Source organism: Chitinophaga hostae (assembly GCF_018224885.1).
In the GTDB taxonomy this organism is placed as follows: domain Bacteria; phylum Bacteroidota; class Bacteroidia; order Chitinophagales; family Chitinophagaceae; genus Chitinophaga; species Chitinophaga hostae.
This window is the reverse complement of sequence record NZ_JAGTXB010000024.1, coordinates 1-57,671: the sequence shown is the minus strand read 5'-3', so window position 1 is coordinate 57,671 and position 57,671 is coordinate 1. Positions and strand designations below refer to the sequence as shown.

Here is a 57,671-nt window from a genome sequence, read left to right as displayed (position 1 = left end):
CTGACAGCGGATCCGGCGGTCTTGTGGCATATATTTTTCCATTCTTACCAACAACGATCAGTGAGGGATACTTACTGATATTATACTGCGTTAACAGGTCGGCATGCTGCTCATCCAATTGCAGCAGCCATCCTGGCAAATCCTTTACTGTATTACCATTGCAGCATATATTCACAAATGAAACAGTGTTATCATCAAAGCATGTTTTAATTTCCGAGAGTACACTCAACAAGGCGTCAGTACTGTTGTAAAAGTGCAGTAGCACTACTTTTCCACTGAACTGCTGCAAGCTTACCGGCCTGCCATGCTGGTCCTGAAAAGTGAAAGCAGGCGCCGTACTGCCTTTACTGATCCCTTTCTTTGATCGTCCATAAAGCTTTCCTATGGCCTGTTTGCAGGCTTCATCCTGCGCTGCCGACAGGTAATCGCGTACACACCATTCCTGTTCTTCCTGTTGATTGCCCGCTGCGAAACCCAGCGTGAGTGCATGCGCCAGCAACTTATCCCGGAAACGGCCACTGTAGCGCATTTTCAACCATTCGTAAATGGCCCTGTTATTACACTCATACCTATGTTGTATAAAATAATCTGCTTCTGCCTTTTGCAGCAGGTAGCCTAAATAACGTATAGCCATCGCCGTTGTATCCGACGGTACAATGACAGGTAAGGCGGGTAATATTTCCTGCTGATAAAAACGTACCTGTCTTTCTTCCATGGTGCTGTCCGGCGCTGCCGGCAGCTTCCAAAGGGTGCTTACCAGCTTCGCCGCCGTTTCGCCCTGCACATGTGCATTGATCATCGACCAGGTAGCCCTGCTCATACTGTCGCGGTAAGCCGCCAGTATCCTGCTGCCTGCCAGCAGCTGCTGACGGTAGCCTGCCGCCAGCGCCGCGGCTGTACCCAACGATGGCACCGCTATCCTCGCCTGTTCACGCGTCGCCATATACATCACCCTGCATACCACCGCTCCCCCACCACTGAAAAACAGGCTATCGCCCTGCATACGGATATGCAGACTATCGCCCGCCCTGATCAAGCCATAAAAGTTATACCCGCCTCCGGCATCTGCATAAAAAAATACCTGCCGGCCCGCAGTAAGCGGAATACGGAAATAGAAGGAATCCTGCTTTAGTAAGGTATCCTGCGTAATAGCAGGTGAAATCCCGGGATCATACCAGTACGACAGTGATACGCTCTTTACAGGCCGGTCAGCCACCCTGCCCGTAATAACGGTCATTGTTTGTGCTGCAGCTGTTTCTGCCAGCAAGATAAGTATGCAGCCGGTACGCAGCAGCTGCTGTAGGATATGCCGGTTCATAAAAAGGATTTTAAATGGTAGAATCCCCATGGTAAAGACCACAGGGAGATAAAATTCACAACGATAGTAAATGAAAACTTGATAAATATTTTAACGGGTATAGCCGACTGATTCAACATTTTAGTGTTGCAATGTTAAAGGGAATAAAATATCAAAGTGTTAATCGATTCTTAACTGTTAATACGAAAATGATTAAATATTAAACCAATAAACCAGTTTGAGCACCAGGGCCCTGTTTTTTACGTAAAAGGGCTCCGGAAGGTAATTATCAGTATATACGATAAAAAGGTCGGATGCGGGTTTATAACGCCATTGAAAGCGGGTATTGAGGTTCATGTTCTTCTGCTGCCCGTTGTACTGCATAAAACCTGTAAAAAACAGGGTATTCGTCATCGTTACATCCAAACGGGGACCTACCAGCCAGAAAGAATTTGTGCCCCAGGGTTTAGGGAGTTCTATATAATTGTAATTGGCGCTCAGCGCAATGCTCACATAGGGTTGGAAGCGATAGCCCAGCTCTGTATTGGTCATTAACCGGGTACCGTCTGCATAATAGCCGCCATAACGGGCGGATAAGGCATAGGTAAACAGGCTTTGGGGTTTGGATACATAATCCGCCCCCACCGTGTTCCAATTGTGCTGTGAGCCGGTACGCAGGCTATCCTTGTTCGTATTGGTAGGATCAAATGGCGTGAGCAGCTTGATATAGGTATTGGACGCCCATACATTCAGGGTATTGCGTTTACGAAACACAATGCCGTAGTTAAGCATGGTTTCATTATCTGTGCGGTGCAGGTTGGCTTCCTCAAAAAACCAGGTACTTGTTACCTGTGGTCCATGGCTCAGGATCTTTCCCGATAGCGGGAAAAACAGGCGGGTGATCTGGGGCGCCACCTTTACATACCCCTGCCGGGGCACATAGCCTACTTCTGCATTATAGTTCCGCCCTACATATTCATGCTGCCAACCTATATTCCATTGTTTGCTAGTGTATTGCAGGTTGGCGGCATGGGCGAAATCATGTCCTGTTTTACCGGGACTATACGATTTCAGCAACATGGCCTTACCCGTCCAGAAATTGTTGGAGGAAGCCAGGTTGTACTCCAGTCCCATATTCCGGTTGTACCTGTTATACACCGGCTGATCGGTCACTTTGCCGGGATCATAGTTCACCGACTCCTTGTTGATAAATATAAAACCAAGGTTGGAGCGGGAAAATACCCGGCGCTGCAAAGCTGCCACGGTAAAGTTCTGCGCCGGCAATCCTGTTTCTTCCTGCTTCCCGGTTTGCATATTCATCACTCCCAAACGCCAGTCTTTATTGATCTTTCCACTGAGCCTGGCGCCAAAACGGATAGGCACACCACCCAAACCAATACGCCTTGAAAAAAACGGCCGGATAGTAGTATATCCGAAATTAGAGAACTGATCACCGTTTTCCAGGAAAAACTGCCGCTTCTCCGGGTAAAACAATTCAAACCGATCGAGATTGGTCACCTGCTTATCTACATCTACCTGGGAAAAATCAGGGTTCACCGTTAAATCCAGGTTCAGGGAGGAAGTCACCGCTACTTTGGCATCAAGACCGGCATCCCGGCGGTATTTTTCTTTGGTTCCTTTATCATAGTCCTTTGAAACGCCGCCCAGCAGGTATGGAATCAATGATACATTAGCGCCGGCTTCCGGAGGTGCGGCATCCCATACCAGGTTGCCGGTATAAGCGAGTGAAGCGGTAGGAAACTGCCGTGGTACAGGCGCCCAGGCCGACTTCTCGGTTGTTTTCAGATCGTTGCGGCTAAAGTTGATCCCCCATTTGGTAATCCCCTTTTTATACCGGATAGTTTTAAACGGAATAGCTGCCTCAAATACCCATTTATCCGGATAGTTTTTTACAACTGATGTCCACTTATTATCCCAGCTCAGGTCAACTTTACCACCGTCGTACATTAATCCATCCCACTGCGCCCCTGCAGCGTTGGCGCCAAAACTAAATCCATTCGTCTGATCGTCAAACGGATCCATGAACAACAGGAAGTTGTCATTTTTCAGAAAAGCAAAATCCCTTCGCAACGACTCCACCATATAAGGTCCTTCTCCTACGGTATAATTCTCCACCAGCAGGTAAAGATTCTTATCATCGTAAGTCATCCGTACATCCGTGCGAAGCCTTGCTGCACTGGTATCCATGGGCAACACCATATGAAAACCGGTGGTAACATCGGCCTGTTGCCACGCAGCCTCATCTATCAAACCGTCAATTTTAACAGGTGATATCGCCTTACGGATCTGCAGTTGATACGATTCGTTTTTCTTTTGTGCTATCGCCGCAATACCAATAAGGCTGCAACAGAGGATAAGTGGAATGATACGAAACATCAGGTCGCTATGGGTTTAACGAACAAAATACAAAAATTGCAACGGGAGGAGGTAAAAAATGGATGGAGGGTGAAAATAGCTGTTAGCTGTTAGTAAAATGCAGCGGAGTTTGTCTTTACCAGGATTAAACTGATTTTGATGATTTAAGGATTTTCTTCCTTTGATGATTTTAAAAAGATTAGCGAAGATCAAAGAGGATACTTTAGCTTATATCTTCCAGCATCCTGTTAAATCCTGTAAAATATAATCCTTAAATCATCAAAATCAGTTTAATCCTGGTAAAGACAAACTCCGCTGCATTTTACTAACAGCTAGCCGCTAAAGTCCAATTGCCTTCTTCATTTGCGTGTCTGCTACCGGTACCTTTACAGTAGTAGTTCTGCTGCTGCGCCCGCGGGGGCTGAATACTTTCAGCTTCACCGTTTTACCTCCTGCCTGAACAGGCGCTGCGTACAACGGGCTTTTCAACGTAGGCTCTTCACCGTTAGTCGTATAACGGATCTGTAATCCGGGCATCTGCACATTGGCCGATACCACGCCATTGTCTATAGAAGTGCCTGCTGTAGGAATACGCCAGTTAAAGCCACCATCATAATAATCAAGACGGGGCATTTCCCGTTTACCCATTACATTGCTGAATACACTCCATGCCTGGGCATATAATGCGTCGGCCTTAGCCGGATCTTTTTCCGTAGCCCAGGCCGGATCCTGCGCCCATGCACGTTCTGCCAGTCCCAGCAATTTAGGCAGCATCATGTACTCCATACGATCCGAGCTGGTTACTGTTTCGCTCCATAGCAAGCCCTGTATACCCGGAATATTGGATGCGCCAAAACCGGTTAAGCGATCTTTGCCAACAAACAATTCCGGTGTAACAGGGTTGCCTCTTCCATCTACTTTTGAATTTTTATAATAGTCAAAAGGAATAAAATAAAATGGTTTGTCCACATCTACAAAGCCTCCCCAATAGAAGCCGGGTTCATCAAAGGATTTCATGTAAGCCATGTCAAAATAGAAATTGCTTACACCGGATAATACCACCTTGTAGCCGGCGTTGGCCAGCCGGTAAGATAAATCTTCCTGACCGCCGCCGATCACATTGTTCCATACATTGAGCTGGAAATGATCGTTTACAAAATCCGGATTCGGGATACTTTGTGATTCACCATTGAGCGATGTTTTACGCATACCGGCTTCCTCCCATCCTGCTACCTGTAAACCTCTTGCTTTCAGAAGATCGTTTACTTTACGGTAGTAATAGTACCAAAGATCATTTACGTCAGTAATAGATTTGTCCTGTCGCATTAAAGCGATGCAGGCGGGCGATTTTTCAAAAACACCACCGGGCACTTCATCTCCTCCCATATGCACCGCTGTTAACGGCGCGCCTGCTTCTTTATACATGCCCTGCAGTTCTTCCAGCACTTTATCCAGGAAGCGGTAGGTAGAAGGCAATGCTACGTTCATCACGTTATCATTCCAGTATTGTACGGAATGATAGGTTGATTTATCCTGCAGATCGGTGAGTAGATATTCACTGGCTTCCTGCTCCTTACCGGCTGCTTTCAAGCGGTGGTAGCGGGATTCCATGGACTTCACCGCAGCCCGCGCATGTCCGGGACTTTCAATTTCAGGTAAAACGCGTATATGCCTTGCCGTTGCATAGCGCAGTATTTCTATAAAGTCGGCACGGCTGAAATAACCGGAGCCCGCCGTGTTGTTAACATCCGGTCCGGAACCATAGGATGGTGGCAGCATGCTGTTAGGATCTGCACTATGGCCGCGTTTACCTCCTACGGCCGTTAATTCCGGCAGTGAAGGAATTTCCACACGCCAGCCTTCATCGTCACTGAAGTGGAAGTGCAATACGTTTAACTTATACAGCGCCATCAGGTCCAGGATACGCAACATATCACGTTTGTTGTGAAAGTTACGGGCTACGTCGATCATAAATGCGCGGTAACCAAAACGGGGATGATCTGTTATTTCCACACCCGGAATAACAACGGATTTTTGTACTCCGGCCCAGGCATTAGGCGCAATAAGGGTTTTCAGGGACTGGATCGCGTAAAAAGCGCCGGCTTCCGTACCGGCTTTTATCACGATGCCCTGCGGTGTTACCTTCAGGCTATAGCCTTCCTGCTGATCAACCATGGCAGCATCATAGGTAAGATCAACGTTTGTTTTACCAGGAGCGCGCTTACCGAGCAACAGCTGCAGTTCTGTTTTCAATATTTCTCCGCTGGCTGTCAGCTGCGGGTCTGCCTTTATTACCGGTAATGCGTCGAGCACCAGGTTATTGCCGGTGGCAGTATAGGATACCGGTGTAGGAAATACCAGCGGCAACTGCGACACCGGGATATCTTTCACGGCAGCATTCTGCTTAAATATATCCGTTGGCGTTACGACGGCTGTTTTATCACCCGGATAGCGCATCAGCTGCTTTGCCGTGGTGGAAGGCCGTATACTATAGTCTTTGATCGGTATACCTTTTTCCGGTTGACCATCCCAAACAATATACAAACCTGCCGGGGCATCAGTGAAATTCACGGCCCAGGCATCGCCGGTGATACCCAGTTTGAGTGAGTCGCCCGGAGCGATACCGGCGAAACCTTCCGCCGGCGTAAAGCGATACAGGTCGCCGTTAATATGTTCAACGTTTATATGTCCGGGCAATTCACCGGGCGTAACCATCCTTATAAAGTTAAAATACAGCTGCCATCCCTTTGCTGGGAAAGGCTTGTTAGTCGTATTCACAAAGGTAAAGTCAGACAGGAAATTGTTCTTCCCCTGATAATGGTTTTCTACTACTTCCCAGCTGGTTTTCAGACGGGAAACATCATAGGGAGATTGTTGGGCCAGTACACCTGCTACAGTACTGAAGAAGAGCATACCCGTTGCTATCAACTTACCAAGATGATTGTATCTTTTCATGTTGTGGATTAATTAGAGAATTGGCTTATGTTGAAAGATAATAAAATAATTTAAAAACTAGACTTTGATTCGTGTGATTATTGTGAATATCATGATGAGCGGTGATGACAGCGGTGATAAGATAGGGATGACCGCGGAGTTTGGGAAGGAATTAGGGAGATGGATAAGATGAGTTATCCTCATCGGCATAAAACAGATTTAACAAATTTATCTGGCGTGCGTTAAGTAGATTTATAGGATAATGCAGCATAATAGGTAAGGAAGTATTCAACTATCTCCGTAAGGAGCATCTAAAAACACAAAAATCATCGTCCATGGTTAAAGCATTTATCGGATTTTCATGTGTGAGCCTGGCGGCTATCGTCCTCTTAGGCCTATTTTTTCCCTGGGTATTCTGGTTGTTGATCCTGGTAGGCCCCATCGTAATAATGGGTACACTGGATATTTTACAGAAGAAACATGCCATCATCCGCAACTACCCTGTAGTGGGGCGTGCGCGTTACTGGATGGAAGCATTACGACCCAAAATTTACCAGTATTTTGTAGAGAGTGATATAGATGGCAGCCCGATTAACCGGGTAGACCGTTCAACAATTTATCAGCGGGCCAAGCGGGAACTGGACTCACAGCCATTTGGCACCCAGTTCAATGTGTATGCAGAAGGTTATGAGTGGATGGCACATTCCATTCAGCCGCAGAATTTTGATAACCTGGAAAAGGATCCCCGGGTAGTATTTGGCGGGAAAGATTGTAAACAGCCTTATTCCGGCAGTATCCTGAACGTGAGCGCCATGAGTTACGGATCGCTCAGTTCCAATGCCGTACAAGCCTTAAACGGCGGTGCAAAAATTGGCAACTTTGCCCACAACACCGGCGAAGGCGGGATCAGTGAATTTCACCTGAAACAGGGCGGCGATATCATCTGGCAGATCGGTACCGGCTATTTCGGTTGCCGCGACGATGACGGTAATTTTTCAGGTAGTCTTTTTGCGGAAAAATGTAAACTCCCGCAAATTAAAATGATTGAATTAAAAATTTCACAGGGCGCCAAGCCTGGCCATGGAGGCATATTGCCTGCCGCCAAAAACACCCCTGAAATTGCCGAAATACGTCATGTAAAACCATATACCACCGTATTTTCTCCGCCTTATCATAAAGCTTTTGGCAGTCCCCGGGAAATGATGCTGTTTATTCAACGCCTGCGGGAGCTCAGCCAGGGTAAACCGGTTGGGTTCAAACTATGCATCGGACAACCCCGTGAATTTTATGCTCTTTGTAAAGCCATGCTGGAAACAGATATCTATCCCGACTTTATTACAGTAGATGGCGGGGAAGGTGGTACCGGTGCGGCGCCGCCCGAGTTCTCCAATTCTGTGGGCATGCCGCTGATGGATGGATTATCTTTTGTGCATGATACCCTCACCGGGTTCAACATCCGTCATCATATGAAATTGATTGCTTCCGGTAAAATCCTGACAGGATATCACATGCTCCGCGCCATGGCACTGGGAGCCGATACCTGCAACAGCGCCCGTGCTATGATGATGGCACTGGGATGTATACAGGCGCTGGTATGCAACACTAATAAATGCCCTACCGGCGTTGCCACGCAGGACAAATGGTTATCTGCCGGCCTCGTGGTAGATGATAAGAAACAACGGGTAGCCAACTATCATCGCGATACTATTGAAAGCGCGATAGAACTTGCCGGCGCTGCGGGTTTACGGGATCCTCACGATATTACGAGGCGGCATATTTTCCGCCGGGTATTTATGAACCAGGTAAAAACTTTTGAAGACATTTATCCGAGTGCAGCCCCCGGCGCCTTATTGAACGGGCAAATGCCAGAACACCTGAAAAAAGAAATGGAAGCAGTGGGGATTGATAACTGGTGATTGTTTTGACGCGGATTTTTTTCCTGCCGCGGTTTTTTTTCTTGCCCAGGATTAACGGTGATTATGATGATTCCAGGGATTTTTTCTTGTGATTATAATTTGATTTAAAAAGATTCGGGAAGATTTAAGCGAATTTATCCGCTTAGATCTTCCCGAATCTTTTTAAATCAAAAAAGAAAAAATCCTTGGAATCATCATAATCACCGTTAATCCTGGGCAAGAAAAAATCCGCGTCAGGGTCTGTACAATGCCAACGCATTTTCCCTGCATATTTTAGCAGCGATGTTGGCCGGAAAATTATTCTGGATCATTTGCAGATCGGTTACTGCAAAAGGTCGCGGAGCGCGGGTAGAGGGTAAATCGGTACCAAACAGCAAAGCGCCGGCATTAATAGCGGTTATCTGGCGCATGGCGGTTAAAACATCAAAATCGCAGCGGCTGAAGCCTGTAGCTTTCACCCTGGCGCCTTTCTCCACCAATGGCAACAGGTATTTAAATCCGGCCCTGGACAATCCCAGGTGATCAATCACTACGGCGGGTAATTTATGCAAGGTAGTCGATAGTCCCGGGAGCTGGCGGGAATCTACATATAATTCCACATGCCATTTTACGAGTTCGTATACGCGCAATCCCAGCCGTTCCAGGTATTTCACACTTTCAGAGCCGCCGCGTTGCACATTAAATCGCACGGCGCGCACGCCGGCGTTATGCAGGGCAATGATTTCCTCATCGGTGGTACTGGCAGGGATCTGCGTAACACCCACATAACCTGGACCCAGCTGTTTTAGCGCTTCGAGTAAGTACGCCTGATCAAATCCCTGAAATGAACCGGACACCACTGCGCCACCCTGTATATTGAGGGGTGTTGCCTGTTTCAGGTAATCTGCTACCGGGAAATCCGCTGGTAAATATCCCTCATTAGGTTGTAATGGGAACCGGTGGTCAATGATATGCAGGTGTGCATCAAATACGGGCTGATCAAACATAGTCTCATCGTTGTTGTTACAATACACAAGCTACAGAAAATAGCTGAAAGAAAGCATAAGGCCGAAGGCATAAAGCTAAAAGCTATTGAAGCGAATGACCAATGCGATTATAGACTTTCGCATTGGTCATTCGCTTCAATAGCTTTTAGCTTTATGCTTTAAACTTTCAGCGCCACATTATATCTCCATTGCCCCGGCGGCGGCTTCGTCCACAAACCAGTGCAATTCTCCTTCTTCAGGTCTGATCAGCTGTGACGGGAATTTCTCCGCATCGAAAGTGCCTTCGATCACATTTTTCAGTGTGATGGCCTTGTTGACGCCGGTTGTCAGGAACAGTACACAGGCGGCCCTGTTCACTACCGGTGCGGTGAGCGTAATGCGGTACATATCCTGGGCTTCCAGGAAGAAAGATTTTACCCATGCTTTTTGTTCGTGTACTACGGGCGTACCGGGAAACAGGGACAAGGTATGTCCATCATCTCCCATACCCAGTAATACCAGGTCAAAGGTGGTTTCTTCTTTTCCAAAATAAGATTTAAGGATTTTTTCATACTCGGCGGCGGAAGCATCCGGTGCAATATCGGTACGCATCACGTGGATATTTTCCGGATTTACACCTACTTTATCCAGCAACTCGAGGTAAGCCATACGGGCATTATTCCGCTCATCTTCAAAAGGAACATCTCTTTCATCGCCCCAGAAAAAATGAATTTTCTCCCAGGGAATCATCATGTTATAGGGCGCTTTAGCCAGGAGACTGTACAATTGTTTCGGTGTGCTGCCTCCGGATAAAACAAAGGTAAAGCGCTCCTGTGATTGTAATACTTCCAGTATGTAATTGCTGATCCAGGCAGCTACGTTTTCACTCAGTTGTGCAGGATCTTTAGCGATATGTAGTTCCATAAAGAAGAATGAAATTAGGAATTACGATACGAATTACGAATGGCGGTCCTTCGCAAAGGGTCATCATTCGTAATCCGGCATTCGTAATGCTTTATTTAGTAGGTAAATTAATCCAGGTATGACCATCGCGGGCAACGAGTGCATCTGCATCATCGGGGCCCCATGAATCCGGTGCATAGTTCGGGAAGTCCTGCGGGGTACGGTTTTCCCATGTTTCCAGGACAGGCATTATCACTTTCCATGCAGCATCTACCTGGTCGCCACGCATGAACAGGGTAGCATCACCTTCCATTACATCCAGCAGCAGGGTTTCATATGCTTCCGGTGCATGTTCGCCATTGGCGGCGTCGTAGTTAAAGGTCATATCTACCGGATCCAGTGTCATGGTTTGTCCGGGGCGTTTCGCCTGGAAGCGGATACGGATATCCATTTCCGGCTGAATACTGATGGTAAGCCTGTTAGGACGCCATGTCTGGGCTGCTTCCATCGGGAAAGAGTAGGGTGGCGCTTCCTTAAAGGTTATGATGATATTGGTCGCTTTCTGGTGCAGGTATTTACCGGTGCGTACATAGATCGGAACACCCTGCCAGCGCCAGTTATCGATATAAAACTTAACGGCTGCGTAAGTTTCAATATTTGATTTCGGATCTACGCCTTTTTCTTCGCGGTAGCCCGATACTTTATCTCCTTTCATCCAGCCGGAAGAATACTGTCCGCGTACGGCGTATTCATGTACCTTATCGGGTGTAATACGGCGGATGGCATTGAGTACATCCACTTTTTTATTACGTACTTCGTTGGCATCAAAGGAAACCGGGGCTTCCATGGCGAGGATACACATGATCTGCAGGATATGGTTCTGCACCATATCGCGGAGAGCTCCTGCTCTTTCGTAGTAACCTCCACGACCTTCCAGCCCCACGCTTTCTGCAGCGGTGATCTGTATGTTATCGATATAATTGCGGTTCCATACCGGTTCAAACAGTGCGTTGGCAAAGCGAAATGCCAGGATATTCTGGATGGTTTCTTTACCAAGGTAGTGGTCTATACGATAGATCTGTTCCTCTGTAAATTTCTTTCCCAGCAATTCATTCAGTTCATGGGCGCTTTGCAGGTCATGACCGAATGGTTTTTCTATTACGATGCGGGTGCAATGTTTATCGGTGCACAGGTTCAGCTCACCCAGGCGGGTGGCGATGTTGGGCACCAGTTGCGGCGCTACTGCCAGGTAGAAAATAACGGTAGGATGTACGCCCCACTCTTCTTCTTTCTGCGTAACAAAATCGGTGATCTTGCTATAAGCGGCAGGATCTTCTGCATCCATCTGCAGATAAGAAACATGGTTGCTGAAATCTTTCCAGTGACCATTCTGCTCGCCCTTACGACGGGAAAACTTACTGATCCCTTCCAACAGGTGTTTGTTATAGTCTTCGTTGGTGTAGGGACTGCGTCCGAGGCCTGCAATCGCAAATTTTTCAGGCATCCAGTCATCTAAAAAGAGATTGTATAGCGCAGGCGTTAGTTTCCGGTAGTTTAAATCGCCACTGCCTCCGAAAATAAAGAGGATGGAAGCAGGCGGGCGTTTATGGATCTGCATAAATTTAATTAAAGATGAATATTTTTTAGTGTTGCTGCCACTCCGTGTGAAAAGTGCCAGGCATGTCAATTCGCTGGTAAGTATGCGCACCAAAATAATCGCGTTGTGCCTGGATCAGGTTGGTAGGCATACGACCGGTACGGAAAGCGTCAAAATAAGATAATGCCGACATAAATCCGGCTACGGGCACACCGGCGGAAGCAGCTTGCGCTACTACACTGCGGGTATTGCTTTCAACCGACTGTACCAGGTAAGCCACACCTTCGTCGAGCAGGATGTTCGCGAGATCTGCATTTTTCTGGTAGGCCTGTGTAAATACTTCCAGCAGGGTAGAACGGATAATGCACCCGCCTCTCCATACTTTCACTACTTCCGGTAATGGGATTTCCATTTTCAGATCATTAGATGCTTCACGCAGCATGGCCAGTCCTTGTGCATAGCTCAGGATGGTAGCAAAATACAGCGCATCGTGTACCTGTTTGATCCACATTTCTGCGGGAACGTGCAGGCTGTTTTCCGGTGCTTTGTACAGTGCTTCCGCCTGTAAACGCTGTTCCTTATAACCGGAAAGCGTACGCATGGCTACCGCCGTGTCGATAACGGGTACTGCTACAGGCAGTTCCATGGCATCCTGTGAAGTCCACTTACCGGTACCTTTGGAACCTGCTTTGTCGGAAATCACGTCTACCAGGCGCTGATCTGTTTTATCGTCGTTTTGCAGGAAGATGTCTGCGGTAATTTCTACGAGGAAGGATTGCAACGCGCCCTGGTTCCAGCTTTTGAATACTTCGTGTAACTGATCGTTGCTGAGGCCCGCACCTTTTTGTAACAGGGCATAGCTTTCACTGATCAGTTGCATGATGGCATATTCAATACCGTTATGTACCATTTTCACGTAGTGGCCGGCGCCTTCTTTACCCAGGTAGGCTACGCAAGGCACCTCCTTTACTTTGGCGGCAATTGCCTCCAGCATGGGTTTTACCTTGGCATATGCGTCGAGGTCGCCACCGGGCATAATGCTGGGACCTGTACGGGCGCCCTGCTCGCCACCGGAAACACCCATTCCCATAAAGTGTATACCTTTCGGGCGGAGTTCCTGCACACGGCGTAAAGTATCGGTGTAGTGGGAGTTTCCACCATCTATCACCACGTCACCCTGCTCCAGCAGCGGCAACAGGGAAGCAATTACGTCATCCACCGGTTTTCCCGCCGGTACCAGCATCATTAATTTGCGCGGACGTTCCAGCAACTGAACCATAGTGGCCAGGTCTGCTACGCCTTTAACAGTAGTACCGGGGGTGGCGGCTGCTTCCAGTGCGCTGTTCTTGGCAGCGTCTTTATCAAAGCCGATAACGGAAAAGCCATGATCTGCCATATTGAGCAACAGGTTTCTACCCATTACGCCGAGGCCAATCATTCCAAAGTCATATAAGCTGTTTGCCATATATAGAGAAGTTACTTAAGGAGGTGTAAAAGTAGGGAAAAACTAACTGTGATTAATGTGATTAGTTTGATTATCCTGATGAGCGGAGGTAAAATTAGATTTTGTATAAATAATAAAATAATAAACGCCTTTGGAAAATTCCAAAAGCGTTCACCGTTAAAAATATCTCAATGATCTTCATTGATCAGGATCATCATTATCATCACACTCATCACAGTCCTATGCCGAATTTCTGCCGGCATTAATAATACCAAAGGAGCAACGCATGATCAGTTTTTCATACGTTTCCCTGCCATGGCCATTATCCGTGTGTGAATCCAGCTCACGGATCCGGGTCAGCGCATATTGCTGGGTGGTGAGCAGCGGCAACACAATTCTTTCCCGCATCTGTATGGAAAGCAGGTCAATCGGGCTGCCTCCCATTAATTCGGATTCATTGGTCAGCAGCAGCAAATATTTCTTGGCCAGCTCAAACTCGCTGTTGATCATCTGCCAAACTTCTCCATACTGTGGATGTTTGGCCAGGTAAGCCGTTAAAGGGAAATAGCTTTTCTTCATCGCCATTTCACAGTTGTCCAGCAATGTTCTGAAAAAGAGGGAATGTTTATACAATGTTTGTACGGCCTCCCATTTGCCTTGTTTATCCAGCTGTTCCAATGCACTGCCCACGCCGTAATATCCGGGTACATTCTGTTTCAGCTGACTCCAGGCGCCTACATAAGGTACGGCTCTCAGGTCGTTCAGGTTCAGTTTTGCAGAGGCATTACGCTTACTCGGACGGCTGCCGATATTGGCTTCCGCATAGTAACGCAGCGGACTGGCATGATCGAGGTAAGCCAGGAAATGCGGATGTGTTTTTAATTTATTGTAAGATTTATATCCTTCATCTGCCAGCGACTGCAGCAGATCTTCCTCGTCTTTGCTCAGCGTGAGCTCCCGGGAAGAGAACAGTTCATTGCTGATACCGGCATGAATCAGTTGTTCCATATTGAACTGTGCGGCATCCACGGTGCCAAAGTTGGAACTGATAGTTTGTCCCTGTATAGTTTGCTGAATTTCCTTATTGGCAATGTTTCTTCCCATGGAGGCGTAGAACTGGTGGGTTTTTCCACCACCACGCGCCGGAGGACCTCCCCTGCCATCGAAGAACACAACGCTGATACCATATTCTTTGGAAATCTTTGTCAGTTCCTCTTTCGCCTTGTAGATACTCCAGTTGGCCATGAGGTATCCCCCATCTTTGGTACCATCGGAGAAACCAAGCATAATGGTTTGCTTGCACTGGCGGCGGCGCAGGTGTTCACGATAATCGCTGTTCTCATAAAGCGATTTCATCACCTGGCCGGCATGGCGCAGGTCATCGATCGTTTCAAACAGCGGCACAATATCTACTGTTATTTCTTCTTTCTTCCAACCGCTCAGCAGGAACATACCGTATACTTCCATTACGTTGAGTACACTGGTGCTATGACTGATGATATAGCGGTTGCAGCCTTCTTCTCCGTTGGCAGCCTGCATTTGTTTGATGCCGGCGATGGTTTGCAGGGAGTCCTGGTGCAGCGGGCTTTCCAGCACTGCCGGGTTTATTGCTTCGCTGATACTTAAGAGTGCAGCGATTTTTGCGTTGTCGTCCAGCGATGCGTAATTGTCGGGCAGCGCAGTTGTTTTGGCAGCCACGGCATCCAGCACGGCTTCATGCACGGAGCTGTCCTGGCGTATATCGAGGGAGGCGAAGAACAAACCGAATATTTCCACTTTGCTGATCAGGTTATCCACCAGGTGCACAAACAGGCCATTATGATTCTCGATAATGGTGCTGCGGATACCCGACAGCGTATCCAGGATTTCCTGGCGGCTGATATCGGCTTTATGACCGGGGATAAAGAGATTGCGGGATAATTTTGATTCCAGTGCGGCCACTACATTTTCCACACCTTTGAAAGTGAGGCGGCGGCGCAGGTTACGCACTTCGCGGAAATAACATTTCATGATGGAAGAGCGCAGCGCTGCGGCTACTTCCAGGGTGGTGGGCGCATTTACGAACGGGTTACCGTCGCGGTCACCGCCAGGCCAGAAGCCCATCCGGATCAGGGAATTATCGCTGCTGATCGCACCGGGGAACTGGGCCCGGATGGAAGAGAGGATACGGCCGGCGGATTGATAAAATATATTTTCCAGGAACCACACCAGGCTGATGGCTTCATCATAAGGGGTTGGTTTCTCTTTTTTGAAGAAAGGCGTTTTACCCAGCTGTTGCAGGTACATATTTACCTGGCTGGTATTTTCATCGATGAGGGCCTTGGAGAGGTCATTGATAATACCGAGTACCTCCCCGGGGTAAAACTGGGTAGGATGCGCCGTCAGCACAAGGCGAACGGAGAAATCCTTCAACTTTTCTGTCAGCTGCTCCTGGGCCTGTTCCTGGATTACTTCCGACTGCAGGTGCCGCAGGGTGCCTGCTCCCTGCAGGTCGCGGATATTACGGAAAGCGGCATCTTCCAGGGCATCAAACAATACTACTTGTCTTTCTGCATACTGTACAAAGCGGAATAACAGGTCCGTTCGCTGCTTTTCCTCGGTATAGGTGGTATACTGTTTAAAAAAGGAATCCATGATTTCCTGTGGACTGCTGCCCTTGGCATATCCTTCTTCACAGTGAAGCAGGAAGAGCGACAGGAAGATACCCGTCTTTTCCACCCTATGGAAAGGCAGAGAGGTGAAGAGACTGTTATACAGCTGGAACTTGGTACCAACGAGGTTTTTGAACTGTTGCAGCGAGTTATTTACCGGCGCTTCCATACTAATTATCCGTTTATAGTGCTAAAGAAGAAGACTAAGCGGCCGTTAAATTAATAATTATTATGTTAATTTCAGAGTTTTTTGATTTTTGTTTGATATATATACAGAAAGTTTGAATATTATCAAAAAAAAGCGACTAAAAAAGGCAATCCCGGCCACTTTACGTGAACCGGGACTGGTATCAGGATTAGAATGCGCAGGTTAAATAGATGGAAGCCGGATGAGCTGTTAGCTATTAGCTTTTAGCCTTTAGCAAAATGCAGCGGATAGTGGGTTGTAGTAATTATTGATTTAGGGTAAACCGGATGGGCAGGTTAAAAAACACCGCTACCTGTTGTCCGTTTTGCCTGCCGGGCTTCCATTTGGGCATTTTGCTGACTACCCGTTTTGCTTCTTCTTCCAGTCCTGCTCCTTTGGGAGCACCCACTGCTTTCACGTCTGAGATAGTACCATCGCGGTTTACCACAAACTGTATGAAGATGGTACCTTCCACGCCGGCTTCCTGGGCTACGCCGGGGTATCTGATATTGTTATTCAGGTATTTGGCGAGGGCGGGCTCTCCACCGGGGAACTCCGGCATAATTTCTACGAATATCCGCGGTGCGTCAGGGTTGTTGCCAACCGGGGGAGGCGTCACTACATTACTGCCTCCTCTCCCATCGGCGGCCAGATCTATATTATTAATATCTCCATCAGGCCCATCTATATTGGCAAGACCGATTGCTTTATTACCAATCTCATTCATCTTCGGAGGCATTTCGTCTGGTGGCACATCTCCTGCTACAATCTTTGGATCAACGTAACTCACCGCAGCTACAGCAGGTGGTGGCGTGTGTTGGGTAACGGGTGGCGGAGGCGGAATAACAGGATCCGGGTCGGGTAATTTCACATTGTCTAATTCAATCTTTTTCTCTACAAACACCGGCTGATGTACATTTTCCGCAGCCATCAATGTGTTGTTTAACACGTAACCACCAATCATTACTAACATAATAGAAGCGGTGCCTATGATAGCATTGCGAACCCGCTTGTCGTAACGATTACGGAGTTCATAGGCCCCATAATCTTTATTCCTTCCATAGAAGAGAATGTCGAGGAAATCATTCCCCGGGATTGTAGTTGAGTCCATGGTAATTTGTTTTTTAATTAGATGTGCCGGTAAAATATTTTCCATAAGGTTTTAGAAAATATTTTTCGGGGAGATGTGGAACAACAGGGTATATATAATATGCCGGGAGCTTAGAAAACGGGGACGACTATGTGAAAACGGGTTTGCTGAAAAATAGAAGTCCCGACATATGTCGGGACTTGCTGGCACTGGGGACCTTACCTGGAAACAAGTGGTTCCTTCTATTATAATCAGGCTTTCCGAAAAAAGTATAGGCGTATACGTTATTTACGTATATCCTGACAGCTCCCGGATGAATGTCTTAAAATGGTTGGTCAGGAAGCAGCCTTAATGATTTAGTATACTTCAGTCTTCGGGGCCTATGCCAACAAAACCCACCAGAATTGTTTGAGGCAAGCCCCTTGAACTGAAGTTGATTGTTTTAATTTCACCGGATAGTAACCCATGTTGTTTCGCCGTGGATACAAAAAAAATCGTGTATCCGTAAACGTTATATTTCATTCATGCAGGTTCGAGTCAGCCTATGCTGTGACCAAACAGCTGCTATACATTGTTGTATTGAATATAATGGGAAAAGTAATGATTCAGATTCCGGTTAAAAATGCCAGGAGGATGCGGGTAAGCACATTGCGGATAAATTTACCACCAATAAATTTTTGCAACATACCGTCCCCGCATGCCTGACCAGGCATTCTATTTACAGCTTACAGAACGCAAGTTTTTTCTATCAACAGGCACTGCTGTCATAGCGGTGCGCCATTTGAATGTAACGGGAACAGGTAATATGTACCACAATCTGTTGCGTGTGGGAACGCAGTCCACTAGTTAGTGTGTGCCTTTTCATGGTGTATTTTTATTTACACGTTTTTTCAATAATGATGGCAGCAACACCTTGCTGGTGGATCAAAGGATGCCGGAAGCGTTTGCCTGATGCTTCCCTGTGGTGGTAGATTTTATTAGTCTACTGAATTGGTAGACAAATATACATCGAGTTTTATTAATTCCAAATTATTGCATGATTTTTTTTTTTGCCCAGGATTAAACTGATTATGATGATTCCAAGGATTTTTTCTTTTTGATTTTAAAAGATTCAGGAAAGACCTAAGCCGATAAAATCGCTTAAGTCTTTCCCGAATCTTTTAAAATCAAATTATAATCACAAAAAAAATCCTTAGAATCATCATAATCAGTTTAATCCTGGGCAAGACAAAAGCTTATTTTTGCGGCATGAAAGAACATCTCAAAAACATTCTGCTCATTATGGTGGGTGCGCTGATCTTTGCAGCAGGCATCAACTACCTGGCTATCCCCAACAAATTGTCGGAGGGTGGCGTGATTGGTATTACCATTGTGACTTATTATTATTGGGGCTGGTCGCCGGGTGTGATCAACTTCGCCATCAATGCCGTGCTGATTGTTACGGGCTATAAGCTGCTGGACAAACGAAGTATGGTGTATACGATACTGGGCATTCTTTTTTGCTCCCTGTTCCTGTATCTCACAGAAAACAAACTAACACCGGTAACCACTAATCCTTTGCTGGCAGCTATTTTTGCGGGGCTCCTGGTGGGTATTGGCATAGGGCTCGTATTCCTGTCCGGCGGCACTACCGGCGGGTCGGCCATTGTGGCCCGCCTGTTCAATAAGTATTTTGGCTGGACCCTGGGTAACGCCATGCTGATTTTTGATGTTGTGGTGATCCTGGCTTCTTCCTTTATTATCGGTATAGAAAAAACCATGTATACTTTTATTGCCGTATACATAGGCGCCAGGGCGGTAGATTATATTGTAGACGGTATTAACACCAAACGCGCCATTACCATCATATCCAGGCATACCAACGCCATTGCCGATAAGATCACCGGCGAAATGAAACGCGGCGCCACCGTATTACACGGACACGGCGCCTATACACACGATCCCAAGGAAGTGCTGTATGTGGTGATAGGCAAGCAGGAACTGATGCGCCTGAAATCGCTGGTACAGGAAACCGACCCCGAAGCGTTTGTAGTAATACATGAAGTACATGAGGTATTAGGCAGGGGTTTCTCCAAATAATTTGCTTCTTCCGGATCTCATATTTGGATTTTTATTTTTAGATACATATATTGTAGGCCTCAACGCTGTTTTTCATTCCTTACCATCTTATCAACCAATAATTAAAGGGAAATGACACAAAGCTCTCAACGCTTTTTACCGCTGGATGTATTCCGCGGCATGACCGTCTGTTTCATGATCATCGTGAATACCGGCGGCACCGGTGGTACCTATTGGCCACTCGATCATGCCTCCTGGCATGGCTGGACGCCAACAGATCTTGTATTCCCTTCCTTTCTTTTTGCTGTGGGTAACGCTATGAGCTTCAGCATGAGAAAATATGAACAACTGGGAAATTCAGCCGTGCTGGGAAAGATTTTTAAACGCACCCTGATTATTTTCCTGCTCGGTTACCTGATGTACTGGTTCCCGTTTGTTCATCAAACCGATCACGGGCTGGAATTTAAGCCATTCAGCCATACCCGCATACCGGGTGTACTGCAACGCATCGCCCTTTGTTATGGTATCGCTTCCCTGTTAATCCATTACTGCTCCAAAAAGGTGGTATGGGGCGTCAGCGCCCTGTTCCTGCTGGGCTACTGGGCGATCATGTGGTATTGTGGTACTCCCGGCGATCAGTACGGTATTAATGGCAACGCCGGTATCCTGCTCGATAAACTGGTATTGGGCGACAACCACATGTATCATGGTGAAGGCATCGCCTTTGATCCGGAAGGATTGCTCAGCACTATTCCCGCTGTAGTAAACGTAATAGCCGGTTACTATACAGGTCTCTTTGTACAACAACAAGGCAGAACCAAACCTGGTATCATGCGCATGATAATGGCCGGCATTGTGTTGTTTGCCCTCGCCTATGCCTGGAATACCGTATTTCCTATCAATAAAAAACTGTGGACGAGTTCCTACGTATTGCTAACCATCAGCATCGACCTCTTCCTCTTATCATTACTCATCTTTGTTATAGATATCCTCGGCTTTACAAAAGGCACCGGCTTTTTTACCGTATTCGGAAAAAATCCCCTGTTCCTCTATCTCCTGTCGGAAATATTAGCCATCCTCTTCTGGACATTTACCGTCGGAGATGCCAGTCTTTATAAATGGATCAACGACGCCATCTTCCAGCCACTATCGCCGGGCAAATTCGGGTCGCTGTTGTTTTCCCTGGCCTTTATGCTCAGCTGCTGGCTGGTAGGATACATCCTCGACAAGAAAAAGATTTACGTTCGCGTATAGCGGTTTTTTTTCTTGCCCAGGATTAACGGTGATTATGATGATTCCAAGGATTTTTTCTTTTTGATTTTAAAAGATTCGGGAAGATCTAAGCGGATAAAATCGCCTAGATCTTCCCGAATCTTTTAAAATCAAATTATGATCAAAAGAAAAAATCCTTGGAATCATCATAATCACCGTTAATCCTGGGCAAGAAAAAAAATCCAGTACATTACACCGAAAATAAACCGAATGGACCTCTCACTTCAAGGAAAGACCGCCCTCGTGTGTGGCAGCTCACAGGGAATAGGACTGGCTACAGCAGAAGAACTGGCATTGTTGGGCGCCACCTGTATTTTACTGGCCAGGAATGAAGAGCGGTTAAAAAACGTAACACCGCTGCTCAGCGTGGGCAACGGACAGCAGCACCGGTATGAGGTGGCCGACTTCTCAGATATCGCCCAGGTCACTGCAGTCGCCGCAAAAATAGCCACAGAGGGTCCCGTGCATATACTGATCAATAATACCGGCGGGCCGGCAGGCGGCCCCATTTTAAGCGCCGATACAACTGCTTTTACCACAGCATTTTCACAACACCTGCTCTGCAACCAGGTGCTCGCACAGGCGTTGGTGCCCGGTATGATCAAGGCTGGTTTTGGCCGTATTATCAATATTATTTCTACTTCTGTAAAAACACCAATAAAAAACCTCGGCGTATCCAACACTACCCGCTGGGCCGTAGCTGCCTGGTCGAAAACATTGGCGACCGAACTGGCGCCGCATGGCATTACGGTGAATAATGTGCTGCCAGGATCTACGTCTACAGCAAGACTGGAAGGATTGTTCAATAACAGTGCTGCTGCCAGGAATGTTGCGCCCGCTGTTGTGGAAGCAGAATGGCTGAGAGAAATTCCTATGCAGCGATTCGGAGAAGCGCATGAAATAGCAGCCCTCGTTGCTTTCCTCGCCTCCCCTGCTGCGGCTTATATTACCGGCACGAGTACTGCAGTAGACGGCGGAAAAACACCCGTGATATAATCCCGTTTTTACGATTTGCGAATACGTTTCCCGGAAAAGCATGACAGGATGAACGCCGGCAAACGCTTTACTGCAACATATATGTTAACAGGGAATAAAGTTAACGATGCGTACCAGTTTTCCGTTTTGGAAATACAGTTGTACGCTGCTGTCGCTATCCTGTTTATAAGCATCGCGCAGGGTGATCATATCAGTTTTCCCTTCATTCTCCGCCTGCAATACAGCATTGGGAAATAGCTGCCGGGCCTGCTCCCAGGTAGTATTGCGGGTAAGTCTTATTTTACCACAGGTAAGTTCATAGTCTGTTGAAAAAACAAATTCCTCGCAGGCGACAGAATCCCGGCAAAGTTCAAAAGTGGAACCATCTATATAAAAATACGCGAAGTCGTCTTCAAACTGCGATCCGCAAATATCTTCGTTCGCGGCAGACGCGATGCTGTCGGCCTGTCCGATGCTGCTTTCCAGGCGCTGCCGGCTGGTAAACAAGGGTACTTTATTGTTGATCATGGCTTTTGAGAACTCAAATACTTCTATCTGGTCCCAGGAAATATTGCGGCTGCGATGTGGTTCCTGCATGGAATCATCGGCGGCGGTGAGCGGCTTAATAATTTCAGCAGGTGCTGTCACCGCAAGCGTATCCGGTTCTTCCGTTCTGTATTGTTCGCATGATATCAGCGTGGTGGCCGCCAGTAATAAAAATACTCTGTTCATAATGGTTATTTCTTCGCAGGGACGATGTCGTTAATGGTATATAGCGTATCAAACTAAAACTACTCACTTCAAAACACATAATTAAAATAAATTATATTAATAGACAAGTATTTTTTATGCAATCGTTTGCATTAATCAGGGAAAGGTATTATTTTGTTACTATAAACCACGTGCTATATATGAAAAAACTAACATTGCTGTTATACCTGGGACTGGCCATTCCGTTTGCCGGCCATACACAGCACAACACTACCGATATTGAGGTGGTAAAAAGAGTAGCAGATTACGCCGTTGCCCACGCAGCCTTCACCTTTAAAGGCAACAACAATCAAACCTACAACACCAGTAAGGAAATACCTGAGGGTGTAACCGCCAATATATCAGACCACCTGAGTGAATGGCACTATCCCAACGGGGTGCTGAACATTGCCATGGTGGACCTGGGCAACTATCTCAAAGAAGAGAAATACAATGCCTTTGCGCAAAGGCACGTAGCATTTGCATTTGATAACTATGCCTATTTTGAGGCGCTCAGCCGGAAGGGTGTGAAATACAAAAACTTCCCGTTCAATCAACTGATCAATACCCGGGTGCTGGACGACTGCGGCGCCATGGGCGCCAGCTTGCTGGATGTATATAACACGGTGAAAAGAGGCGATTACCGGGCATATATCGATAAAGCAGCTAATCATATCAGCAAAGTACAGGAAAGGCTCCCTGATGGCACATTATGCAGACCCAATCCCTATAAATGGACACTATGGGGAGATGATCTGTACATGAGCGTGCCCTTCCTCGCCCGCATGGGTAAACTAACCAACAACAACAATTACTTTGATGATGCTGTTGCGCAAGTCAAACATTTTACCCACTATCTCTGGGATCCCCGCACAGAACTATATGTGCACTATTACTACGAAGATTTAAAAAGACAGGGAGTAGCGCACTGGGGCCGTGCCAATGGCTGGATTATGCTGGCAAAAGTGCAGCTGCTGAACAACCTGCCGGCCAGTCACCCCGGCAGAAATGAAGTGATCGCTGACCTTACCCAACAAATACTCGGCGTGGCAAAATACCAGGGGCCCAATGGTTTGTTCCACCAGGTGCTCGACCGCACGGATTCTTACACAGAAACATCCTGCACCGCCATGTTTGTATATTCGATCGCCAGAGCCGTTAATGAAGGCTGGCTGGATAAACGCTACATTACTATCGCGGAACGCGGCTGGGACGGACTGGTAAAAGAAAAAATCCAGGAAGACGGACAACTGAAAGATGTTTGCATCGGTACAAATACCTCGGCGGATCTTTCTTTTTATTACAATCGTCCTACGGAACTAAATGACTTTCACGGAATAGGACCGGTGATAGAGGCGGGTATCGAAATTGCACGGTACAGAGCGAAGAAATAAGCGGGTTTTTTCTTGCCCAGGATTAACGGTGATTATGATGATTCCAAGGATTTTTTCTTGTGATTATAATTTGATTTTAAAAGATTCGGGAAGATCTAAGCGGATAAATTCGCTTAGATCTTCCCGAATCTTTTAAAATCAAAAAAGAAAAAATCCTTGGAATCATCATAATCACCGTTAATCCTGGGCAAAAAAACTAGTAGATATCGAACCACACCTTGGTGGTGAGCAGATCTGCTCCCTGTCTGGCTACAGCTGCCTTATAGTTATTCCCGTTCAATGCCTGTTCGCTGGAAGGATACGTTAAACGTAGCGGCATTTTTCCCTGCAGTGCGCCGGTATAAGCCGGTGTAAGCTGGGGATAATCCAGTCTTCTCCATTCTGCAAATGCTTCCAGGCCTTCGCTGAAGAGCGCCAGCCATTTTTGTTCGCCGATAGATTTTTTATAGTTGGTAGCGTCGTACACAACGGATGCCTGCGCCAGGTAATCATCGACCGGTTTACCGGTAATGCCATACTGTTTGAAAGATGCCCGGATGGCCTGTTGGTAAAGATCCGCCGCGTTGCCGCTGATCAGGTTACGCTGGGCAGCTTCCGCCAGGATAAACAGCTGCTCTGCATAGGTAAATAACCAGGCAGGCGCCTGTGTGGCGGTAAAGGCCGCGCCCACATCTGAGGTTTTGGTAAATCCAAGCCTGGAGGCTGAATCGGCCGATAAACCGTTGGTCACACCTACATAGTTGGTGGAACCCGGCTCGGTAGGCAATGCTGCGTATATGCTTAACCGTGGGTCGTTCAATGCTTTCAGTTTATCCACCACTGTTTTACTGATGCGGTAATCATTGCGGGTTTCCCTGTTTCTCCCTACCGGGTTCTGGTTCGGTGATGCCAGGTAGTTAAGCTTTACATCCGTGTCTTTGTCTGTCAGGAAAAAGTTCCCTTCTGCTGCCAGCTCTGTAAATACTGCTTTGGCTGCTGCCGGGTCACGATCTGCAATACGCAGTGCGATACGGGAACGGAGGCCATTGGCAAATTTCTTCCAGCTGTTCATATTGCCGGATAACAGTACATCGCCAATAATGGCATTATCTGAAGGAGAAATAATTTGTGCGGCGCCTTTTAAGTCGGCCAGCAATCCCCTGTATACGGTGCGTTGGCTATCATATACCGGTGTCAGGTATTTTTCAATATTAGCGGCCTGTGTGTAAGGAATATCACCATACAAATCTGTGAGCTGCTGGAATATCCACGCACGCATAATGGTGGCCACGGCTTTATAGTTGGGATTGTGCAGGCTGTCTCCCAGTTGCGCCAGCGTGGTAAAATCCTGTATACCCTGCGCATAAAAGTTATTCCAGACAGTTTGTATGTTGGTGGTAGCCGGAATATAACGGTCCGGGTCCGGATACTGGATTTTAGCCCAGTACTGTACGTACAACAGGGAAGTTTCCATGGTCGCATCGTTACCCCAGTAGGTATCTACATTGGATTTGATGCCGTTGCTCAACAGGTAGTCCGGTTGTACAACAGTTGGTTCGTTCGGATTTACGTTGGTACGTTCCAGTTCCTTCTGGCAGCCAGCCAGCGCGGTAACGGCAACGATAATATAGAAAGGTATCAGCAACTTTTTCATGATCGGTCAATAGTTAAAATGAAACATTCAGGTTAAAGCCAAAGCTACGGGTAGTAGGTATCTGCAGCGTTTCCAGTCCCTGGCCGTTTCCTGTATTAAAGGCGGTTTCAGGATCAATGTTCGGTGTATGTTTGTTCAGGTATCCCAGGTTCCTGGCTACCAGCGCTACATTCACCGCCTGTAAATGCCATTTGCTCACAAGTGATCCCGGCAAAGTATATCCCAGCTTGATTTCACGGAGTTTTACAAAAGAGGCATCATATACGGCACTTTCATTCAGGTTGCTGCTGTACACTGCTTTATAATAGTTTTGTGCAGAAAGGATGGCCGTGTTCTTCTTGCCATCTGCGGTGTAACCATCAAAGATAATTCCATCGTGTTTTACTACTGCACCACCCGGAGCAGTGGCATTATGATCCGGCAACTGAATATTTTTCCCGTTCTCTGTGTAATAAGGTAATCCGCCATTGTCCTGGTCGCGACCCGGCATTGTTGCTGCCAGTACACCGGTACCCATACCGGTGGAGTTGGTACCGGACCAGATGGATCCACCCTGTTTGGTATCTATCAGGAAGCTGAGATTAAAACCTTTGAAACTGAAGTTATTGTTGATACTGCCGGTCCACCTGGGTGTGTAGTAACCCAGTATTTTTTTGCTGGGATCAACAGCAGGTGTACCATCAGCATTTACCAGGATACGGTTTTCGCTATCTCTTTTATAGGCGGTGCCGTACAAAGCGCCATACCGCTGTCCCTTGCTGGCCAGTACCTGGATATTGCCGGAGCTGCCCAGTACATAGTTAGTCAGGTATCCGTCGGCATCCAGCTCTATTACTTTACTGACGTTACGTGCATAATTCAGGTTTACATCCCAGCGGAAGCCAGAGCGTGTAGTGATGGGCGTTAGTCCCAGCATTACTTCCACGCCATGGTTGGATATTTCACCGGTGTTCAGTAATTTTTTCAGATAGCCGGTAGTGGAGCTTACGTCTGCCAGCAGGATCTGGTTACGGCTGTGAGAGTTGTAATAGGTCAGGTCGAGTCTTATACGGTTATCCAGGAAACCCGCTTCCAGACCTACTTCTGTAGAGGTGGTAATTTCCGGTTTCAGATCTTTATTCAAAAACTTATCGGATACTGTCAGCAGCGGATTGGAGCCAAAGGGCTGATTAAACGGATAGGTATTAATTTCCTGGTAAGGGTCGGTATCCTTTCCTACCTGTGCCCAGCCACCGCGTATTTTCAGCAGGGTGAGCGCTTTGCTTTGGATATGGAAAGCTTCAGACAACACCACGCTGGCATTGGCCGACGGATAGAAATAAGAGTTGCTGCCTGATGGCAATGTGGAAGACCAGTCGTTACGCGCGGTTAAGTTTACAAACGCATAGTTGCGGAAGCCTACCTGTGCTGCGGCGAAACCGCTGTATACTTTTTGCCTTGTCAGGAGACTGGTAGAGATCAACGGATCACGTGAGTTGTTCAGCGTATACACATCTTTAACAGCCAGCTTGGGCGCCTGTTGATAGTTCTGCTCAAACTGGTTGCTGCGGAGGTTGGCGCCTGCCAGCACATCAAAATCAAAATCGCTGCCTATCTTCTTTTTCGCATTCAGCGTAAACTCACCATTGGTTTCATTTACCGCATAAGCATCTTCTGTATAAGAGCCGAATGGTGTGCCATTGGTGTAATAAGCAATTTTATATTTGCGTCTGTCCTGGTAGTAGTCAGTTCCTATACGCAGGTTAGCGGTTAACCAGTCGAGCACCTGGTACGACAACCGGGCGTTACCCAGGAAGCGGTTGCGCAGCATGCCAACGGTATTTTCGTTCTGGATCCAGTACGGATTACTATAGTAACTATGGTTCCAGTTAAAATCTGTACCATCTGCATTCTTATAATTTTTCAACCTGCTTACATCTACCTGGCGGCCAAACCAGATGAATTGCAGCGTAACGCTGTTACCACGGCGGCCATCTACGCCGGGCAGGTTATCTGCTGCACTGCGCACATAGTCGGCATAGGTGCTGAGCGTAAGTTTTGGCGTGATGCGGAACGTATTACTGGCGGTAAATGTATTCCTGGTGATACCGGTGTTCGGTAAAATACCTTGTTGTTTGGTATTGTTATAAGAAAAACGGTAATCCAGTTTTTCGTTGGTACCACCTACAGATAAGCCGTTATTCAGCGTATAGCCGGTTACGTAGAAATTTTTCACATTATCCGGATGTGCTACAAACGGGACTGCTTCACCATTTGAGAAGAATTGCGGAATCAGCCGGCCATCCATTTTCGGGCCCCAGCTTTCATCAACACCATCGTTGATGCCACCGCCTTTACCATCTTTGTAGGAGAACTGTCCACCGGTACCCTGGCCGTATGAGTTCTGGAAATCAGGCAGGATCAATACTTTATCGAAGGTGGCGCCGGAATTAACGGTAATGCCCATGCCTCCTTTGGTGTCTTTGCCGGTTTTTGTTTTGATAACAATAACGCCGCTGGAAGCGCGTGAACCGTACAATGCAGCCGCATTCGGGCCTTTCAGCACGCTGATGGAAGCAATATCGTCCGGGTTGATATCTGAGATGGCATTGGCAAAATCGCGGCCGGTGCCAATACCGAGCTGGCTATTATCGACCGGTACGCCATCCAGTACAAACAAAGGCTGGTTGTTGCCGGCAATGGAGGTTTCCCCACGAATCACAATACGGGAAGAGCCCAGGTTCCCCTGGCTGTTTGTAACCTGTACGCCGGCTATTTTACCGGATAATGCGTTTACGAGGTTTGTTTCCTTGGCTTCGGAAATGTCTTTTGATTTCAGCTCCTGTACAGCATAGCCTAATGATTTTTTTTCGCGGGAAATGCCAAGCGCTGTTACGACCACTTCTTCCAGTTTCTGGTTACTGTTTTCCAGCGCAATATTGATTACCCGGTTACTACCTACTACCACAAAGGCGGTCTGGAAGCCCAGGGACGAGAATCGTAAGGTATCATTCACCTGTGCGCTGATCGTATATTTTCCGTCTGCATCGGATTGTGTACCGTGTGCAGTTCCCTTTACCTGTATAATGGCGCCGGGTATACGCTGTGCGTCTGAACGGGAGGTGATCACCCCGTTTATCCTGATTTCCTGGGCAATACTCTGCTGCAGCCACAGTAAACCTGGCAGCAGGCATAACAGCCTTTTTACATAATTCATGCTTAGTACTTAATTTGTTAGTTGACTCAGAGCTTTGCGGAGAATGGTTATCCCGTTACACCGTTCTGATTTTGGCATATAGTTTCCTGGCGTATGATTTATCGTGATATCGGGGGCAAAAGTAACACACAAATATTAATCTACAAAATTTATAGACTAAATAGGCATTATACCACTCCTGTGGGCCGGATAGCGTGAAGTGCCGGGAGCATCGCATCTCCCGGCAGCAGTTTAAAAAATAAGATGGCAGGCAGCAGGGTTATTTTGCCGCAGCAGTCTGAATATTAAGCAGTTTCTTCAGTTCTTTTTTACAGTCTTCAATATTTTGCCAGATCTGCCGGTCCTGGCAAACGGTGCCTTTATACTTAATAGACACCTTGGTTTTGCGCAGTATTACCTGGTAATACTCCGGGGCGTCGGGAGAATTTTCCCAGGTAGTTTTGCCTCCTTCTTCAATGCCACCGGCGAGTTTATCTTCGATGACATCATTTACTTTCTTATGCATATTTTCTGCGAAATCGTAGTTCACCTCTGTTTTTACGAGGCAGGAAGTATCCTGGAAGAGGTGACCGGACGACTGGCGGGCAGTGGCATGCTGCCGGGGCAGGCATAACAGGAGTGCGCCGGCTGCCAGTAGCAGTAACGGGAATTGGTGTGTAAGCTTCATAACAAGTATAGATTAAGATAACATGGAGAAATAGGTATATAACAAGTCCGGGAAGATGATCTCTTTGATTTTGGTTTATCGTTCTAACTCATTATTAAAATAACATATTTATCTCATTTCACAAAATAAACTCTGTGAACACATAGGGGTAAACGAAAACTGGGGTGTCTTCCTTCAGATCATTGATATTGCTGCTCCAGGTTGAGGAGGATTTTCTTTCCGGCTTCGCTGAGACCGGGAAGGCTGTCCTCCGGCATAAAATGGCGTTTAAAGGCCATAATGGCGGCGGTAGAATCTTTCACATCATACCCGATGATACGAAGTGCGAGGATGGTGTTAAACGATTCCGGAACAACGGTAGCGCTGGTGTCTTTATACCAGAGGCCAAATCCTTTTTCGGCGAGCTGGTGCCAGGGAAAGAAAGCGCTGGGATCTACTTTTCTGCCGGGAGCAATATCACCGTGACCAACAAAATTGGCTGCGGGGATATTGTAGCGATGCTGCAGGGTATCGAGTAATACAAGCAGGCTGCTGATCTGGGAAGAATCAAAAGGCTCTTTCCCGTTGTTGTCCAGTTCTATACCGATAGAAGATGAATTGATATCCGTGAGGTTGCCCCATTTGGCAATACCTCCATGCCAGGCGCGGAGATAGTCGTTCAGCATATGATGGATGGCGCCGTTACGGCATATCACATAATGAGCGCTTACCTGGGTTCTTTCCAGGGTAAACGTATTCAGTGTTTGTTCACATGAATTCTGAGCGGTATGATGAATAATTACCAGGTTGGGTTTGCGCATATTGAAATTGACCGTACCCACCCACGAAGGAGCTGCAGCACCATTGGCGCCGGGCAATTCCCCGGGTTGCTGCCGCAGTGTTTTCGCATAGGATTTGGCCTGCTGCCTGTACACCTTGTTAGTACCGGCGTAGGGATTGCGCGCACAATATGTGCCGCTGCAAAGCACTGCCAGCAGGCAGCTGTACTTTATAAAAGAAGATATGGTCTTCATTTGTATCTGTTAAAGTTTACACAAGACTGCCTTATAAAGATACTAAATGAACCGATGTCTCGTTTTTTTCACGGATACTATGAAAAGTGTTCTTTAAGACATATATTTACGTTTTCAATAATACTTTTCGAAGTATCAAAAACCTGTGCCACATTGTCTGCAATTGCCTACTACTTACTGTTACCACTGATCTATACGTTATCGCTGCTGCCATTCCGTGTGCTTTACCTGGTGTCTGATGCAGTATATGTGCTGTTATATTATGTGATGGGCTACCGCAAAAAAGTAGTGCTCCAGAACTTACGCAATTCCTTTCCGGAAAAGAGTGAGGCGGAAATCAACCGTATCTGTAAGGATTTTTATCATTACTTATGCGACCTCTTCCTGGAAACGTTTAAAACGCTCACCATCAGTAAAACGACCATGATAAAGCATTGCGCTTTTACGCCTGCTACTGTGGAGCTGTTTAACAAACTGGAAGCAGAGAAAAAGAGTGCTGTACTGGTGATGGGCCACAAGGGCAACTGGGAATGGGCAGGGAATACCTTCAGTATTTTATGCCGCCAGCAGCTGTATGTTATCTATCATCCGCTGGCCAACAAACATTTTAACGGTTTGATGTATCGCATGCGTACCCGTTTCGGCACCAAGCTGATTGCCATGCAGGATACCTTCCGCGATATGGTACAAAACCGCGATGAAGTAAATGCCACCGCTTTTATTGCAGATCAGGCTCCGCAGCCTAAAACGGCCCAGTGGCTTAATTTTCTGCACCAGGACACTCCTGTATTCAAGGGTACCGAAAAAATAGCGCAGAAAATGAACTACCCGGTCGTATATGTAACCGTGCAGCGTGAAAAAAGGGGGTATTATACGGTAACGGCAGAGCTGTTGACCGCCACTCCTGCCGAGGAAAAAGACGGCGCTATCACGGCTGCGCATACACGTAAACTGGAAGAAGATATCGTGTCTCAGCCAGCTACCTGGCTATGGTCACATAAACGGTGGAAGCATAAACGCCCCGCCGTAGTTTAACATACATCAAACAATACTGGACAAGATTACCTACAACGATATGCTGGAAGGAAAAGAACTCATCCTGGCTACCAAGCCATATGCGCGCGAAGAGAGAGCCAAAAGCTGGCTTGTTACGTTATCGACATTATTACTGCTGGTGTTATCATTGGCAGGCACACTGGTATTACCTTACCTGGTATTAAAAATATTTGCCAGCATCCTTTCCGGACTGCTGATAGTAAGAATGTTTGTAATATATCACGATCACCAGCATCACGCCATCCTGCATAAATCAAAGCCCGCTGAAGCGATCATGGTATTGTTCGGCATTTATGTACTGGCCCCGTCCAGCATCTGGAAACGCTCACACGATTATCACCATAAACATAATTCAAAGCTGTTCAGTGCCAGTATAGGCTCCTACCCTATTATTACCCGCAAAAAATTTGAATCCATTACGCCGGCGGAAAGACGCAGCTACCTTTTCAGTCGTCATCCCGCCACTATTGCCGCAGGCTATTTGTCGATGTTTATGATCGGGATGTGTGTACAATCATTTGTAAGCAGCCCGCGTAAGCATATTGACTCCCTGGTAGCCCTGATCATACATGTGGGTGGCAGCGTTGCGGTGGGTTATTTCCTTGGATGGGAAAGCTGGTTGCTGTTTATTTTCATTCCATTTACCATCGCCTGCGGACTGGGCGCCTATCTCTTTTACGCACAACATAATTTTCCGGGTGTTACCTTCAACGTAAACCAGGAGTGGTGCTATGATAAAGCAGCATTACTATCATCCAGCTACATGGTAATGAATCCTGTCATGAAATGGTTTACCGGCAATATCGGTTATCATCATATCCATCACCTGAATGCACGTATTCCTTTTTATCGTTTACCGGAAGTAATGCAAAACATACCTGCATTGCAAAACGCTAAAATAACAACACTTGGCTTCCGGGATGTACGTGCCTGTTTCCGGCTGAAAGTCTGGGATCCCGAGCAGGACAGGATGATCAGTTTGCGCGAGGTAAGGGCTATCAGGTCAGCCCAATTGACGAGGAAGCCCGATCCAGCAATAGTTGCCGGATAATTTTTTTCCTGGTTTCCAGCGTCGGTTGTGTTATTTCTTTTGCCTTTTGCAGTACAGGCAAACCGGCGGTATGCGGAGAACCGGCTGCAAAGGGAGGCGCAGGGTTATATTCCAGTTGCAGCTGGATCACTTTGGCCATTTCCTCCCCTCCTGTCAGCGCCGTTAATACCAATGCAAAATCGATACCTGCGGTAACGCCGCCACCAGTAACCCGGTTCCTGTCCTTTACTACTCTTTCTTCCAGCGTTTCCACACCAAACATACGCAGTAGTTCCAGCGAACGCCAGTGAGTAGTGGCTTTATAGCCATGCAGCAATCCAGCGGCCGCCAGCACTAAGGCACCGGTACATACTGAGGTAATATATTTTGCCTTTTCGCCCTGTACCCGTAAAAACTGCAACAATGGCTCATTGGTGAGCAGGGCATTGATACCACGGCCTCCCGGTACAAATACGATATCCAGCTGGGGGCAGTCATCGATCGTGATGTCCGGCTGCAAGGTGAGGCCACCTTCCGCCCGCACCGGTCCTCTCGTTACACCAATGGAGATCACCTCAAAACAGGGGGCCTTTATAAATACATCATAGGGGCCTGTAAAATCGAGGATGGTTAACTCAGGAAAGAGTAACATGCCCACTTTTAGTTTTTGCATACATGGAGCTTTAAACGCGGTACAATAATAATGCAGTACGCTGTAAACGGGGAGCAGAGAAATATGCCGGTCTGCGTTTCCCGGGTAATTATGGCTGCTCAGCGGTGCTGATCGTATTTATTTATAGCGATGGCCTGTGTTAATTGCGTTATTTCATCATCCTGCAATGCTGGTGTACTTGCGGCCCGGAGCGCGTCTTCCAGTTGTGCGCCGGTACGTATACCTACTATGGCGCTGCTGATTACCGGTTGCTGCAATACGAAGCGCAGCGCGGTTTGCGCCGCATCGCGTTCCGGTCCGCTGATTTTACCAATGGCTGTTGCTGCCGCGGCTACTTCATCGGCAGCGTAGTTCAGATAAGGTACGGCGGGCTTCCCCAGCAGCAGTCCTTTGGCCACACTTCCCCGGGCCAGCACGCCTACCTGGCTATGGGCCAGCAAGGGAAAACAGGTTTCTTCCGGGCGACGATCCAGCAAACTGTATTGCATCATCACACTCACGATATGCGACCGTTTCACATATTCCCTTATCACATCAGGCCGGATGGAGGAGATGCCGTAATACCTGATCTTTCCTTGTTGCTGCAGGGTTTCAAAGGCAGCGATGGTATCATCTATCTGATCTTCTATGGTACCGCCATGAAGCTGGTAGAGGTCTATATAGTCTGTTTGCAGGCGTTTCAGGCTTTCCTCCACAGATGCGATGATGTAGGCTTTACCCGGATTCCAGTCCCATCCGCTTCCATCTGCTTTCCATTGGTTGCCTACTTTGGTGGCAATCACCACACCGGCTCTGCGTTCCTTCAATGCCTTGCCAACAGTAATTTCATTTTGTCCGTGTTCATAAAGATCAGCGGTATCAAAAAGATTAATTCCTTCGTCCAGTGCGTGATGAATAAGCCTGGCATTATCGGCATCATTGCTGCCGAGCGACATACAGCCAAATCCTATTTCACTGACGGAGAGTGTTGATTTCCCAAGGAGACGATATTGCATTACATCCGGATTTTCACGTTATGTTATCAATGGTTTTCCGCAAAAGCGATGATAACGAAGTTATGGCCAATCTTTCATTTCTCCTATCCCTCCGGTTTAAATACCGGGCTGTTTTGATAAACAGCCCCTATATCAATTTACGTCCACCTCAAAAATGAGCTATGTTGCAGTAACAGCGCAGCCGTGCTATTACCAGGGTAGTCAGGTAATGGGGCCGTCTGGAAAAACAGCCCCCCGTTTTTAGTATGTCCGATCCATCGTATATTTCATTTGCCGGGCAATGACTCATCAGGTTCAGATAAGGACCACCTGGAAAGATGGTCCCTTCCATTCCCAAATCAAATGCACCTATGAAAAACCGTTTTATTTATTTAAAGGCTGTTGTTACAGCCGGATTTCCTGGTAAGGGGACCGCCTGAATAAGCAGTCCCTGGATTCCGAATCAATCGCAGTATAAATGATATGATTTTATTTACACTGAGAGGTTAACATATGGCGTTTACTACTTTTTATATATGAACAATATGCCTGTTTTGTACCTGCATATTGATGATGCTGATAGTGGGGACCGTTTAGAAAAACGGTCCAGGGCATAAAGCTTCCATCGTGTATGTTGCACTCCAATTTCCTGTTGTAATACTTTCCTATTCTATCGTTTTCCTGTTTGCCCCGGGTTTTCTGCTGATCACCGTAAAGAGGGGGACTACCTGAATAAGTGGTCCCGTTATGACAGTGTCGCAAAGACTTCAACTAATAATTCATCTCAATTGTCAAGAAGAACCGGACTGCCTGGAAAAACAGTCCATTTTATCTGTGTGTACTATCACCCCATTAGTGAATAGCCGTTAAGGGTTATCTGCTTATTTGGTAACAAACAATGAACGCACTCCAAATTTCATTTTCCCGATGGCATGGTGGTCCCTTTTCCGAAGGCTCACCAACGGATGGTGTAGCCGGATCAGCTACCGGTCAATACCTTTACAGCAAGGCATTTTTCCGGATGGCAATTCCTGTAGCTCACAGCAGCATAAAGTGCGGGCAGATATTACCTGAACAGGATGCTCCTTAATTCAGTACAAAAAGAAAAAGCTGATAATGATAATGTCCCAGGAAGGTACAAGTCTGAAACTTCCGGTTGAATAAAAAGGATTGCATGTGGGTTAAATTTCAATGTCAACAATAAATACTACAAGCGAACAGTTAGTCGTTTTAATGGCAGGGAAAACTTCCCTTACGTTAGTTCTAGTCATCGGTAAATATCAATAGCGGGTTTTATACATTATTTTCCTACGTAAAAAATGATTGGTAAACCTCTGCATAGCGTAACCAGGCAGGCTGTTACGAAAAAGGTTATCGGGAAGGATTGCAGACAGACTAAAAACAGATTTCGGTGTAACAAATCAATAATCGTTGATCGTTATAATGCAAAGATAGGAAGCGGTTATGTTGGAAAAACATGTTTCGTTGCAAGAATCGTAATGAATAAGAATGAACAGATTAAATAAACACTGAATAAAAATGAATATGCGAATTCAAAAAAAATAATGTATAGCTGGGTTATTCAACATCATATACGGCCCGGACCTGCGTTGTGACACCACTGCATACGGCGGTACAAAACCCGCTTAAACCGGCCGCATTTTTGCATATAATAGCTGTTCAGTTAAACTTCCGTCTCCCTTTACCGTCTAATAAGTAATTGAGCAATAGCGGAATTGATGAGACGATTACCAACTTAATGTTAAAGAAATGAAAAACAGATTTTATATACTGTTTGTGCTGATTGGCCTCCTGGGCACATTTACAGTAAGCGGTGCATACGCACAGCGGGTTCATTCAGGTGGAGGCGGTCGCGGTGGCGGAGGCCACTTCGGCGGAAGCGGAAGAGTATACTCGGCTCCACGCATGTCGTCGCCAAGAATGACGGCGCCGGTTAACAGGGGCTATTATCATGGTTATGGTTACCGCCCGGGTGGCCGCGTATATTATCGCCCTTATTACCGGCCTTACTACAGACCTTACTACCACCCGTTCTATCCCCGTTTGGGAATATATGTTTCAACCCTGCCTTTCGGCTATTATTCACTGGGAGCGGCCTTTGGTCCGATGTATTACTATGGAGGCGCCTACTATGAATCTACCGGCGACACCAGGGGCTACAAAGTGGTAGAAGCGCCTGTAGGAGCAGCTGTACCGGATTTACCGGAAGGTGCACAGGAAATTACGGTAGATGGAAACACCTATTACGAATTAAACGGCACCTATTACCAGGAAACAATGACAGATAACGGCAGACGTTACATTGTTGTAGGAAAAAATGGTAAAATAGGCGACAAAACAGTGACAGTTACGGAAGATCAGGGAAATTCAAATGTTCCGGACAACGATCCCGGTAACAGTACCGACAATATCATTTCACAGTTACCGGATAATTGCCGCACCGTGAATATCAATGGTCAGCAATACTTTTTATCACCGGACGGTATGTATTACCAGACTATCTTAAACAGCGATAATTCCGTTGCAGGATATAAAGTGGTAGGTAAAATGAATGCCGATAATTAAGAAAATATTTATTCAGACGAAGAGGGAGCCGGTTATTTAACCGGCTCTTTTTTATGGTCGCGTTCCGTCTTTTATAATCCTTCAAATCATTACTGGTTACCAGCTGCTGCTGGCTCCTCCTCCTCCTGAAGAACCGCCTCCCCAGCTGGAAGAAGAGGAGGAAGAGGAACTTGAATAAGAGCTGCCCGAGGAAGAGGACGAAGACGAAGATGACTCCACGAGTTTAGCGATGGTATACCGGTACTCGTGTTTAAATCCGCAGGCCGCGCAGGCATATTTGGTAACACCCCAGCCCGCAGAAGCATAAGTAGCCGGCATTTTGGTCACCATACCGTTATTTTTATAAGTCATATGTGCGCAGGAAGGGCATTGCGCCAGCGAACTGCGCATATTGGTATAATTCAAAATCGTTTTGCTATCGCAGGTGTCACAGCCCCATACATCATAGTCCACCGATTGCAACTCTTCTTCTATGACCTGTTTTTTATCAAGGAATTTATTGTCAGCTTTTTCATCCAGTTTGTGCATAGGTTTGAGGCAATGATGACAATCATATGGATCGTTCCGAAGATGATTGAGCCGTATTTTTAACCAGCCCAGGTAAAGCCACAGGTAAGGCGCCGGAAACACATATCCTGCACGGCCGAAATCACGCCGCAACACTTCGAGCTGCAGCCATTTTTCGTGCCGGTCTTTTCCCCGCAGCAGCGCAGCTGAACGCGCCATAATAATCAGTACTGCTACGTGAATAAATACTACCCACACCAGGTAATACAATACGAACATTTTTACAAACCCTATGTCCGTATGACGTTGGAACGCGATATAATAAATGCAGGCAAAAGCGCCACCGTGTAACAGCAGCAATCCTACCCAACCGGGTCGGAAAAATTCGTTCGTATACCCGGAAATAGTCACCGGCTCTGCATTGGCGCCTTTGTTTTGCCTGACTATTTTTCCAAAGAAAACGCGCATCAATATCGCCGATATAATGAGCCAGAGAATGACGCCGATAAACGAGAAGTCGCCGATATAAGTAGATGAATTGTTGTTGGTGGGCGTATCTGCAAATTGCTGCCGTTGGGCGTATGCTACGCTGTTATCAGCTTCCGCCACAGCGCTGTCGGCAGCCACCGTTACCGCCGGCAAATCCACCGCCACCGGGTCAACTACATTGTTATCAGGCAACAACGAATGATCCGGCGCGGGTACATCCGGCAGCATATCATAAGCATAATTGCCATTATTAAACAGGGAAGCTACCGACAATATGCCATCTGTAAACGCCGCATCATAGTTGTGTTCCTTTATACGGGGAATCATGTACTCCTGCTGGATGCGGTAACAGGTAATATCCGGCATATCTGCCTCGATGCCGTAACCTGTTTCAAATTCCAGCTTGCGGGCATCTTCTACCATCAGGATCAATAACCCGTTATTCTTCTCCTTATCCCCTATTTTCCAGTAGTTAAACAGTTGATGGGCGAAATCACGGGTTTCATTTTCCCCGATACTGTGTATCACCACCACAGCTACCTGCACCTTGCCCGCATGATCCAGCGCCGATAGTTTCTCATTCAGCTCAGTAACTGCCTGATCGGAAATAAGGTGGTCGGGGTTACTGACATATCCTCCGCCCGTTTGTTTGGGGTCCGGAACATCTGCTACTGTAAATTTTTTCTTCTTCTCCTGGTCACATGAAATAACAACTGTTAACAACAATGCCAGTAAAACACTTTTCAAAAAATATGGATGATACTTCATTGGGATACATTCTGCCCCCTAAGATATGTTTATTTAACTTTTCATTTAAAGAGAAAAAAGTATTTTAAGCCCTTTATGAAGCCCGCATTAAGGATATGGTTACTGCTGTTAAGTTTTACCGCTACCCGCAGCTTTGCGCAAAATAAAGCTTCAGATACGGCTGTTAAGCCGCCGGTGCAATTAAAAACCGTTCATATTATCCAGTATAATTTCTTCAGGGATTCCCTGGCCTTCCGGGAAGAATACGGCAGGGAGCTTACTTTCAGGCGCCCAAAGTGGTACGAGGTATATACAGGACTGGCCGTAAATATCAACAACCTGTATAAGGTAACCCAGTATAAAAAAAATAAAAAGAAAATAGCGTTCAGGAACATGTTGCTCAGCAAAGAGCAGGAAATGTTTGTGAGCAGCGTTTACACTCCTTCCCTGGTAAACCGGGTGACTAAGCTGGATGGCGACAGCCTTCAACTTTTCATGCGGCACTATACCCCCGATTACCTGTTCTTAAAAAATGCTGCCGACTATGATCTTTACCTGGAGATAAAAAAGCAATACGAGGCATTTATCAAAACCCGCGACACGCTGCCGCCTCAACCATAAATTCATTTCTTTGCCGCGGTCTGCCTTTAAAAATACTATATTTCAGTATCCGTACGTTTTACTATTTACCGCCCTCCCGGCAGTAATAGTCACCGTGTTGATAAAGATTACATAAATTAGTGATCTCAAACCAGTTAATGTTGTTAGTTTTTAAGATTATCAATACAGCTCACATGAAAAGGCTTTTCATATTGGTTGCTCTCTTCGTTCCGGTATTCCTGAACGCCCAAACGAAGCTCAGTCAGGCGATCATCGACGATTTTTCCGCACGGGTAGCGGCGCACTACCAATTACCCCATGATTCCATTACCGGCTACATTGCAGAACAACTGACCCGCAGCGGCAATGCCGGTCTGGATATTGACTCTACTGTTTTTGACCTGAAGAAAGACCCGGTGGCCCTGGATGCCGCTTTAAAATACCTGTACCAGTACAGCGATTGTAACCGGCAGCGGTTTATCACCAACCTGCGTAGTCTGGAGCTGCAAACCAACAGCGTATTCCCGATTGCCACGTATACCGCCAATAAATTTAAAGGGGACACCAAATCGCTCCTGGATGATAAAAAAGACTTCCTGACCACTTATACCGGCCCGGTAACCGGCAAAAAGCCACCTGCTACCATTGCAGAAGTAGCTGCTGCCAACCAGGCCGCTGCCTCCACACCGGTGGCTACCAATAGCACTGCATCCGAAAGTAACAGCGCCGCCTCCCCGGAAGGAGCTGCCACTGCGGCAGCCAATACCGCCCCCGCAGCTGATACCCGCAACTGGGAGGTTCGCCCCCTTTTCCAGGTACGCACCCCCGAACAGCTCGTGGAAATGTACGGCGCCGCCAATGTTACCCAGCACGATGCGGTGAACCTGGCAGGTGATAAAGACGGAGAAGCTTATGTGATCTATCCCGACACCGACAACGAACTGGAAGTGCAATTTGACGGTGAAAACGGAAATATCCTCACATTTTCCCATTACCCCTCCAAATGGAAGTCGCCCTACGGCATCAAAGCCGGCGACCCACTGGATAAACTCATCAAAGTAAACGGCCGCCCTTTCAAAATCAATGGTTTTGAATGGACCGATGGCGGCAGGGTATCCAGCTGGAATGGCGGCTCCCTCGAAGGCAAAAACGTCATCATTGTACTGAAAGCCAATAATACCGGCGATCCGAAGCAATACGACCAGGTAACCGGCGATAAAACCATCCGTTCCGATATGGCTGCCTTGAAGAAACTGGATGTGATTATTGAATCCGTAGCATTCAAAGCTGCGAATTAGTCTTGCTCAGGATTAGACTGATTTTGATGATTCCAAGGATTTTTTATTGTGATTATAATTTGATTTAAAAAGATTCGGGAAGATCTAAGCGGATAAATTCGCTTAGATCTTCCCGAATCTTTTTAAAATCAAAAAAGAAAAAATCCTTGGAATCATCAAAATCAGTCTAATCCTGGGCAAGACAAAACTTGTAGTTGTCGATCCTGCTAATTATCTTGTTGTATGAAAAACTTTTTATTATCCGGTGGCCTCCTTCTCCTGGCGCTTACCGGCATTTCTGTCAATATGAATGGACAAACGAAGAAGTATCCATCACTGAACCACATGGCGCTGTATGTGGTGGATCTTGAGCGCAGCACCGCTTTTTATCGCGATATTATAGGATTGGAGCCGATGGATGAACCTTTTAAAGACGGCCGGCACAGTTGGTTCAGCGTAGGAGCACACAGCCAGGTACATGTTATTTCCGGGGCTGCACGGGCCACCACGCACGATAAAAACACACATCTGTGTTTTAGTGTTCCGTCGATGAAAGACTTTCTTGAGGTGCTGCGGACACACAATATCTCGTTTGAAGACTGGCCGGGTAAACCAGGGGCCGTTAACAAAAGAGTGGATGGCGTACAACAGGTTTATCTCCGCGATCCGGACGGCTACTGGCTGGAAATTAATGACGATAAATATTAATTTATTTGAGGTCTTTTTCGAGGGCAGCGGCTTTGGCTGCTGCCGCAGCATCAGCAGGAATAAGCTTTAGCCAGGACAAGGCCTCTTTTTTGTTTTGCTGCTGTGCATAATACAGGGCAATATAAAATGCTGCATCATATTTAAATACCGATTCGCCTGCATATACTTTTTTCAGGTCTGTCAACCCCGCCTCCACGGCCCCGCTATGGGTAGCCGCCACACCTCTGTAATAGAGCGCCATCTGGCTACTGCTGTCGGTTTTGAGATAAGTGTCCAGCAATGGAATCACTTTCGTATATGCCTTCTCGTTAAAATAAAGGGCAGCAGACTGTAATAACGTATCCGCATTATTTCCCCGCTCCACGGCTACCTGCATTTCAATATTGCCATATGTTCCCATATAATCGGTATCCCGCGAATAGAAGCGGAACAACAGTATTCCTGCCAGTATCGCTGCCGCAGCCCCGATAGCGGTAAGGTACCTTTTAATAGGCACCACTTTCCGTTTGGCGCTGAAATGTACGGTCCTATGGTGTTGCAGCGTTTCTTTCAGGGCATCGCGCTGGGGATCCGGCAATAAACGGGCCGACAGCGTGGCGGCTACTTCCCTGTATTGTGCCAGTGCTGCCGCCAGCGCAGCATCGTTCTGTAATGCAGCTTCAAACAGCTGCCGTTCTTCCGGCAGCATATCTCCATCTTCGTAACGGATAATATCTTCATGATTATAAGCAGCCATACACTAAATTTTCTGAGCCTGAATATATGATAACAACGTAGCCATGCACTCCGATTTCTTTTTACGGAGATAGCCGTAAGTAACACCCATCGCCGCCGCAATTTTTTCCTGGGCCTCGCCCGTAAGCGACTGCCGTAGTATTTCCCGGCACTTCTCCCCCAGTCGTTCAAACTGCGTGAGAAACATACCCGCCTGCGCTTCTTCTTTTAATACCTGCTCGGCGGCCGCAAATACATCTTCCCCTACTTCATATACATCATCCAGTCTTTTTGTTACCGGCTGACGGCCTCTTTTTTTTATTTCATTCAGCCATTTCCGTTTACAGATCAGTAAAAAGAACGGTTCAAAAGGACAGGTAAGTTGCAGTTGCTTATACTTTGCCTGGTTATATACATCTATGATAGCCTCCTGGAAAATATCTGCCGCATCATCTTCCGTGCCCTGATGCTGCAGGATGTGATGTCTGATTCTTCCGGCAAAGCGCTCATATATTTCCTGTACCAGCCGGGTATCGTTCCTTAACAGGCCATCAAGGTATCGCTGATCGGGGTGAGTACTCATCTGGGATTGATTTGCATTGGGTAATAGGAACATGCCATGCTTAAAAATACATCTTTCTAAAAAAAAATCCGGAAAAGGGGGTAACAAAATAAAAGTACCGGTGATCTACTATCAAACAAGCAAAAAAATTATTCAACAAAAACATATTGTTATGAAAACGCTCTCTTTAAAAACGATGACCTGTTTAGTAGCTGCTACCATGATGATGTCTTCCTGCAGGAAAAATAACAGCCAGGAAGTAGCTCCCGAAAAGGGTCTGGATGGCAAGATGCTGGCTGAACTGCTGGATAGCAAGGCGCCTAAATTTGAACACTTTAGTATAGATGCTGCTGCCGGCGGTGTGATTACCACCACCAAAGGCACAAAGTTTACCGTTCCTGCGAATGTTTTTATGACTGCCGCCGGAGCGCCTGTAACAGGTGCGGTGGATATCAGTATCAAGGAGATGAGAGAAGTGAGCGATATGATCTTGTCGGACAAGCCTACAATGACAGCGAACGGACAGATGCTGGTATCTTTCGGAGAATTCTTTGTAAGGGCAACGCAGAACAAGCAGGACCTTTCCCTGCGACCGAACAATGATCCCGGACGCGGGGGCATAAGGGTACAGGTGCCCGCCAAACCAGCCGACAACGTGATTAATGGCGTGAAAGAAATACCTATGTGGAATGGCGATACCACCCTTACTTTTACACAACACGGCTTCAACTATATCAATCAGCCGGTAACCATTACCACCCAGCAAACCGTTGCAAAAGGCGTACTCTGGAACCAGATACAAAGCAGCTATGCCTTATTCAATTCTACCAATGGTACCATGGACTTCCGTTTGGATAGCCTGATCAGGTGGATCAATTGCGACGGACTAGCCGCTATGCCGAATCCTAAAACTACGGTTATGGCTTATTTCACCAACCACTTTAACACTGAAACCAGCGCCAGTTATGGCGGAGAACAACCCAGTATGCTGTTTTTCAAACCTAAAAACTTTAATACCCTGGTGAAATTCTATAACGTGATACTAACGCCTCCTGCCGGCAAAGAAGGCTTCCACAGCTATCAGACTTCAATCCCTGTTGGCCTGGAAGGTACTTTCCTCGCTATCAGCGCGGTAGGCGGACAGTTTTATGCAGAACAAAAAACTACCACTATCGGTACTCCTGCAGCGGGCGACAACTATACCACCGTTAGCTTTAACCTGCAACCAGTAGATGCCGCCGCGTTAGTTGCTTTAATTACCAGCATGAACTCGAAATAACGGCCTGTTATCCGTTTACAATTACTCCAAAACTGAACGGCAATAAGTCAATCAACCCGGTTGACTTATTGCTTGTTTTATATAATATTTATTTACATTTATGTTATATGCAACACGCCATCCCTGTTCTGACAGCATTCCTTTTCTTTAGCAGTATTTGCATAGCGCAAACGCCGGTTCCCCCGCCCGATCCGCAGGATACCATACCAGCGGAAATCATTGTACAGGGAACGGACGACAGTATACAGCTGGCCGCAAAGCTGCGCCCCCTGCGACAAATAGCCGGCGCACCGACCTCCTTCTACACCTACTTCTGGGAGCTGGGCGATGGCACCTTCAGTTTCAATCAAACACCGGCGCTGCATTACAAAGATACCGGCACCTACCAGGTACGACTATACGCCACCAATAATTATGACGATGGCAAAGCGCCACCCACCAAACCCAGACCAATAAAGATTATCAAGCCTGTGAAAAACAGTGCGTGGGCATCTCATTTTTTTCATGGCAACGGTAATGTGGAAATGAAGATCAACCGTAACCCTAAACCCGGAGAAGATTTCATGGCCCTGATAGGCTACCGTAATGTAGCTGGCGATGCCGGCAGCGGCACCTTGTTATTGTTTTATAACGAAAAACAATTTGGCCATAGTGCGTTTGACCTTACAGAGAAAAGAAGTTACCATGGAGAAGACAGCAGCTCCCTTCAAAGTCTGCTGACCAGGCTGGAAACGTCGGAACAAGGCCCTGAGCTGGCCATTGCCCGCGGCCCCTTTGTTACACCGGTCGTTACCAGCAATGCCGCCGCCAAAGCACTGCTGCAAACCATGCAAAGCACCTACAGCAGTCATACCGTATTACACTATAGCAACGCAGATAAAACAACTGAGCAGTTTCTTTTTTTAAACATGCATACCCTGCCCGAAATGGTGCAGGACACCAATGCCACCGTTACCATGACCGCGATGCTGGTACCGGACAACACCTTATTGCCACCGGAAGTATATGAACTGGAAATGGCGATAGTGAACTCGCACGACCCCAACAGGTTTCAGTTGAAGAAACACCGCATCAACTATCGTTTTATGGGCAGAAAAAAAGAACTGACCTATAAAATCCAGTTCCAGAATACCGGCCGCGGACCTGCTAAAAGGGTCGCCATCGGGATCGCCGTACCAAGGCAGCTGAATACCCAAACCATACAACTCAAAGAAATCAGCCCGGTATGTATTGCCTGCGACTCTGCCTACCAGCGACAAAGCTGTATTGATACCGTGCGTACCAAAGACAGTATTTACTTTGTATTCAACAACATTTACCTGCCTGGTTTACAACAGGAAGGCGTCGCTGATCCTGATTCTACCAAAGGCTTTGTACGTTATTCTATTTTGTTTAAGAAGAAGCCTAAAAAGATACCTTTCAGCAGCCGCGCTGCCATTATATTTGATAAAAATGAGCCTATCTATACCAACCGGGCCACAGCCAGGTTTATCAAAGGTTTTTCACCGGGTATCGTTGCCGGTTATACGTTTTCACCTAACAGGGGCGACTATACGCTCAAAGGTCCCGTACAACTAGGCGCCGTACTGGCTCCCTTTGCTCCCGACCGGCCATATTTCCAGGTGGAGGCCTATGCGGGCGTACTGGAAAAGGAAGTATCGGAAACCGCTCCCGTACGTGATAAGCGCGACACCACGGTAAACGGCCAGGTATATTTGATTGCCGGCAGAAATGAGCGGATCACCACCAGCCGCCAGTCGCTGCAACTGGTGCCCCTCCATTACCGTTACAATATCAACAACTGGATAGGCGTAGGTGTGGGCGCCCTGGCCCAGATCAATATTGCTACCACCATTACCAAAGAATCAAAGGTATACCTCTCCAATGTACAACAACCTAATGTGGTGGTAAATACGGTGAGCAAATCCATCAAAGATGATCCGCAATGGTTTGCCCATTTTAATGCCGCGCCATTTGCCGATCTGCAGGTAGGAAAAATAAAAAGCGGACCTGCTATCGGGTTGCGCTATCTCCGGCAACTGTCCGGCGATACGCCGGATCGCTTTTTTGTATATGCGATCTATAAATTATAGTCGCATCGTTTTTCCACCGGCGTTACCTACAAACTGTAAATAATCATACCTTCAGCCATTATTGAAAATGGCTGGAGCAAGATCATATCATAGCCTGGTAAAACGCATGCTGCCCTTACTGGCAGCAGCATGGCTTTCTATCGCCTGGCAGGCCCCCGACAGCACCACATGGAAGAAATACCGGGACAGCAACCAGCTGACAGAATGGATCTACGCACAGATTCAATACTCCGGCCTGTCGCCCGCCGCCAAAGCCGCACAGCTCAAACAAGCCACTATCAATGCATGGCGCGCACCTGCCAGCGCCGAAGAAATACAGGCCTGGCTGGACCTCCTCATCAACCAGGGATATACGCTGCTACAAAGCGGCGATATTATTTCCTCTACAGATGCCTACCAACAGGCCTTTGAATGGGGCCGGCAACATGCCTCCATCACGGATGCCGGTCTTGTACTGGAATACCTCCTTAAGCCGCTGGGTAATAACTATACAAGGTTGGGCGATTACGAACAAGCCTTGTTTATTCATCGCATAGCGCTGGAATTTGCCCGTGAACTGGGCGACCGGCAGGCCATGGCAGCCACTTACAGCAACCTGGCCAACACCGCCGCCAATATGGGACAGCTGCAGCAGTCGCTCCAGTACTGCCGGGAAGGCACGCTGCTGGCAGATAAGCACAGCGCCACCTATGGGTTGTTGCTATCCGAACAAGCCGACGCCTGTCAGCAACTCCAGCAATATGCCGCCGCCAAACAGCGCATACAACAAAGTATTCTTATACTCCGGCAACAGCCTGCCAGCAACCAGGAAGCCGCACATTGGCTGTTTATGGCCTATCAGCAAGCGGGCGATATTTACCTGGCTACTCCGGCAACAGCCGCGCAATATTACCAACGTGCTGCCGCTATGCCCGAAAGTAAAAGGGCGCTCCGCAAAAGAGAGCAAGCCCGGTTATTTTTACGCATGGGCAAACTGCAACTCCTCCTGCAACAACCACAGAAAGCGCTGGTATGGCTCGATAGCTGCGCAAGTGTATTGTTACCGGGAAAGACTATACGACAAATAACTCCCCGGGATATCTATGGAGAATATATCCTGCTCGATCTCCTGTTTACTGCCGGCACTGTTCATCAGTCCCTGCAGGAGCCGGTTACAGCGCTTTCATTATATCGATTATGTTTTGAAACGGAAAGAGAACTAAGGCATCAGTATATCTCTGCGTCGGCCAAGGAAGCTGCTATATCGGATAGCCGTGACCGTTATGAAACAGCCATTGCATTGGCATGGCGCTGCTGGCAAGCTACCCGCCAACCGTTTTACCAGCAGGCTATCCTGCAATTGATGGAAAACAGCAAATCGCAGTTGCTCTGGGAAGAGATGCAGCAACAAACCCATTACGCAGGCAACGATAGTTTGCACAAACGGATACGGCTACTCGAACAGGCACAATTGTATTACCGCCGTGAAGCATTGCAATCAGGCAAAGCCGACAGCATGCTGCAACAACGGGAACAACGGGTGGCCTGGGACCTCGCCACGCTGCGAAAAAAAATCAATGCAATACCGGGTGCTGATACCGACCGGCTATCCGCCGATAGCATGCTGCGGCTGTTACCGCCGGGGCAACTGATCCGCAGCTTTTTTACCGGAAACCATGCTTTGTATAGTGTGGAAATGGATAGGAACGGGATCCGGTATGCCGACAGTACGGCAATTGACCGGAACGCCGTGATCAATTTCAGGCAACAGTATTTTGAATCCGGGCCACAGGCCATGATCAACAATCCCAAAGCATATTATAACGCCGCTTACCAACTATATACACAAATATTTGCTGGTCATCCTTTGCAAACAGGGTATAGTTATTTGCTGATGCCGGATGGCGTATTGAGTACCCTACCTGTAGAAGCGCTGGTAACCACTCCCTCATATTCATCTGCCATCGGGAAATGGCCTTTTGTAGTAAAGCAGGCCACGGTATCATATGCCTATTCCCTTCGTACCTGGTGGCTGCAAATGCGGGCGCCTGCCAATACCGAAGGTTTCAGCGGCTTTTTCATTTCGCAGCAACAGGCCGGGCTCTCGCATCTGCAGGGAGCGGAAAAAGAAAAAGAAGGGATTATGCCCGCCATCAACGATGGTCACTGGTATGTGAATGAACAGGCCGGCAGCAGCACATTTAAACAGGCGCTGATGCAATCAGCAATAGTACATATCAGCACCCATGCATTCCTGAAAAAAGATAGCATAGATGCGCCGCATATTATGCTATATGATGCGCCGTTTTATTTATTTGAACTGGGCGGACTACCACAACATCCGGCGATGGTGGTGCTGAGCGCCTGTAAAACCGGTGATGGGCGTATGGTTACCGGAGAAGGGGTACAAAGTATGGCGCATGCATTTATGGCCGGCGGAACACCCGCTGTGGTAGCGGCTTCCTGGAATGTAAATGATGCTACGGCGCCATTGCTGATGCAGCAATTTTATCAACAGCTGTCGAAACAACGCAATGCCGCCGCAGCATTGCAGGAGGCCAAGCTTAGCTGGCTGAATGATCCCAGGGTAACCGATCTGAATAAACTCCCCTATTACTGGGCAGCGTTAAGTTTCCAGGGCAATACCGGGGCCATTATACTCCGGTCTACAAGGCATTATTGGTATTGGTGGCTGCTTTTATTGTTGATCCCGGCCTTTGCCGCATGGCATAAACTTAAAAATTGACCCATACGATATAGGCGTTTTTGTTACCATTTTTCCTCTCCATCATCATGGTGGCAAACGACGTACCATCTTCACTGTGTGTATTCATTTCCATGGAACAAAAACAGCTATTGTCTTCTTTATCCGGGTCGCCGAAGAGGTAGGCTTTTCTTACAGAAGTGCCAGGGCTTCTGAATTATGAAATTCTAAAGACTTTATACAGAATCACGGAATCCCCCTTTTTTTTCTTAAATTCAGGGAAGAGAGTCCTTTAGTCATACCCTTCTTTTATGTCATTACAACTGAATGTTCCCTTAGCGGAGAAAGAGCATGCTATTTCCAGGGGCGCCCAATGGGATCACATCGCCCAAACCTGGTTTTTGCCGGAAGAGCAGTATGACCGGTTAATGGACGTGGACCAATGGATCCCTGAAAGGAATCCGGCGATCATTCTGCCCAACGAAATCACCATCGTACATGCCAACAGGCCTTGCTGGAAATGCCAGCATGATAACCGTGTTATCGCTATCGCAGGGAATTATTTTTATGAGAAAGACATCAATGAGCGGGATGAATCAGTGTGGATGGAACAGGATTTTTTCACCCTGTTTCAGCAGATATCCGTTATTTCCGGGAACCTGGCCTCGTTTCTGAAAGACCACTACCCCCATTTCAGATTGGGTTTGGCCCCCAATACCACGCAACAATACTGGTTTAATCACTGTGCCGTTTGTAATGCTACACAGGGCGACTGGTTCCTTTTCGATGAGGCGGGCAGCGTGTTCAATCCCATTGAAAAAGAAGCCGCCACGAAATTACTGCTCAGAAATTTCAACCTGAAATATGCCCCTTTAATTGATGCGGTTTATTGTCTTGGCGACCATTTACGGCTCATCAATGAATTTGCGGAGCGGGCGGAAACTTCGGGAGAAAACACCTGAATACCTTAGCAGCCTGCACTTATCTTCTCCCGAAAAAATTTATTACTCAGAAAGTGAATAGGGAGTTTCTACATTAAAGAACATCCGTTTCAGCACCGGCTGGTTTGTTGTAGCAAATATGATGTTGTTAACAGAAGAGTTCCCTCCGTTGTTATTTTGTTCTATCCTATATTCCAACGGCGCGTGTTCCACATCAATTGTTTTTCGTATAACCGTATCAGTTGTATTTGCAATATAGTACCACACGGCTTCTTCTATGGCTGTTTTACCCCAGTCCGACACTTCTTTATCACTGTAAGAACATTTAAGCAAAGCATAATTTTTTTTAAGCCGGGTTACCTTACCGGGCTGCAGCAGGCGGTAATCGACAACATACTCCGATGGATAAGAAAATTCAGGATCACCGGCGGGTGCATACAAATCCAATTTCCATTGCAATGCCACCAGGTCGCCATTGTTCAATGCAGGGGCGTCAGCAGCATTAAATATAAGGGCCATGGTATCCTTATTTTTTACACAAACAAACAATGCATCGTCCCCATCATCATTGTATTTGATAAACGTAAGCGTGTCTGCATATACTTTCTTGGGTATTAAGGTATCCCCTTTGCGGAGATCGCTGATATAAAGGGCTTTGGCTGTATCCTGGCGTAATGCAGGCGCCACTGCGGTATCGGGTTTCAGGGGAACGGAGTCTGTTACCGTATTGTTTTTGGCCCCCTCATTACAGGCCCACAAAGCCAACAAACAACAAAATGGGATAATCGGTTTCATATTTCTCTAAGTAGGTTTTTATAATTCCACGCGGGATTTCAGGAAGTCAAAATACCGGCTGTCTTCTGCGGAAAAAATTTCCGCTCCTTCCAGCATATAAGCGCGCAACAGATGTTCCAGTGAACGTTCTTCTTCATTCAGTTCAAACAAACACTCTCCGAGGCGGAGCTGTACAAACCCGATGCCGGCGGCATCCGGGCCGTTTAACGCATCATAAAAGCTATGCTTTGCGGCGATATAATCGCCCTTAAAGAATTGCATATCGCCAATGCTGGCATGCAGCCAGGTGCTGGCTTCCCATTCATGTTTAGGATCGGGTAGCAATTGCAGGGCTTCGCTGAATTTCGCGAGGGCGGCATCATAATTTTCTTCCTCTGCCAGCACATTACCGGCTTCAGACAGAGATTCGATTTGCTGATAAATTTCTTCGGGAAGCTCTTCCGCAGTTACAGCAGTCAGGCCCTTGAATACATGCAGGTATTTTTCGTCGGCTCCTTCAAACACCCTTCCACCGGATTTGTGCATAGCAATAGTGAGGTATTGTTCCGCTTCAGTCATGACATTGTTTTCGAAAAATGCCATGCCCAGCAGAAACTCCCGGTCGCCATCGTCGTCCCGTTCCGGATCGCATTGCTGCAGCATTTTAGCCCACCTGAGCATCGCCGGAAAATCCTTTAGTTCCAGGTATGTTTCGGCAATGGTAAAAGCAAGATCAAAGCTATCGTCATATTGCTGTTTAGGCACTGGCAGCAGATCCCAGGCTTCTTCCAGCTTTTGGGCATACCGGGCCAGGTCGTTTTTCTCAAACAACATTTCAGCTTCCTGCCACACGGCTTCTATAGCAGTGATTATTTTCGGATCCGTTATCTCCATGTATTCGTATTAAAACGTCAGCGTGCAGTGATTGGCTGCACGCCGGCAAAAATAGGATGGAATATTTTAATTCAGTATTAAATACTCATCTTAAATATGCTGAGTAATCCTTTGTGGTCTGTTGACCAGGTGCCGGTAGGCAGCAGAAATTTGTCGTTGCTGCTATCATCCTCCCGCCGGTTTCTCACAATACTGCCGGAAGGGCCTACCACTGTGCTCTTTTGAAGGGATAATTTTTTGTCGGGGAAGAAATAGATATAGTCAATCCTTTCTCTTTCATCAGCATCCGGCGCCCAGGCCAATTTTTTCACTTCCACTGCCTTATTATCTGCCGGGAAGGTAAATCCGGGATTTTTTTCCGGAGATGGATACCGTACGCGATAGCTGTCTTTATACCCTTTGGCCAGGAGCATCGTCGAGCAGGTCCATGGCACCACCATGCCATGGTGATCAAACAGGTCTTTGGTGGCTACCGTCCAGTCGAGATGACTGGCTTCGTTAAAATCCCCGCCCAGGAATACCAGTCTTTTTTCACGGATATCCTGCTCAGCAGCTTTAATAAATGCTGCGATCCCTTCATCTCTTTTAGAAGCCAGGTTGGATGCCATGATGGTGTCCAGGTTGGTGCAGGGTGCGGGCATTTTTTTCCAGGTAACGCCATCGTATCCCCGGGGAAGGTATACCGCATAGTTCAGGTAATCGAGATGGGCGGAATAGACTGCCACTTCCCTGCCATGAACATTAGCGACGAGCTTACAGATTTCCCCGTTATCACTGAAAATAACAGCGCTGTCGGCAATGGGATAGCGGCTCAGCAAGCCGGAACCCTGGCTGAAAAAGGAATAATACTTTTTGCCTTTTCCTGCGAGAGCAGCCAGCAGGCGGTCGCATAGCCGGGTATTGTTATAATTCCGGACTTCGCTCAGGGTCACAAAATCCGGATCTATGGCTGCTATTTCATTTACAATGGCATCATAGCCACCCGGTACCATGGTGCCTTCCTGCCAGATGTTCAGCTGCAATACCGATAAGCGGATATCTTCCGCTTTTCCTTTTCCGGGAAAGGCCAACAGCGCTATTATTATCAGCAGCGCTGCGTTGAAACATTTCATCATAAGAATATTATTTCATTGTTCACATTACATCGCTGGTTTTATTGCGGCGCCGGGGGCCGGGGTACAACATTCCACGATTGCAGCATGAAATATAATACATATTTCTGCATCGGGATCTGATTTATGATGTTTGCTGAAAAACAGGAACCCCATAGCAAATATTCCGTATACTTACATATAATCAGCAATATGGCAATACCACAATCCTCATCAATGAAAACCCTGCTTATCCTGTTAAGCCTCCTGGGATGGTTTGCGCTGGCAGCACAATTTTACCTGCAAATATCCGCTCACCTCGCAACACTGGCGGAAAGCATTACCCGCTACTTCAGTTATTTCACGATACTCAGCAACCTGATCGTGGCTATATGCAGCACCGTGCTGTGGCTGGCGCCGGGTTCACGCGCAGGACAATTCTTTGCCCGTACACAAACAGCTACTGCTATTGCCGTTTACATCAGCATTGTGGCGCTTATTTATAATGGGGTACTCCGTTCGCTATGGCAACCCGAGGGTCTTCAAAAATTACTGGACAATCTTTTACACCTGGTGATTCCGTTGTTGTTCGTTTTATACTGGGGCATTTTTGTTCCGAAAGCATCGCTGCAATGGAAAAACGTATATGCGTGGTTGTTGTACCCGTTGTGTTATATCCTGTACATCTTGACCCGTGGCTCATTTTCCGGGTTCTATCCCTATCCGTTTATCAATGTTACAGAAATTGGCATGACGCAAACGCTGATTAACTCGGTAGGCGTTGCGGCATTGTTTATGGTAGTATCGTTTATATTTATCGGGATAGGGAAAGGCATGTCGCGCAAAAATAATTAACCTTATTTTTTCTGCCGGCAGGCGAAATTCTGCAGTGTAATATCTAAATTCACTGCTCAATTTGTTACTATTATGAAATATACTACCCTTGGACATACCGGGCTTGTAGTGTCCAAAATGTCATTTGGCGCTATGACTTTCGGGAGCGATCCTTCCATCCCCTCCATATACAAAGTATCACTGGATGATGCGCGAAAAATGATCGACACCTCGCTGGCTGCCGGCATCAATTTCTTTGATACCGCCGACGGCTATGCCGGCGGACAATCGGAAGAAATGCTCGGGAAACTATTGGCGGACCGCCGGCATGAGGTAGTGGTTGCTACAAAAGTAGGCTTCCGCAATGGCGCCCCGATTACACAATCCGGCCTGTCGCGCCGCCATATTCTTTATTCCTGTGATCAAAGCCTGAAACGGCTGGGGACAGACTATATCGACCTGTACATCGTTCACCGGGAAGATCCCGTAACACCACTGGAAGAAACACTTGACACACTGAACACACTGGTTAAAAATGGTAAAGTAAGATATATCGGTTTCTCGAACTGGTCGGTATGGAAATCAGCCCTGGCATGGCAGCTGCAGCGCGATAATGGATGGGCTACTTTCTGCAACGGGCAAATGAACTATACCCTCGTTAGCCGCGATGTAGAACACGACATTGTACCGTTTATGCAACATGCAAACATCGGCATGACCGTTTGGGGCCCGCTGGCGGGCGGATTCCTGAGTGGCAAATACACCCGCGACAACCTCAGGGAAGATGGCAACCGCCTCGCCGGTTTTGATATTATTCCTTTTGAGAAAGAAAAAGGATTTACCCTGATCGATAGTATGCGGGATATTGCCGCAGCCCACAATGCTTCTGTAGCACAAATTTCGCTGGCATGGCTGCTCACCAAACCGGTTATTTCCAGCGTCATTATCGGCGCCTCCAAACAGCATCAGCTGGAAGATAACCTCAAAGCAGCCGATATTGAACTGTCTGCTGCTGAAATAGATTTACTGGATAGTATCACTCATCCGGCGCCTATGTATCCGAACTGGTTTAACCAGCAATTGAAAGATCCGGTACATGCGGCGGCAGGACTGGTATAAAATACGGCAGTAGCTGCCTGGCAGCAGGCAGCTACTGCTGATTATAGTCTATTCCCGTTTTAGCTGAATTTCGCTTATATTTCACTTTAAAAATTATTCCTTTTCTGTATTGGTTAATCCATGGATATTGGTCAGCAAATACTATTTTTTGCCAGCGCCCTGGGGGCGTTCAACGGCGTTATACTTAGTGTGTATCTCTTCTTTCAAAAAAAGAAAAGATCGGTTGCCATTACCTTCCTCTGTATACTGTTGCTGTCGCTCAGTATCCGGGTAATTAAATCGGTGTTCCGTTACTTTAACCCGTCATTACCCAAAATATACCTGCAGATCGGCTTGTCTGCCTGTTTCCTGATAGGCCCTTCCCTGTATTATTTTTTCAGGGCACTGCAGCTAAAAGGGCAGCCAGTACCCCTTTCCTGGAAGCTAACCTGGGGCGTGCTGGCAGCCATTATCCTGGCAACCGGCGTTTTGGTGCCTTATCAGACTTATCCAGTTACCTGGAATAAGATCATTGTGTATGTTATTTACGGGCAGTGGGCCATGTACCTGGTTGCCGCAGGCGTATTGCTCAAACATCTCCTGAAAACTATATTTGTAAATCCTGCTGCGCTGACCAATACGGATCAGTTCTGGCTGATGTTATACATAGGCAACTGTCTCATTTATGCGATATACGTACTGTCCTGGATGGGCGTAGTTTGGGGTATGCATATGAGTGGTCCGGTTTTCTTCTCCCTCCTGTTATACCTCACCATTTTTTTTCATCTGAATGGTGCCAAACTGGAAAATATCGGGTTACCTGAAAAACCTGAAAAAAGAAAGCTCCCTGCTGATGATGCGTTATTATGGATCGAAAAACTGGAGGCGGTCATCCATGAGAAAAAGCTTTACCAGGATCCCAATCTTAAACTAAACGACCTGGCAAAGTATATTAATATTACTCCGCATCAGCTGTCACAGCTGTTGAATGACAACCTGGGCAAAAGCTTCTCCACTTATATCAACGAATACAGGATACAGGAAGCCTGCAAACTAATCAGCGCCAATGACCGTCTCACTTTTGAAGCGATTGGCTATGAAGTCGGTTATAATTCGAAGTCCACTTTCTACACCGCCTTCAAAAAAGTAACGGCTACTACTCCCGCACTCTACAAGGAAAGTTTACCAAACAGCCATTGATTATCAATGTTCTGATAATTACAATAGTACTGTTTTATAAATCCGTACACCGGATTTTTTAATACCGGACCACCACAGCCGGGGTTGTTTCTACGTTTGCGGAAAACTGCTGATGATGAAATTTTCCCTGGCGCTTGGTTTATGGCTGGTGTTATATTGTACAGGTTATGCTCAATCCCTTATTACCGGGGTAGCGGTGGATAATACCACCCGTGCGGGCATTGGGTTTGTTTCCGTTAGTTTGCTTTCAGCAAAAGACTCCCTGCTTGTGAAAGGGCAGATTGCTGATTCGGCCGGGCGATTTGAGCTGCCTGGTATTTCATCCGGCCGGTATATCCTGTTGTTCTCTTCTTTTGGGTATGAAAAACTATATAGAGATGTGGCCTGCGACGGGGCCGCTGATCACACCGTTCACCTGGACAATATTTCTATGGCGGCTATCGCCAAACGGCTACACGAAGTAATAGTATCCGGTACACCACCTTCTTTCCAACGGGTGGCGGGTAAATTGGTGACCACTGTGGCCGGCAACAAATTTTTCGCGGCCACTGCAAATGCGTTAGATATCATAAAAAAATTACCCGGCCTGGAAGTCAATGGGGATGGCTCCATTTCCTTATCCGGCAGGGTGACCCCTGCAGTGTTTATCGACGGCAAACCCGTAGCGATGAGTCCTGAAGAGCTGCAAAATTACCTGGCCAATCTATCTCCTGATATGATTTCATCTATTGAAGTTATCCCCAATCCTTCTTCCCGGTACGACGGTGAGTACAAAGCCATTATCGACATTAAGCTAAAACGCGACACTACCTTAGGCTGGAAAGGCTCGCTAAGCTCCGGTTTGCAGCAAAACGCCTACTTCCTGGCCGATAATAACCTGTCATTATCCTATAAAACAAAACAGGTATCCTATACCGCCCGTTTGGGTTACAAAGCCGGCAGCACCATTTACAAATACTCCGCACTGCAGCACCTCGCCAACACCAATATCATGGCTACCAATAACAACGTGCGAACAGGCAACAACAACTTTAACTATCAACTGGGGGCCGATTATAGTTTTGCTAAAACGCAACAGATAGAAATTATGGGAAGAGCCTACCTGTCTGACAGGGATATTAACGCGCTAAGCACCCTTCACACGACGGATGCTGCCGCAAAACAACTGGTTGCTGACATCCGGACTTCCAATAATTCCAGCCCGCTGCAACGCACTTATGGACTGAACCTTAACTATGGTGGTCAATTCTCCAACACCCGGCTGGAGATTTTAAGTAACTTTTTAAAAATCGGCAATCGCCAGCAGGAAGATATCCAAACCAATAATGCCGCATCGCATACGCTGCTGGACTATTGGAAAACCGATCTTAAAAATGATATCCTGATCCGCTCCCTACAAGCAGATCTTTCCGGGAACATTGGCAAAGGGAAATGGAACACCGGCGCCAGGTTTGCTTTTACAACCACCAAAAACAATCTGCAGTACGACACGCTGAATACCAACGGCGCCTTTGCGCCCGACAGCAGCCGCAGTAATAATTTCCGGTACGACGAATACATCAGCGCGGTATATGCGGGGTATGAAAGACCCGGTAACAAACTGAGTTATGCTATTAGTTTGCGGGCCGAGCATACCTATAGCATTGGTAACACCTTTTCCCAACAAACTGTGAACACAAGAAACTATCTGACCTGGTTGCCAGGTGTCAGTGTTAATTTTCCGGTTGGCGCCCGTCAGCAAATGAACATATCCTACAGCAGGCGTATGACGCGTCCCAATTTTGCGCAACTAAATCCCTTCCGGTTCTATAACAGCCCGCTGAATTATTTTGTAGGTAATCCCTACCTGCAACCTTCCAAAACGGATATGCTGCGTATTGACTATACGCGAAACACCCTGAATATTTCCCTGTTCGCCGGCCGGGAAACCGATCCTATGGGGCGCTATCCGGAATACGACTCCGTTACCAACGTGCTGGAATACCTCGGCAAAAACTTACCTTATAACGACTTTGCCGGTTTAGAAGTAAGTCTTCCGATTACAGTGTACAAATGGTGGAAAATGAATAACACGATCCGGGGCAACTATAAAAAGGAACAAACACCCTACCATAACGTCGTATATGCTTACCCGGTATTTGACTACACCATTTCCGGCAGCCAGGTGTTTACCTTACCGCCGGACATTACGGTGGATATCTCGTATTACTACCGCTCCCTGAGTGGAAATGGCCTCTATATACTGAAGTCAGCAACCAGTGTAGACCTGGGTATTCAAAAAAGCTGGCTGCAGGGGAAGCTGAATTCCAGGCTAAACTATTATGATCTGTTCAACACGTATCAAAACAGCGCTGTTTTCCGGGAGAAAACGATTATCAACAACGCATTAAAGCATTGGTTTGGCAGCAACAGGCTTGCCCTTACGCTTGGTTACAGCTTTGGAAGATCTACCCTTAAAGGGAAACAACAAAACAAGAATGAAGAAGAAAACCGGGCGGGGATGTAACAGTTATTTTGCAGCTGTTCGAAACGCTAAAAACAAG

Annotated in this window: 42 protein-coding genes (1 of these 42 running past the window's edge); 20 read left to right on the top strand and 22 right to left on the bottom strand. The window is 47.0% G+C overall.

The features are described 5' to 3' along the window. The 3 genes from KE626_RS30335 to KE626_RS30325 form a co-directional block, all read right to left on the bottom strand. Nucleotides 1–1,318, bottom strand: partial view of a TlpA family protein disulfide reductase gene (locus KE626_RS30335; RefSeq protein ID WP_211976831.1) — the 5' portion only. 50 nt of this gene lie to the left of the window's left edge; 1,318 of the gene's 1,368 nt are visible here — the first part of the coding sequence; the start codon lies at nt 1,316–1,318; the stop codon falls past the left edge of the window. Between the two features lie 192 nt (nt 1,319–1,510). Then, on the bottom strand, nt 1,511–3,694 hold the full coding sequence (locus tag KE626_RS30330; protein ID WP_211976830.1) for a DUF5916 domain-containing protein: 2,184 nt from the start codon (nt 3,692–3,694) through the stop codon (nt 1,511–1,513). Nucleotides 3,695–4,012: 318 nt separating this feature from the next. After that, nucleotides 4,013–6,628 carry a family 20 glycosylhydrolase gene (locus KE626_RS30325; protein WP_249207806.1) on the bottom strand — a complete coding sequence of 872 codons (2,616 nt, stop codon included), beginning with the start codon at nt 6,626–6,628 and terminating at the stop codon, nt 4,013–4,015. Between the two features lie 314 nt (nt 6,629–6,942). Between KE626_RS30325 and KE626_RS30320 the strand changes: the two genes are divergently transcribed. Continuing rightward, the gene (locus tag KE626_RS30320; protein ID WP_211976829.1) at nt 6,943–8,523 is read left to right on the top strand and encodes an FMN-binding glutamate synthase family protein; all 1,581 of its coding nucleotides are present in this window, start codon (nt 6,943–6,945) and stop codon (nt 8,521–8,523) included. Nucleotides 8,524–8,756: 233 nt separating this feature from the next. Here KE626_RS30320 and KE626_RS30315 read toward each other — a convergent pair whose 3' ends face one another. The 6 genes from KE626_RS30315 to KE626_RS30290 all read right to left on the bottom strand — a co-directional run bounded on the left by KE626_RS30315 (nt 8,757) and on the right by KE626_RS30290 (nt 17,381). Next, nucleotides 8,757–9,509, bottom strand: a complete 753-nt coding sequence (locus tag KE626_RS30315) for an amidohydrolase family protein (RefSeq protein ID WP_211976828.1) — start codon at nt 9,507–9,509, stop codon at nt 8,757–8,759. Between the two features lie 177 nt (nt 9,510–9,686). Next, complete coding sequence (gene pgl, locus KE626_RS30310) at nt 9,687–10,412, bottom strand: 6-phosphogluconolactonase (RefSeq protein ID WP_211976827.1); 726 nt, start codon at nt 10,410–10,412, stop codon at nt 9,687–9,689. A gap of 91 nt (nt 10,413–10,503) precedes the next feature. Beyond that, the gene (zwf, locus tag KE626_RS30305; RefSeq protein ID WP_211976826.1) at nt 10,504–12,009 is read right to left on the bottom strand and encodes a glucose-6-phosphate dehydrogenase; all 1,506 of its coding nucleotides are present in this window, start codon (nt 12,007–12,009) and stop codon (nt 10,504–10,506) included. Between the two features lie 25 nt (nt 12,010–12,034). After that, nucleotides 12,035–13,453, bottom strand: a complete 1,419-nt coding sequence (gene gndA / locus KE626_RS30300; protein ID WP_211976825.1) for an NADP-dependent phosphogluconate dehydrogenase — start codon at nt 13,451–13,453, stop codon at nt 12,035–12,037. A gap of 219 nt (nt 13,454–13,672) precedes the next feature. Further along, nucleotides 13,673–16,252: a phosphoenolpyruvate carboxylase gene (locus KE626_RS30295; protein WP_211976824.1), complete on the bottom strand. Its 2,580-nt coding sequence runs from the start codon at nt 16,250–16,252 to the stop codon at nt 13,673–13,675. 283 nt (nt 16,253–16,535) lie between these two features. Further along, the gene (locus tag KE626_RS30290) at nt 16,536–17,381 is read right to left on the bottom strand and encodes an energy transducer TonB (protein WP_211976823.1); all 846 of its coding nucleotides are present in this window, start codon (nt 17,379–17,381) and stop codon (nt 16,536–16,538) included. A gap of 1,227 nt (nt 17,382–18,608) precedes the next feature. Here KE626_RS30290 and KE626_RS30285 point away from each other — a divergent pair. The 3 genes from KE626_RS30285 (at nt 18,609) to KE626_RS30275 (ending at nt 21,686) form a co-directional block, all read left to right on the top strand. Continuing rightward, nucleotides 18,609–19,439, top strand: a complete 831-nt coding sequence (locus tag KE626_RS30285) for a YitT family protein (RefSeq protein ID WP_211976822.1) — start codon at nt 18,609–18,611, stop codon at nt 19,437–19,439. A 111-nt stretch (nt 19,440–19,550) separates the two neighbouring features. After that, on the top strand, nt 19,551–20,672 hold the full coding sequence (locus KE626_RS30280; protein ID WP_211976821.1) for an acyltransferase family protein: 1,122 nt from the start codon (nt 19,551–19,553) through the stop codon (nt 20,670–20,672). 228 nt (nt 20,673–20,900) lie between these two features. Further along, nucleotides 20,901–21,686, top strand: a complete 786-nt coding sequence (locus KE626_RS30275; RefSeq protein WP_211976820.1) for an SDR family oxidoreductase — start codon at nt 20,901–20,903, stop codon at nt 21,684–21,686. An 84-nt stretch (nt 21,687–21,770) separates the two neighbouring features. Here the strand turns inward: KE626_RS30275 and KE626_RS30270 are convergent, their stop codons facing one another. After that, nucleotides 21,771–22,397: a hypothetical protein gene (locus tag KE626_RS30270; protein ID WP_211976819.1), complete on the bottom strand. Its 627-nt coding sequence runs from the start codon at nt 22,395–22,397 to the stop codon at nt 21,771–21,773. A 179-nt stretch (nt 22,398–22,576) separates the two neighbouring features. Here KE626_RS30270 and KE626_RS30265 point away from each other — a divergent pair, with 179 nt between their 5' ends. Further along, the gene (locus KE626_RS30265) at nt 22,577–23,809 is read left to right on the top strand and encodes a glycoside hydrolase family 88/105 protein (RefSeq protein WP_211976818.1); all 1,233 of its coding nucleotides are present in this window, start codon (nt 22,577–22,579) and stop codon (nt 23,807–23,809) included. 196 nt (nt 23,810–24,005) lie between these two features. Here KE626_RS30265 and KE626_RS30260 read toward each other — a convergent pair whose 3' ends face one another. The 4 genes from KE626_RS30260 to KE626_RS30245 all read right to left on the bottom strand — a co-directional run bounded on the left by KE626_RS30260 (nt 24,006) and on the right by KE626_RS30245 (nt 30,318). Further along, nucleotides 24,006–25,442 carry a SusD/RagB family nutrient-binding outer membrane lipoprotein gene (locus KE626_RS30260; RefSeq protein WP_211976817.1) on the bottom strand — a complete coding sequence of 479 codons (1,437 nt, stop codon included), beginning with the start codon at nt 25,440–25,442 and terminating at the stop codon, nt 24,006–24,008. Between the two features lie 13 nt (nt 25,443–25,455). Next, the gene (locus tag KE626_RS30255) at nt 25,456–28,638 is read right to left on the bottom strand and encodes a SusC/RagA family TonB-linked outer membrane protein (protein WP_211976816.1); all 3,183 of its coding nucleotides are present in this window, start codon (nt 28,636–28,638) and stop codon (nt 25,456–25,458) included. 259 nt (nt 28,639–28,897) lie between these two features. Then, nucleotides 28,898–29,305, bottom strand: a complete 408-nt coding sequence (locus KE626_RS30250; protein ID WP_211976815.1) for a hypothetical protein — start codon at nt 29,303–29,305, stop codon at nt 28,898–28,900. Nucleotides 29,306–29,484: 179 nt separating this feature from the next. Then, nucleotides 29,485–30,318 (bottom strand): N-acetylmuramoyl-L-alanine amidase, encoded by an 834-nt coding sequence (locus KE626_RS30245; protein ID WP_211976814.1) that lies wholly within the window; start codon nt 30,316–30,318, stop codon nt 29,485–29,487. 153 nt (nt 30,319–30,471) lie between these two features. On the opposite strand from KE626_RS30245, the gene KE626_RS30240 reads away from it, so the two are divergent. Together KE626_RS30240 and KE626_RS30235 are read left to right on the top strand one after the other, a co-directional pair. Continuing rightward, on the top strand, nt 30,472–31,353 hold the full coding sequence (locus KE626_RS30240) for a lysophospholipid acyltransferase family protein (protein ID WP_249207804.1): 882 nt from the start codon (nt 30,472–30,474) through the stop codon (nt 31,351–31,353). A 40-nt stretch (nt 31,354–31,393) separates the two neighbouring features. Further along, nucleotides 31,394–32,425, top strand: coding sequence for a fatty acid desaturase family protein (locus KE626_RS30235; RefSeq protein ID WP_211976812.1), 1,032 nt, complete (start codon nt 31,394–31,396; stop codon nt 32,423–32,425). On the opposite strand, the gene KE626_RS30230 is transcribed toward KE626_RS30235, so the two are convergent. Together KE626_RS30230 and KE626_RS30225 are read right to left on the bottom strand one after the other, a co-directional pair. Continuing rightward, nucleotides 32,373–33,077, bottom strand: coding sequence for a DJ-1/PfpI family protein (locus tag KE626_RS30230; protein ID WP_211976811.1), 705 nt, complete (start codon nt 33,075–33,077; stop codon nt 32,373–32,375). The two genes, KE626_RS30235 and KE626_RS30230, sit on opposite strands and share 53 nt — an antisense overlap. A gap of 98 nt (nt 33,078–33,175) precedes the next feature. Further along, nucleotides 33,176–34,072 carry an aldo/keto reductase gene (locus KE626_RS30225; protein ID WP_211976810.1) on the bottom strand — a complete coding sequence of 299 codons (897 nt, stop codon included), beginning with the start codon at nt 34,070–34,072 and terminating at the stop codon, nt 33,176–33,178. A gap of 877 nt (nt 34,073–34,949) precedes the next feature. Here KE626_RS30225 and KE626_RS30220 point away from each other — a divergent pair. Next, complete coding sequence (locus KE626_RS30220) at nt 34,950–35,141, top strand: hypothetical protein (protein ID WP_211976809.1); 192 nt, start codon at nt 34,950–34,952, stop codon at nt 35,139–35,141. Between the two features lie 680 nt (nt 35,142–35,821). Continuing rightward, nucleotides 35,822–36,637: a DUF6515 family protein gene (locus KE626_RS30215; RefSeq protein WP_211976808.1), complete on the top strand. Its 816-nt coding sequence runs from the start codon at nt 35,822–35,824 to the stop codon at nt 36,635–36,637. A gap of 96 nt (nt 36,638–36,733) precedes the next feature. On the opposite strand, the gene KE626_RS30210 is transcribed toward KE626_RS30215, so the two are convergent. Further along, entirely contained in the window at nt 36,734–38,401 is a 1,668-nt protein-coding gene (locus tag KE626_RS30210; protein ID WP_211976807.1) for a TPM domain-containing protein, read from the bottom strand. Nucleotides 38,402–38,476: 75 nt separating this feature from the next. On the opposite strand from KE626_RS30210, the gene KE626_RS30205 reads away from it, so the two are divergent. The 3 genes from KE626_RS30205 to KE626_RS30195 all read left to right on the top strand — a co-directional run bounded on the left by KE626_RS30205 (nt 38,477) and on the right by KE626_RS30195 (nt 40,965). Then, nucleotides 38,477–39,001 carry a hypothetical protein gene (locus KE626_RS30205; protein WP_211976806.1) on the top strand — a complete coding sequence of 175 codons (525 nt, stop codon included), beginning with the start codon at nt 38,477–38,479 and terminating at the stop codon, nt 38,999–39,001. A 173-nt stretch (nt 39,002–39,174) separates the two neighbouring features. After that, the gene (locus KE626_RS30200) at nt 39,175–40,278 is read left to right on the top strand and encodes a hypothetical protein (RefSeq protein WP_211976805.1); all 1,104 of its coding nucleotides are present in this window, start codon (nt 39,175–39,177) and stop codon (nt 40,276–40,278) included. A 222-nt stretch (nt 40,279–40,500) separates the two neighbouring features. Continuing rightward, nucleotides 40,501–40,965 (top strand): VOC family protein, encoded by a 465-nt coding sequence (locus tag KE626_RS30195; RefSeq protein ID WP_211976804.1) that lies wholly within the window; start codon nt 40,501–40,503, stop codon nt 40,963–40,965. 1 nt (nt 40,966) lies between these two features. On the opposite strand, the gene KE626_RS30190 is transcribed toward KE626_RS30195, so the two are convergent. Continuing rightward, nucleotides 40,967–41,701 carry a hypothetical protein gene (locus KE626_RS30190; RefSeq protein WP_211976803.1) on the bottom strand — a complete coding sequence of 245 codons (735 nt, stop codon included), beginning with the start codon at nt 41,699–41,701 and terminating at the stop codon, nt 40,967–40,969. 3 nt (nt 41,702–41,704) lie between these two features. Beyond that, the gene (locus KE626_RS30185) at nt 41,705–42,262 is read right to left on the bottom strand and encodes an RNA polymerase sigma factor (RefSeq protein WP_211976802.1); all 558 of its coding nucleotides are present in this window, start codon (nt 42,260–42,262) and stop codon (nt 41,705–41,707) included. Between the two features lie 151 nt (nt 42,263–42,413). Between KE626_RS30185 and KE626_RS30180 the strand changes: the two genes are divergently transcribed. From KE626_RS30180 to KE626_RS30165, 4 genes are all read left to right on the top strand, one after another. Beyond that, nucleotides 42,414–43,520 carry a hypothetical protein gene (locus tag KE626_RS30180; RefSeq protein WP_211976801.1) on the top strand — a complete coding sequence of 369 codons (1,107 nt, stop codon included), beginning with the start codon at nt 42,414–42,416 and terminating at the stop codon, nt 43,518–43,520. Nucleotides 43,521–43,627: 107 nt separating this feature from the next. Beyond that, nucleotides 43,628–45,613 (top strand): DUF7849 domain-containing protein, encoded by a 1,986-nt coding sequence (locus tag KE626_RS30175; RefSeq protein WP_211976800.1) that lies wholly within the window; start codon nt 43,628–43,630, stop codon nt 45,611–45,613. A 67-nt stretch (nt 45,614–45,680) separates the two neighbouring features. Continuing rightward, nucleotides 45,681–48,338 (top strand): CHAT domain-containing protein, encoded by a 2,658-nt coding sequence (locus KE626_RS30170; protein WP_211976799.1) that lies wholly within the window; start codon nt 45,681–45,683, stop codon nt 48,336–48,338. A gap of 269 nt (nt 48,339–48,607) precedes the next feature. Beyond that, nucleotides 48,608–49,258, top strand: a complete 651-nt coding sequence (locus KE626_RS30165; protein ID WP_211976798.1) for a DUF5710 domain-containing protein — start codon at nt 48,608–48,610, stop codon at nt 49,256–49,258. A 42-nt stretch (nt 49,259–49,300) separates the two neighbouring features. Here the strand turns inward: KE626_RS30165 and KE626_RS30160 are convergent, their stop codons facing one another. The 3 genes from KE626_RS30160 to KE626_RS30150 all read right to left on the bottom strand — a co-directional run bounded on the left by KE626_RS30160 (nt 49,301) and on the right by KE626_RS30150 (nt 52,020). Next, complete coding sequence (locus tag KE626_RS30160) at nt 49,301–50,032, bottom strand: hypothetical protein (protein ID WP_211976797.1); 732 nt, start codon at nt 50,030–50,032, stop codon at nt 49,301–49,303. Between the two features lie 18 nt (nt 50,033–50,050). Next, complete coding sequence (locus KE626_RS30155) at nt 50,051–50,905, bottom strand: tetratricopeptide repeat protein (protein WP_211976796.1); 855 nt, start codon at nt 50,903–50,905, stop codon at nt 50,051–50,053. Nucleotides 50,906–50,982: 77 nt separating this feature from the next. Next, nucleotides 50,983–52,020, bottom strand: a complete 1,038-nt coding sequence (locus KE626_RS30150; protein WP_211976795.1) for an endonuclease/exonuclease/phosphatase family protein — start codon at nt 52,018–52,020, stop codon at nt 50,983–50,985. Between the two features lie 213 nt (nt 52,021–52,233). On the opposite strand from KE626_RS30150, the gene KE626_RS30145 reads away from it, so the two are divergent. From KE626_RS30145 to KE626_RS30130, 4 genes are all read left to right on the top strand, one after another. Next, nucleotides 52,234–52,851, top strand: a complete 618-nt coding sequence (locus tag KE626_RS30145) for a Pr6Pr family membrane protein (protein WP_211976794.1) — start codon at nt 52,234–52,236, stop codon at nt 52,849–52,851. 72 nt (nt 52,852–52,923) lie between these two features. After that, a complete protein-coding gene (locus KE626_RS30140; protein WP_211976793.1) occupies nt 52,924–53,949 on the top strand; it encodes an aldo/keto reductase in 1,026 nt (341 codons plus the stop codon). 120 nt (nt 53,950–54,069) lie between these two features. Further along, nucleotides 54,070–55,128 (top strand): helix-turn-helix domain-containing protein, encoded by a 1,059-nt coding sequence (locus KE626_RS30135; RefSeq protein WP_211976792.1) that lies wholly within the window; start codon nt 54,070–54,072, stop codon nt 55,126–55,128. Nucleotides 55,129–55,240: 112 nt separating this feature from the next. Continuing rightward, nucleotides 55,241–57,634 (top strand): TonB-dependent receptor, encoded by a 2,394-nt coding sequence (locus tag KE626_RS30130; protein WP_211976791.1) that lies wholly within the window; start codon nt 55,241–55,243, stop codon nt 57,632–57,634. Nucleotides 57,635–57,671: the final 37 nt, after the last annotated feature.

What these genes read in the sequence shown, in the direction of transcription:
- KE626_RS30330 (WP_211976830.1), bottom strand. Translation starts at nt 3,694, where the DNA reads ATGTTTCGTATCATTCCACTTATCCTCTGTTGCAGCCTTATTGGTATT.
- KE626_RS30325 (WP_249207806.1), bottom strand. Translation starts at nt 6,628, where the DNA reads ATGAAAAGATACAATCATCTTGGTAAGTTGATAGCAACGGGTATGCTC.
- KE626_RS30320 (WP_211976829.1), top strand. Translation starts at nt 6,943, where the DNA reads ATGGTTAAAGCATTTATCGGATTTTCATGTGTGAGCCTGGCGGCTATC.
- KE626_RS30315 (WP_211976828.1), bottom strand. Translation starts at nt 9,509, where the DNA reads ATGTTTGATCAGCCCGTATTTGATGCACACCTGCATATCATTGACCAC.
- pgl (WP_211976827.1), bottom strand. Translation starts at nt 10,412, where the DNA reads ATGGAACTACATATCGCTAAAGATCCTGCACAACTGAGTGAAAACGTA.
- zwf (WP_211976826.1), bottom strand. Translation starts at nt 12,009, where the DNA reads ATGCAGATCCATAAACGCCCGCCTGCTTCCATCCTCTTTATTTTCGGA.
- gndA (WP_211976825.1), bottom strand. Translation starts at nt 13,453, where the DNA reads ATGGCAAACAGCTTATATGACTTTGGAATGATTGGCCTCGGCGTAATG.
- KE626_RS30295 (WP_211976824.1), bottom strand. Translation starts at nt 16,252, where the DNA reads ATGGAAGCGCCGGTAAATAACTCGCTGCAACAGTTCAAAAACCTCGTT.
- KE626_RS30290 (WP_211976823.1), bottom strand. Translation starts at nt 17,381, where the DNA reads ATGGACTCAACTACAATCCCGGGGAATGATTTCCTCGACATTCTCTTC.
- KE626_RS30285 (WP_211976822.1), top strand. Translation starts at nt 18,609, where the DNA reads ATGAAAGAACATCTCAAAAACATTCTGCTCATTATGGTGGGTGCGCTG.
- KE626_RS30280 (WP_211976821.1), top strand. Translation starts at nt 19,551, where the DNA reads ATGACACAAAGCTCTCAACGCTTTTTACCGCTGGATGTATTCCGCGGC.
- KE626_RS30275 (WP_211976820.1), top strand. Translation starts at nt 20,901, where the DNA reads ATGGACCTCTCACTTCAAGGAAAGACCGCCCTCGTGTGTGGCAGCTCA.
- KE626_RS30270 (WP_211976819.1), bottom strand. Translation starts at nt 22,397, where the DNA reads ATGAACAGAGTATTTTTATTACTGGCGGCCACCACGCTGATATCATGC.
- KE626_RS30265 (WP_211976818.1), top strand. Translation starts at nt 22,577, where the DNA reads ATGAAAAAACTAACATTGCTGTTATACCTGGGACTGGCCATTCCGTTT.
- KE626_RS30260 (WP_211976817.1), bottom strand. Translation starts at nt 25,442, where the DNA reads ATGAAAAAGTTGCTGATACCTTTCTATATTATCGTTGCCGTTACCGCG.
- KE626_RS30255 (WP_211976816.1), bottom strand. Translation starts at nt 28,638, where the DNA reads ATGAATTATGTAAAAAGGCTGTTATGCCTGCTGCCAGGTTTACTGTGG.
- KE626_RS30250 (WP_211976815.1), bottom strand. Translation starts at nt 29,305, where the DNA reads ATGAAGCTTACACACCAATTCCCGTTACTGCTACTGGCAGCCGGCGCA.
- KE626_RS30245 (WP_211976814.1), bottom strand. Translation starts at nt 30,318, where the DNA reads ATGAAGACCATATCTTCTTTTATAAAGTACAGCTGCCTGCTGGCAGTG.
- KE626_RS30235 (WP_211976812.1), top strand. Translation starts at nt 31,394, where the DNA reads ATGCTGGAAGGAAAAGAACTCATCCTGGCTACCAAGCCATATGCGCGC.
- KE626_RS30230 (WP_211976811.1), bottom strand. Translation starts at nt 33,077, where the DNA reads ATGCAAAAACTAAAAGTGGGCATGTTACTCTTTCCTGAGTTAACCATC.
- KE626_RS30225 (WP_211976810.1), bottom strand. Translation starts at nt 34,072, where the DNA reads ATGCAATATCGTCTCCTTGGGAAATCAACACTCTCCGTCAGTGAAATA.
- KE626_RS30220 (WP_211976809.1), top strand. Translation starts at nt 34,950, where the DNA reads ATGAACGCACTCCAAATTTCATTTTCCCGATGGCATGGTGGTCCCTTT.
- KE626_RS30215 (WP_211976808.1), top strand. Translation starts at nt 35,822, where the DNA reads ATGAAAAACAGATTTTATATACTGTTTGTGCTGATTGGCCTCCTGGGC.
- KE626_RS30210 (WP_211976807.1), bottom strand. Translation starts at nt 38,401, where the DNA reads ATGAAGTATCATCCATATTTTTTGAAAAGTGTTTTACTGGCATTGTTG.
- KE626_RS30205 (WP_211976806.1), top strand. Translation starts at nt 38,477, where the DNA reads ATGAAGCCCGCATTAAGGATATGGTTACTGCTGTTAAGTTTTACCGCT.
- KE626_RS30200 (WP_211976805.1), top strand. Translation starts at nt 39,175, where the DNA reads ATGAAAAGGCTTTTCATATTGGTTGCTCTCTTCGTTCCGGTATTCCTG.
- KE626_RS30195 (WP_211976804.1), top strand. Translation starts at nt 40,501, where the DNA reads ATGAAAAACTTTTTATTATCCGGTGGCCTCCTTCTCCTGGCGCTTACC.
- KE626_RS30190 (WP_211976803.1), bottom strand. Translation starts at nt 41,701, where the DNA reads ATGGCTGCTTATAATCATGAAGATATTATCCGTTACGAAGATGGAGAT.
- KE626_RS30185 (WP_211976802.1), bottom strand. Translation starts at nt 42,262, where the DNA reads ATGAGTACTCACCCCGATCAGCGATACCTTGATGGCCTGTTAAGGAAC.
- KE626_RS30180 (WP_211976801.1), top strand. Translation starts at nt 42,414, where the DNA reads ATGAAAACGCTCTCTTTAAAAACGATGACCTGTTTAGTAGCTGCTACC.
- KE626_RS30175 (WP_211976800.1), top strand. Translation starts at nt 43,628, where the DNA reads ATGCAACACGCCATCCCTGTTCTGACAGCATTCCTTTTCTTTAGCAGT.
- KE626_RS30170 (WP_211976799.1), top strand. Translation starts at nt 45,681, where the DNA reads ATGGCTGGAGCAAGATCATATCATAGCCTGGTAAAACGCATGCTGCCC.
- KE626_RS30165 (WP_211976798.1), top strand. Translation starts at nt 48,608, where the DNA reads ATGTCATTACAACTGAATGTTCCCTTAGCGGAGAAAGAGCATGCTATT.
- KE626_RS30160 (WP_211976797.1), bottom strand. Translation starts at nt 50,032, where the DNA reads ATGAAACCGATTATCCCATTTTGTTGTTTGTTGGCTTTGTGGGCCTGT.
- KE626_RS30155 (WP_211976796.1), bottom strand. Translation starts at nt 50,905, where the DNA reads ATGGAGATAACGGATCCGAAAATAATCACTGCTATAGAAGCCGTGTGG.
- KE626_RS30150 (WP_211976795.1), bottom strand. Translation starts at nt 52,020, where the DNA reads ATGATGAAATGTTTCAACGCAGCGCTGCTGATAATAATAGCGCTGTTG.
- KE626_RS30145 (WP_211976794.1), top strand. Translation starts at nt 52,234, where the DNA reads ATGAAAACCCTGCTTATCCTGTTAAGCCTCCTGGGATGGTTTGCGCTG.
- KE626_RS30140 (WP_211976793.1), top strand. Translation starts at nt 52,924, where the DNA reads ATGAAATATACTACCCTTGGACATACCGGGCTTGTAGTGTCCAAAATG.
- KE626_RS30135 (WP_211976792.1), top strand. Translation starts at nt 54,070, where the DNA reads ATGGATATTGGTCAGCAAATACTATTTTTTGCCAGCGCCCTGGGGGCG.
- KE626_RS30130 (WP_211976791.1), top strand. Translation starts at nt 55,241, where the DNA reads ATGATGAAATTTTCCCTGGCGCTTGGTTTATGGCTGGTGTTATATTGT.